Source organism: Bradyrhizobium jicamae (genome assembly GCF_001440395.1).
Taxonomy (GTDB): Bacteria; Pseudomonadota; Alphaproteobacteria; order Rhizobiales; family Xanthobacteraceae; genus Bradyrhizobium; species Bradyrhizobium jicamae.
In genome coordinates, this window is the sequence record NZ_LLXZ01000097.1 from 1 (window position 1) to 54,024 (window position 54,024).

The window sequence follows — 54,024 nt, forward strand, 5'->3', positions numbered from 1 at the left end:
ATCAAATACTTGATTCACGGCCTCAAGGACTGCGACCGCTTGACTCAGTAGTGCTAACCCGCCCTACGTACTGCTCCGCGGTTTACCAGTTCACCCTGTATGAGAGGCCGGTGTGGCGTAGGGCAACGCCCCTCGACGCCGCGCAATTCTTGCGTGTAAGTTCTCCTGCCGTCTCCCGACGGCCTAATGGGCAGGGGAAGCGATAAAATGCGAATTGTACTGACGTGTCTTGGACTGTTGCTGTCGGTCGTCTCCGCGCAGGCGGACAAGGCGGTGGCCTCCGGCAAGCCGCTGATACTCTATGAAGGCTATTCAACCAATCCGGATTGCAGCTCCGCCGGCAACGTGGTGGTGCGGGTCGTGCAGTCGCCTGAACACGGCCGGGTGAGCATTCGTCCAGCCGGTGTTTTCCCGAGATTTCCAGAGGCCAATATCAGAAGCGTCTGCAATCGACGCCGCGTGCCGGGCGTGCTGGCGACCTACGTTTCGCAACGCGGATATCTCGGACCTGATTACGTGGTGCTGGAGGTTCTGTTTCCGGCGGGAAGCGGCGGTCGCATCAGGTTTCCGATCCGGGTGATGTAGCCGCAGTGATGTAGCCGTAGGGTGGGCAAAGCCGCGTCAGCGACGTGCCCACCATCCATCACCGATCGCGCTGTTTGATGGTGAGCACGCTTGCGCCTTCGCTCTTCGAGCTACGGCGGATACGTCGCCTTGTCCACCTTTACGAACCAAGGCAACGTCACGCCACCGGTGCAGCACCTTTGGCTTTCTCCAATGTATGGCGTGCGACGCGCAGCCGCAATCTGATCAGCTGAATCCGCATCAGTTGTAACGCTAGCCGATCGATGTGTGAACGCAGCAGCGCGGCGTTGCAGGTGGTCTTCGAGATCACTGTCTACTCCTTCCCTGTTTGACGCGCGCGTTGATGTCAGCGCGACTGCGGAGTCGTAAGTTGTGGTCAGGGGAACTTCTTGTTATTCTCCGCCAAAGACGTGGTTGCGAACGATGCAGCAAAGCTCGACGCGACGATCGATCAAGCAACTGTCGAGGCTCCCGACGGTGCAGGGAGGATTGTCGCGCCTGGCTGCCGATCGCGTGCGCAGGGCGGGCGTCAAGCTGGAGCCCCTGTTATCGCGCACCGGATTGACCATAGATCAGATCGATGATCCCGATCGACGCATTCTTGCTTCCAACCAAATCGCTTTTCTCGGAGCCGCCGCCGAAGCGCTCAACGATAATCTCCTTGGCTTTAGCCTCGCAGAAAAGTTTGACCTCAGAGATCTCGGATTGCTCTATTACGTCATGGCGTCTTCCGAGACGCTTGGAGAGGCGCTGAAGCGCGCCTCGCGCTACAGCCGCATCACCAATGAAGCGGTCGTACTTCAGTATCAGGAAGGACGTGAGCCCACGCTGCGCCTGATCTATTCGGGCATTCCACGCCATGCCGATCAGCAGCAGATTGAATTCTGCATCTTCGCACTGGTACGAGCGTCTTGCGTGTTGAGTGGTCGTCGGTTTCTTCCCAAACGGGTATCCATCAGTCACGTCCGGCCGCGAGGCGTCGCGAAGTTTGCCGGCTTGCTTGGGAACGGCCTCGAATTTGGCGCTAATGCTGACGAGATCAATTTCCCGGCTGGCTCGGCAGGGTGGGTGCTGGTCGATGCCGACGCGCGGCTGAACAAGATCCTGGTCAAGGTCTGCGAGGAGAGCCTTAGTTCTCGCAAAGGCAAAAGCGGCAGTCTCCGCGTCGCGGTGGAGAACGCCATCTCTCCCTTGCTTCCGCACGGCCAGGCGAAGGCGAATGTTGTCGCCAAAAAGCTTGGGATGAGCGAGCGGACGCTGGTGCGGAGGCTCGCCGAAGAGGGTTTGACATTTAATGAGATCCTCCAGCAGCTCAAGGCGAGCCTGGCCATCCGCTATTTGGAGGATGATAACATGCCGATATCGAGGATCGCTTGGCTGCTCGGTTTCGAGGAAGCGAGTTCGTTCAGTCACGCCTGTCGACGCTGGACTGGCAAGTCGCCCCGAGAGCTTCGGCTTTCGCGCTGAAGTATCCATAGTGGCGGGTGTCAGACGGGACCGACATATGTGATCTTGTATGTGACTGCCCGACGGGCAAATCAAGAAGATACAAAGCTCGGACGCAAATGCGCCGCGAGATCATGAAGTCGTATTCGGAATCGTAGGATGGGTAGAGCGCAGCGAAACCCATCCTACGGCTTCGCGCGCAATGACGGGCGGAAGAAGATGCCCCTAATTCAACACCCGCCGGTTATCCGGGCTGTCGAGCGAGAACGTCGGCACATCGATCTCGAAACGCTCGCCGCTTTCGTTGACCATCTGATAGCGCCCGCTCATGAAGCCCGAGGCGGTCGGCAGCGGTACGCCGGAGGTGTATTCGAAGCGCTCGCCCGGCGCCAAAACAGGCTGCTCGCCGACCACGCCTTCGCCGCGGACTTCCTGCTTGCGGCCGGTGGCGTCGGTGATGATCCAGTGCCGGGTGCGAAGCTGTACGGTCTCGGCGCCGGTATTGGTGATGACGATCGTGTAGGACCAGAAGTACTGCCCCTTGTCGACCGACGAGCGCCCGGGGAGGAAGTTTGGTTCGACGGTGACTTCGATCTGACGGGTGACGGCGCGGTACATGCGGGCAAGCTTTCGGAAATCCTGTCTCGCATCATAGCCGGGAATGCCGGGGGAACCAATCTCCGCCCCATCGTGTTTCCGCTTGGGGTTGCCGCTTACCTCATCGCGGTTTCAACATAGTTCCATTCTAGAGCGCAACTGCGCGCTGCCCGGCTCCGTATCTCCTGCTTGTGTATCTTGTGTGCAAGTGGCGGGCCGATATTATCTTTTCCGGACAGTGCACGCGTGAAGCTCAACTGCCCAAACGGTGCCCGATGTCGTCCATTGCCGATCCAGTTGCCGGAACGCCTCTCAGCGACGCCAAGGCCAGCGATGCAAAGGCGGCCGCCGCGGCCGCGCCGGCGATTGCCTTTCCGATGGCCGGCGAACGCGAATTGCGGCTCGACCTGTTTCGCGGCATGGCGCTGTGGCTGATCTTCATCGACCATCTGCCGACCAACATCCTGACCTGGTTCACGATTCGCAATTACGGATTCTCCGACGCCACCGAAATCTTCATCTTCATCTCCGGCTACACCGCCGCCTTCGTCTACGGCCGCGCGATGCTGGAGGCCGGCTTCGTGGTGGCGACCGCGCGCATCATGCGGCGTGTCTGGCAGATCTATGTCGCCCATGTCTTCCTGTTCACGATCTTCCTCGCCGAAATATCCTACGTCGCCACCCGTTTCGAAAACCCGCTCTACAGCGAAGAAATGGGCATCATGGATTTCCTCAAGCAGCCCGATGTCACCATCATCCAGGCGCTGCTGCTGCGCTTCCGTCCCGTCAACATGGACGTGCTGCCGCTCTACATCGTGCTGATGCTGTTCCTGCCGGTCATCCTGTGGCTCTTGAAGTGGCGGGCCGACATCGGGCTGGCGCTGTCGGTGCTGCTCTACGTGCTGACCTGGCAGTTCGACTGGTATCTGACGGCCTACCCGAGCGGGTTCTGGATCTTCAATCCGTTCGCCTGGCAATTGCTGTTCGTGTTCGGCGCCTGGTGCGCGCTCGGCGGTGCGGCGCGGATGTCGCGGATCCTGTCGTCGCCGGTGACGATGTGGATCTGCATTGTCTATCTCTCGTTTGCGTTCTTCGTCACCCTGACCTGGCACATTCCGCAGCTCAGCTTCCTGATGCCGAAGCGGCTCGAACAGTGGATGTATCCGATCACCAAGACCGATCTGGATGTGCTGCGGTTCGCCCATTTCCTGGCGCTGGCGGCACTCACTGTGCGCTTCCTGCCCAGGGATTGGTCAGGGCTCAAATCGCGCTGGCTGCGACCATTGATCCTCTGCGGCCAGCATTCGCTTGAGATATTCTGCCTGGGCGTCTTCCTGGCCTTTGCGGGGCATTTCGTGCTGGCCGAAGTTGGCGGGGGTGCCCTGATGCACGCCCTGATCAGCCTTGCCGGTATCCTCATCATGTGGGGCGTGGCGTGGGTTATTTCGTGGTACAAACATTCGGCCGACAAGGGAGCGTCGAAAACGAAAAAGCCGGTCATCAATGCCGATCTGGCGGGGGGAAGCGTATGAGGCCCCGCTTCGGAGCTGTGCTGGCCCTGATGCTGCTCGCGGGTCTGGCAGCCACGGGTTCCGCGCGCGCCCAGGAGGCCACCCCTCCGACCTGCGAAGTTCCAGGCTATCTTCTCTCCACCGAGGGTACGCTTCCGAAGGTCGCCGAGGCCGTCAAGAATGCCCGCCCGCTGACCGTCCTGGTGGTCGGGAGCCGGTCGTCGACCATCGCGGCCTCCGAAGCCAGCGCCTATCCGGCCAAGCTGCAGGCGGCGCTGAAGGAGAAGCTGCCCTCGATCCCGGTCAACCTCTCCGTAGAACTACAGAACGGCAAGACCGCCGAGGAGGTCGACCACAGCCTCGTTAAGCTGGTGGAAGCAAAAAGCCCTACTTTGGTCATCTGGCAGACGGGAACCGTCGATGCTATGCGATCCGTCGATCCGGACGATTTTCGCACTGCCATCGACGATGGGGTTGCTGCGCTGCAAAATGCAGGGGTCGACGTGGTTCTGGTCAATTTGCAATACAGCCCGCGGACGGAAACCATGATTTCCGCGCCGCCGTACCTAGATAATATGCGCGTCGTGGCGCAGCAGCACGGGGTTCCGCTGTTCGATCGCTTTGCCATCATGCGCCACTGGAACGACGCCGGAGATTTCGACCTGTTCAGTACGTTTCACGGCACCGACATGGCCAAACGGGTTCATGCCTGCCTCGGCCGCGCATTGTCGAAATTCGTGCTCGACGCGGCCCGCCTCGACCAGGCGCAGCAGAATTAGGAACTAGCGTTGATGAGTCGTTACTGCCCTTTTCGTTTTTCGACATTGCTGACCGCCGCAGGCCTGGCGCTGCTGCTGCCTGCTTCGCTGCATGCCCAGACCGCCCCGCAGCAGACCGCCCAGCAGGCGGCACTGTCCGATAGCGCCAAAACCGAAAGCAAGGCTGAAAGGAAGCCGGCCGAAACCACCTCGCAACAGGCCACAGCCCCGGTTGCCGTCAATCCGGCGGCGCAGAAGGGCGTTACCGGCAAGGCGATCGAGAAGGTGAAGGAAGTTGCGAAATCGGCCAGCGACATCTTCAACCGCGTTCCGTGCCTGCCGCCCAAGGGCGGCTCCAAATCGATGGGGTCGCTGCCGCGCGTCGCGAACAAGCTCGTCGCAGGCCTGCCGGTGGTGATCGTGGCGTTCGGATCGTCGTCGACCGCGGGCTACGGCGCGACCTCGCCGGACTTCAACTACCCCAACCGCCTCGCCGCGCAATTGCGCCGGCAATATCCGACCGCCAACATCTCCGTCGTCAATGCCGGCAAGGGTGGCGAGGACGCGCCGGAGATGATGAAGCGGCTGGAGACCTCCGTTCTCGACATGCATCCGGATCTGGTGATCTGGCAGGTCGGCACCAACGCGGTGCTGCGCAACCTCGATCCCGCCGAGACCGCAAAACTCGTCGAGGAAGGCATCGGGCGCATTCAGGCCGCGGGCGCCGACGTCGTGCTGATCGATCCGCAATATTCGCCGCGCGTCAACGAGCACGCCGAAAGCGCAGGCAAGATGATGAACCTGCTCAACAAGGTCGCCGAGCTTCGCAAGGTCGGCGTCTTCCCGCGCTTTGCGGTGATGAAGGACTGGCACGAAAAGCAGGCGATCCCGATCGAGAATTTCGTGATCGCCGACGGCCTGCACATGAGCGACTGGGGCTACGCCTGCTTCGCGCAACTGCTCGGCGACGACATCATCAGGTCGGTCGGCCAGATCAAGCTCGGCGTCGCCGTGCCCGCGGATGTGCGGGCCTATCGACCGATGTAGCCGTCACCCTCCCCCTCCAGGGGAGGGTGAAGTCCCTCACGCCCTCTCCAGCGCCTGCGCAACATCCTCGATCAGATCGTCGGCATGCTCGAGCCCTGCCGAGAAGCGGATAAAGCCTTCGCTGATGCCGAGTTCGGCACGCGCCTCGGGCGTCAGCCGCTGATGCGTCGTCGTCGCGGGATGGGTGACGAGGCTCTTGGCGTCGCCGAGATTGTTGGAGATCTTGGCAAGTCTCAGCGCATTGAGGACGCGGAAGGCTGCCGCCTTGCCGCCCTTCACCTCGAAGCCGACCAGCGTCGAGCCGCCGCGCATCTGCTTTTTCACCAGCGCCGCCTGCGGATGATCGGCGCGGCCGGGATAGATCAGGCGCGAGATCTTCGGATGGCTTGCCAGCACCTCAGCGAGCTTGGCCGCATTATCAGTCTGCGCGCGCACCCGCACGCCAAGCGTCTCCAGGCCCTTGAGCAGGACCCATGCGTTGAACGGCGACAGCGACGGCCCGGTCTGGCGCATGAAGTTGTGAAGGTGTTCGGCGATGAAGGCTTCGGACGAGAGAATGATGCCGCCGAGGCACCGGCCCTGGCCGTCGATATGCTTGGTCGCGGAATAGACCACGACGTCGGCGCCGAGCGACAGCGGGCTCTGCCAGATCGGGGTGGCGAAGACGTTGTCGACGACCAGCCGGGCGCCGCCCTTGTGCGCGATCTCGGCAATGCCCGGAATATCGAGCACGTCGAGCGTCGGATTGGTCGGACTCTCCAGGAAGAAGGTCTTGGTGTTGGGCCGCACGGCGCGCTGCCACTGGTCGAGATCGAGACCGTCGACCAGCGTCGTTTCGATGCCGTAGCGCGGCAGCAGGTCCTGCACGACGTAAAGGCATGAGCCGAACAGGGCTTTCGAGGCGACCACGTGATCGCCGGCCCTGAGGGGTGCCAGGATCGCGGTCGTTACCGCGGCCATGCCGGTGGCGGTGGAGCGGGCGGCTTCAGCGCCCTCGAGCTCGATCATGCGGCGCTCGAACATCGAGATCGTGGGATTGGAATAGCGCGAATAGATAAAGCCGGGATCCTCGCCCTTGAAGCGCGCCTCGCACTGCTCCGCGCTGTCGTAGACATAGCCCTGGGTGAGAAACAGCCCTTCCGACGTCTCGCCGAACTGCGAGCGCAGGGTGCCGCCATGCACGAGGCGGGTTTCGGGACGATAGCGCTTGGTAGAGCCAACTTCAGACATGTGACCTCCGCCGTGACCACTGGAAAATGGTCACAAAAAACCGGCCTGGAAATATTTCCACAGGCCGGGATCACACGTGTCCCCGGCCTGTTTAGCGATTTATTTAACGTGGCTGCAAGCCGGCCGGCTCAAATCACCACGGGATAAGTCATGCTGATATTCGCTTGCGCCCTTTCAGTCAAGGCGGCCATCGGATAACCCCTAAAAGCCCATATTTACGAGGTTTGGATGACATTTGGGCATCCGAAAGGGCCACCTCAGAGGACCGCGCCGTGTCGTTCACGCTACCGCCCGACGCCAACGGGATTTTGCCCGACCGCATGATTGCGGCGATGGCGGATGCGGGCCTGATCCTGCCGGCCTATCCCTTTGTCGAAAGCCAGATCCAGCCAGCCAGCCTCGACCTGCGGCTCGGCGACATCGCCTATCGCGTGCGCGCAAGCTTCCTGCCGGGGCCGGACGCCACGGTCGCCGAGCGCATCGACGAATTAAAGCTGCATGAAATAAATCTCTCCGACGGCGCGGTGCTGGAGACCAATTGCGTCTACATCGTCCCGCTCCTGGAAAGTCTCGCTTTGCCGCCGGAGATCGTGGCCGCCGCCAATCCGAAGAGTTCGACGGGACGGCTCGACGTGTTCACGCGCGTGATCGCCGACGGCACCCGTCGCTTCGACATGATCGGCGCCGGCTATCACGGCCCGCTCTATGCCGAGATCAGCCCGAAGACGTTTCCGGTGTTGCTCCGCGAAGGATCGCGGCTCAGCCAAGTGCGCTTCCGCACCGGCGACGCCATCCTCAGTGCCGACGAACTCGATGCGCTGCATGACGCCGAGCGGCTGGTCGATATCGACGATGCCGATCTCGCCAATGGCGTCGCGCTGTCGGTCGATCTGTCCGGCGAGAATTCCGGCGGCTTCGTCGGCTACCGCGCCAAGCGCCACACCGGCGTCGTCGATGTCGACCGTCGCGGCGGCTATGGCATCGACGAATTCTGGGAGCCGATTCCGGCGCGCCCCGACGGCAGCCTGATCCTCGATCCCGGCGAATTCTACATCCTGGCCTCGAAAGAAGCCGTGCAGGTGCCGCCGGATTACGCCGCGGAGATGGTGCCGTTCGATCCGCTGGTCGGCGAATTCCGCGTGCATTATGCGGGATTTTTCGATCCCGGCTTCGGCTATGCCGGCGCCGGCGGGAAGGGCGCACGCGCCGTGCTCGAAGTGCGCTCGCGCGAGGTGCCGTTCATCCTCGAGCACGGCCAGATCGTGGGCCGGCTGGTTTACGAGAAAATGCTCTCGCGCCCCGACGCCATGTACGGCCAGCGCATCGGCTCGAACTACCAGGCGCAGGGGTTGAAGCTGAGCAAGCATTTCCGGGTGTAGCTCGCCGTCATTGCGAGCGAAGCGAAGCAATCTATCGCACGGCATACCGGATAGGTGGATTGCTTCGTCGCTTGCGCTCCCTTGCGCAAACGCTACGCGTTTGTCGCAGGCAATGACGGCGAAGCCCTACCGCGCCGCCGATTTCGCCGCCGGCGTCACCCGCCAGATCGTGTTGCCGACGTCGTCGGCCACCAGCAGCGCACCCTGCTTGTCGAGCCGCACGCCGACGGGGCGGCCCTGCGCTTCGCCGTTGTCGTTGAGGAAGCCGGTCAGCACGTCCTTCGGCGGACCCGATGGCTTGCCGTCCTTGAAGGGTACGAAGATCACCTTGTAGCCGGCACGGGGCTTGCGATTCCACGAGCCGTGCTGGCCGATGAAGGCGCCGCCTTCCATGTCGGGCGGGAAGAGATTTCCGGTGTTGAAGGCAAGCCCGAGCGAAGCCGTATGCGCGCCGAGCGCATAATCAGGCGCCATCGCCTTCTGCACCAGATCGGGCCGCCGCGGCTCGACGCGCGTGTCGACGCGGTCGCCGAAATAGCTGTACGGCCAGCCGTAGAACCCGCCATCCTTCACCGAGGTCATGTAATCGGGCACCAGATCGTTGCCGAGTTCGTCGCGCTCGTTGACGACGACCCAGAGTTCGCCCGTCGTCGGATTGAAGGCCGGGCCGTTGGGATTGCGCAGGCCTGACGCGAACACGCGCCATTGGCCCCTGGCCCGATCGACCTCCAGCACGGCAGCGCGATCCTTCTCGGCCTCCATGCCGTTCTCGCCGATATTGCTGTTGGACCCGACGGTCGCATACAGCTTGCTTCCGTCGGCGCTCGCCGTCAGGTCCTTGGTCCAATGATGATTGAGCGGGCCGCCGGGCAGGTCCGCCAGCTTGACGCCGGCCGCGCTGATCCTGGTGTCGCCCTCGCGGTAAGGGAATTTCATGATTGCGTCGGCATTGGCGACGTAGAAATCCTCGCCGACCAACACCATGCCGAACGGCGAATTCAGATTGCTCAGGAAGATGCTGCGGGTCTCGGCGACGCCGTCACCGTCGGCATCGCGCAGCAACGTGATGCGGTTGGCGCTCGGCACACCTGCGCCAGCTTTGCTCTGCGCCAGCCCGTAGATGAAGCCCTTGATGCTGAAGCCGCCCTGTTTCGGCGGCGCGTTGCTCTCGGCGACCAGCACGTCGCCGTTCGGCAGCGTGTAGACGGTGCGCGGATGATCGAGCCCGGTGGCGAAAGCGGTAACCGTCATGCCATTGGCGGCGGTCGGCCTGGCGCCATCCGGCCAGCGGTTGACCGAGGCGATCTCAACCGTCGGGATCCATGAATGTTCCGGCGGCGGCAGCGTGGGTGTGGGACCATAGCTCTGCGCCACGGTCGCGGTGTCCTTGGGGTCGTTGCAGGCGGTCAACGGCAGCGCCAACACGCCGACGCAAATGGCCAAGGGGATTTGCTTGCGCATGGCGAGGTTCCCGGGTTGTTGCTCTACCAATGCGGTGGCGGCTCGAACGTTCGTCGCGTCGGCATGAATTCCCTGTGAAGTGGCTGGCCGGCGGCGCGGCCCGCGCAGGTGGTGGGCGTATGGCTCCTCGCCTGCAATCCCGCAGGCCCCCATTGCGCCCGGTGCACGCGGAATCGCCCCACGCCATGCTAGGAAAAGCGCGCGCCACGGCCACGAGAGACCGCGCGCGGGGAGCAGAAATGTCCGACCTCGGCGTCGCCGAAATTCCCGTAGACGAAAAGGAGCGTCCGCTTCCGCCGCCGGAGCCGCGGGCGAAGAACGCGCTGCTCGACGGGCCGATCCTGCGCACGCTGTTATGGCTCGCCTGGCCGAACGTGATCGCGCTGACCGCGGGCACCTGCGTCGTTATCGCCGAAACCTCCTATATCGGACGCCTGGGCGTGGAAGCGCTGGCCGCCATGGCGCTGGTGTTTCCGACCGTGATCCTGACCATGACGATGTCCGGTGGCGCCATGGGCGGCGGCGTGGCATCCGCGATCGCGCGCGCGCTCGGCGCCGGCGACCGCGACCGCGCTTCCACCCTTGCCTCGCACGCGTTGCTGATCGGCCTGTGCTTCGGCCTCGTCTTCATGCTGGGCATGCTGATCTTCGGGCCCGCGCTGCTCGAACTGCTCGGCGGCCGCGGCAATGTGCTGACGCTGGCGGTTGCCTATACGCAAATCTTCTTCGGCGGCGCGGTGGTGCCGTGGCTGATGAACACGATGTCGGGCATCCTGCGCGGCACCGGCAACATGAAGCTGCCGTCGCTCCTGATGCTGTCGTCGTCCGTTTGTCAGATCATTCTGGGCGGCACGCTCGGTTTGGGCCTCGGCCCGATCCCGCAATTCGGCATGCGCGGCGTCGCGGCCGGCTCGCTGATCGCCTACCTCATCAGCATTTCCGTGATGACATGGTATCTGTTCTCGGGCCGCGCGCGTGTCGTTCCCAAGATCCGAGGGCTTCGCATTCGCTGGCCGATGTTCATCGATATTTTGAAGGTCGGCGCCATCGCCTGCTTCTCGCCGCTGCAGTCGGTGCTGACCATCAGCATCTTCACCCACATGCTGGCAAGTTTCGGCACCGAGATCCTGGCCGGCTACGGCATCGGCGCGCGACTCGAATTCATGCTGACGTCGATCGCATTCGCCGTCGGCATTGCCACGGTGCCGATGGTCGGCATGGCTGTCGGTGCAGAGCGCATTGCGCGGGCTCGCAGGATCTGCTGGATCGCGGGGATCGTTGCATTCGTCTCGGTCGGCACGGTTGCAACCTTCATCTCTGTATTCCCCGACATCTGGGTGAACCTGTTCACCGATGATCCGAGCGTGCGTGCCGCCAGCCGGCAGTATTTGTCTACGGCGGCGCCGATGTATGCGTTCCTCGGCCTTGCCACGACGTGCTATTTTTCGTCGCAAGGCGCGGCCAAGGTGATCGGGCCGGTGCTGGCGCAAACCGCGCGGCTCCTGTTCATCGGCGCCGGTGGCTGGTGGTTGCTGTCGCACGACGCCACTGCGCAGAATTTCTTCGTGCTCGCGGCGTCGTCGATGGTGCTGCTCGGCGTGCTGTCGTGTGTAAGCGTGGTGCTGACCCGCTGGGGGCCGAAGCCGCGCGTGCCCGGGGTGAAGCCGGCGTTGTCGTGATCACTGTCTTTCCGGGGCGATGCGAAGCATCGAACTACGGTGCGCAGTTGCGCACCTGAGAATCTCGAGATTCCGGGTCTGGTCCTTCGGACCATCCCGGAATGACGGATGCAACTACCGCCGTCGATGCCGCCGACCCGAGCGGCCGCCGCCGACATTGGCCATGCGCATCAGTTGCGGGACCATGCTCATCAACTCGCTGCCGCCGGCGCCGCCGAGCATGCCCATGAAGTCGCCGCCGCCGAAGTTCATGCCGCCGGTGTTGATACCGTAGCTATCGGACATGTAACCGCCGCCGGCCGGAATCCCCCCGCCAAAACCGCCGGGGATGCCACCGCCCATCATTCCGCCAAGACCCCCACCGCCGCCTTCCATCATGCGGCTCATCATCGGGCCCATGGTCTGCATCATCGCGGCGAAGCGGCGCTTGCCCATCTTCGCCTTCATCATTTCCAGCATCGGTGCCATCTGCGTCATCATGTCCTGTCCGCCGCCGCCGGCGAACTGCGCCTTCGCCGGCGTCGAGATCAGGGTGAACAGCAACAGCAGCGTGGCCGCCTGGCAGACTACCTTGTCAGCTCCAGTCATGGTTCTGCTCCTCATGCGCGGGCGGCCGCGGGCGCGGCGCCATTCGGACGCACACGCCGAGGCTAGGAGCGGGTGGTGAGGCGGTCTGTGAGAAAGATCACGATGCTCTGCGGCGGGCAGTGAACTCGGTGATGACCCGCCATGATGCGCGGGCATCCGCCGAGACTTCGCCGCGCCAGAGGAATGAATCGGCGGTGATGTCTGCGAAACTCCAGCGGGCCAGTTGGCCGTCCGGCCGCGTGCCCAACTGCACGATGTCGCGGCCTTGCGCGCGGCCGATCATCTGCAGGAAATTCCGCGTCACCGGATCGGTCCACTGAATCCGCCAGGCGTCGATATCGGGATCGTAGACGCGCAGCGTGGTGCCGTAGGAGTTGACGCTGGCTGCGGCATCACCGTGGCGTGCCTCACCCCGCGGCGGAACGATCCAGACATCCTGGATCGCGCGCCCCTCCAGCGCCCAGCCAAAATGCCATTCGCCGGCGCGACGGCGCTCCGTGCCGTCTTCGGAAAATTGCCTGACGTCGAGATCCCAGGAGCCGACGAAGCGGCCGTAGAGATCCATCTTGCCGGCGCGGTCGGCCGAGGGGCCGTCCGCGCCGAGGGCGTCGAGAAACGCTGACATCATGCCGCGCTGCGCCCCAGCGCCGTTTGCATGGCGGCCAGGCCCAGATCCATCTGTCCGTCCATGTAGGTCGCGAGCTCGTTCGGAAGTACATCGGCGATCCACACGAAGCGGGTGCGGCCGCCGCTCGCGGCGAAGACCTGTGCAGAAGCGCTGTGCTGCCTGATGCGCTCGCTGACGATGGCATAGACCAGCCGCCGCCGCGTCTCGTCGCAGTCGACCAGAATTTCGCGCGCCACCGTGCCGTTCGCGAAGGTGACGATGCGTGCATCGCCATCGAGCTTGGTGTCGGTCACGAAGCCAGGCACGAGCCGCGTATGCAGCGCACCGAAATCGCGCAGAGCGTTCCAGACGTCGTCGGGGTTGGCGTCGATGATGATCTCTTTGTGGATGGAGGCCATGATTCTAATCCGTTGTTGTTGGGGAATTGTAGGGTGGGCAAAGGCGCACCTGCGCCGTGCCCACCATCTATCTGCGATCGCCGTCTTGAATGGTGGGCGCGCTTCGCTTTGCCCACCCTACGCACCTACGTGCTGGTGGCGCGCTACGTGCAGACAGCCTCGACATTGTTGCCGTCGGGGTCGATCAGGAACGCGGCGTAATAGGTCGGGCCGTAGTCCGCGCGCGTCCCGGCGCCGCCATTGTCGCGGCCGCCGGCCTTCAGGCCTTCGGTATGGAATTTCTTGATCGCGGCATGATCCTTGGCGCGGAACGCGACATGCGCGCCGGTCGCGGCCTTGCCCTTGTGCAGATGCAGCCAGAGCGCAGGCGCGTCCTTCGGGCCGAAGCCTGCGCCGGAATCGTCGCGCGAGCACAGCACGAAGCCGAGCGGCGCCAGCGCCGCGGTATAGAAGCGCACGCTGGCGTCGAGATCGCCGACACGTAATCCGATGTGGTCGTACATGATTTTCTCCAGTCGAAAATGCCGCGAGCTTGCGCGGCCTGGAGAAAGCCTAGCTAGTTGAAGGCCAGCCGTTCTTGGAAAATCTTGCGCTGGCCCCGCGAGGCTTGGCGGAACTTCAGCGGCGAGGCGCCGGCGGCGCGATGGAAGGTGCGCACGAAATTGGAGAGGTCGGCAAAGCCGACGTCATAGGCGATATCGGTAACCGCGCTGTTGTCGTCGGCTAGGCGCCGCGCGGCATGGCGCAGCCGCGAGCGCACCAGATATTGGTGCGGGGTGACACCGAGCACTTCCGAGAACAGCCGCAGGAAATGAAACGGGCTGATCCCGGCCTGCGCGGCCGCGTCCTCCAGGTTGATCTGACGGTGCGAATTGGCATCGATCCACAGTGCGGTTTCCACCGCGCGGCGGCGGTCGCGCGCCGCATCGGGACCGGATTTGCGCGGCTTGCCGGAAACGACTTCGACAAAGCGGCTCGCCAGCACCTGGCCGATCTCGTCGAGCCCGATGTCGCTGCTGCCATCTGCTGCCGATTGCGCCAGCTCGCCCAGCACCACGAGCTCCGGCAGCGGCGGCGCGGCGCCGATCTGCCACGGCGTCTGGCTGTCGCCGAGCGCGTCCACCAGTTCAGGGCTCAGGAAGAACGAAAGGCATTCGTCGCCGCAGACGTGCTCATGGATGCAGGTATATTCGTCGCCGGGATGGCCGATCAGCACCGATCCCGCCACCAGCTCATTGAACTTGCCGCGGCAGTGCAGGCCAAAGCTGCCCTTACGCACATAGGAAATCGAGTGGCAGCGGTGCTGCTCCGCAAACGGCGTATCGCCGGGCCCCGCACTGCAGCGAAAGTCCGACACCGAGATGGATTTGCGCTCGATGAGCGTGGTCGCGATCATCCCGCAGATTTAGGAATGCGCACGGGGCGGTGCAACCGGCAGCAACACGTCAAACAATGTCTTGCTGGCGGTCGGGCTGGCACCCTCGATCGAGAGCAACCGCCGCTTGGATACCGCCCCGCCATGGGCTGAGATCTTGTCGGCGTAATTGCCGGCTTCGAGGACGCGATGGCAGGGCACGATGATCATGAAGGGGTTGCGGCCGATCGCCTGCGACACCGAATAGACCGCGCCGGAGGCGCGAAGGCTGCTGGCCACTTCCGAATAGGTCCGGGTCTCGCCGCGCGGAATCTGGCGCGCATAGGCGTAGACACGCTGGTTGAAGGCGGGAATGCCGGTCATATCCAGCGCGATGTCGGCAAGATCGTACGCCGCCCCGCGCAGCAGGGCTGCGATGCCTTCGATCGCGACCTGCACGTTCGCAGGCGGGGGAAGCTCGCGGGCGTCAGGATAAAGCTGATAGAGCCGCCGCCGCGTATCGATCTCGCGGACTTCAGGGAGCTGCACGCCGATAATGCCCGCCGGGCTCCACGAAATCCCGCAGCGGCCGATCGCCGTGTCAAAAATGGTGTACCTACGCCCCGTCATACGCCGCCCAGCCCTGATTTGGAATCATAGCATCGGCGCGATGAATCGCATCCGGAATTTTGGGGAAGTTAACAGTGAGACGGAATCGCGAATGGAACAGCTTGGCGAATGGCGCGCGGTCGGCTAATCATGGGAGCATGATCCGGAAAAGTGGTCGCCGGTTTTCCGAAAAGATCATGCTCGATGAAAGAGCGATCCGCGGGCGTAGTTCAATGGTAGAACGGCAGCTTCCCAAGCTGCATACGAGGGTTCGATTCCCTTCGCCCGCTCCAATCTCCGCCCAGGCTTCTACGTCTCGGGTTCAGAAATCATAGATCATCTCAAATTTCGAACCGTTTTCGCCGATCAGGCGTAGCGTATCCTTCAGCGCGTCGACGCGTACCTCGAGGGTGATCCTGTATCGGTCCCCCTCCGGATGGTAAAATAACTCTCGCCGGTCGATCACTCTGGCTGACGCCGAGATCGGCTCCTCGGCGTTCTTCGATAGATACGCGAGCGCGATCGTGTCGTGTCCCATGATCTCGATGAACGAAACGTCATTCTCGATCAGCTTCACAAGCGCGGTTTTGAAACCTGCGTATCGTTCGGTTTCGATGAGAAAGCGATTGCCGCTCAGTTCCTTCAGGACCTTGATGCGGTCGTCATCCAAATGGGCGCGATTGGCTGATTGGACGACGCTGAACGTCTGATTATCCTTTTGCTCCGCGCTGAGGAGCCACAGATGCGCGTATGAGCCTTTGAGCAGGTACGAGACCGAGAACGCGATTTTCCGCTCGGCATTCCTGACGAACGCTCCGTTGAAGAGCGCAGTTTCGCGCCAGATACCCGAGAGATCGGCGAAGTAGGGGTAGTGATACCACGTCGTCTGATACAGCGTCTTGGCGTAGCTGTTCCAGGATTTTGCAATGAACCGATCGACCTCGGTATCGCTCCCCGCGATCGCCTGGGTGATGCGGCCGACCGTATTCTCGTAGACGAATTTGACGCCGTACTCGACCGTCAGATTGATGCCGATGACCCAGGAAACAAAATTGTACTGCCAGTTGAATTCCTGACCTTTGCTTTTCTCGAGCGACAGGAAGTAGCAGCTCCAGAAATTCCCGATGGCCGTTGCAAACGGAAAGTCTGTCTGCCGTCCTCCGCTCGCAAGGAAATCGCCGAATTCATTGTAGCTGTAGACCTGGTACCACTCGGCCAGCGTCAGATATGTCTGCTCCTTGCCTCGGCTGAAATAGGCTGGATACTCTGTTGCGATGCTCTTGCGTTCAGCGGCCGAAAGCCTCGGATGCGCAACGGAGCTTGTCGCAAGGGGACTCGCGAACAAGGCCGGGTCGCGGTCGCTGTAAAACTTGATGGTCGCGACAATGGCCAGGGAGAGAAGCGCCAGGGCAAGCGCGGCCATGGCCGTGGCGAGGCCGAGAAACAGGCGACGGACTACTCTCATTTGCTGGTCAAACGCGATAAGGTGGGAGGGACGACATTCTGCAGGGGATGAGCTGGATAGCGCCAGCAACCCATGGCTGTGCAGGGCGCCGTGTCAACCTTTCAAAGGGGAGCGGGAATGGTGCCGGGTTCAACGATAGGGCACGGAGCTGGGCGTTGACCGAAGCGATCACTTCCTCCGACACCATCCGCAACAATCTCCTGATGGCCGCCGCCGGCGGCATCCTGACCGGCATACTCACGCCACTGTCGCCGCTGTTGATCGACAGGATCACCGGACCCAACGGGCAGTTTCGCATTTCATTGGTCGCGGTGCCGTTCGCCGTGCTCGTCTTCGTCCTCGTGTGGCGTTTCAGCGCCAACCGGTGGTGGGCGGCGCTGATCGCCGCCGTCGTCACCATGATCGCTTTCGTCTGTGCGGTGGATGCCGCGGTCCTCGTCGAGGGGAATACCGGCGATGCGCCGCGGGCCATGCGCTATCTCCTCGCGGGCCTGACCGGCGGGCTCATCGGTACGGCCATCATGGCGTTCGGCATGGCGTTGTTGCCGGCGGGGCCGCGGCAGCTTGCGGCCTGGTCGCCGATGCTGATCACGGGCGCGCTGGCCGGCACGCTGCTAGCGCTCGATGATGCGCTCGGGTTCGACGAAAAGGTCTCGTTGCTCTATCCGCTCTGGCAGGCGGCGGTGGCGGTGCGGCTGACGATGATCTTGCGGCGGTACTGACGTGCCGGAGCCGCATACAGCCCCGTAGTTCTACCGCCCCGCATTAAAGCCTGCATTAAGGCTGCCTTAGCCGGGTTCCGCCTACCTTGACCGCTCCTCCACTCAGCGGAAACACAACATGCGGATCGGTCGGCTCTTTGCACTATCGATGCTTTCGGTGACGATCCTGGCGGTCGTCCTTGGCGCCGGCGTTCTCGTTCCGCAATATCGTACCTTTGCCAGCAAGAGCGAGGCGATCAAGGCGGTGGAGGCCTATGGCACGGTGCTGGCGGTTGGCCAGCAGGTCGCCGGTTACCGCGCGCCTTATGTCGGTCCCTTGTTTCAGGAAGGCGCTGCGACGCAGGCCCAGCTCGATGCTGCCGCGAAGGCCGTGCAGACGGCAGATGCAGCGTTCGCAAAGGCGCGGACCGCGGTCGGCGCGCTCAGCGATGGCGCGGCGATCATCCAGGGCCTCAATCAGGCGGCGGCCAAGCTGGCCGAGGTTCGCTCGGCGAGCGATCGCGCGATGGGCCTGCCGATGAGTGCGCGCGATCAGGCCGATATCAAAGGCTTCCTGCCTGGCATTGCCGCGGTTGTCGGGATTCTCGAGCCGTTGTTGAACCGCCTTGAAAATCAGGTCGCGATGGCGGATGCGTCGTTGACCGCGCTATTGAATGTCGCCCGCACGTCGCAGGATCTGCGGATCTCTGCCGGCGGCCGGGCTGCTACGGTCTCGCTTGCGATCAGCACCCGACGTCCACTGACGGCGGCTGAAATATCCAGCATGGACCGCGCCCAGGGCCGCGTGGATCTCGACCGCGAACGGATCGAGGCCGGTGTGGATCAGATCGGAAGTCCGCCCCGTCTTGCGAAAGCGATGAACGACGCAGTCGAGGCCTATTTCGGAAAGGCCGCGCCATGGCTTGACAAGGAAGTGGCGGCGGGACGCAACGATGGCAAGTTCGGCATCAACTCCGATCAGCTCGCCAGCACGATCGTGCCAGCGGTGCAGGCCTTCTTTGGTGTGCGTGATGCCGCGCTGGCGGAAGCTGCCGAACGCGCAGGTGCCGCGCGCGATGCTGCCTTGACGATGCTGGCGCTGGGTGGCCTTGCCGTCATGGCATTGCTCGCCGTGCTTGCCGGCGTCACCGTGATGCTGCGGCGGCGCGTGATTATGCCGCTGGCGAACCTGACCGGCGTGGTCGGCGATCTCGCCGCGGGCCGGCATGACGTCGCGATCCCGACCATCGCGCGTGCCGACGAGATCGGCGCCATGGCGGGCTCGCTGCAGGTGTTCAAGGACGCGCTCATTGCCAAGAAAGCCGCCGACGAAGCGGCTGCTGTGGAAGCCGATGCAAAGATTCAGCGCGGCCAGCGGGTCGACCGGATCACCAGCGATTTCGAGGCAATGATCGGCGAGATCGTCGAGGTCGTTGCGTCTGCCTCGACCGAGCTGGAAGCCTCCGCCGGCACGCTGACGGCGACCGCGGAGCGTTCCGAAGAACTGACCACCATGGTTGCGGCGGCGTCCGAGGAAGCCTCCACCAATGTGCAGTCGGTCGCATCCGCCACCGAAGAGATGGCATCGTCCGTCAACGAGATCAGCCGTCAGGTCCAGGGCTCGGCGCGCATCGCCAATGAGGCGGTGGAGCAGGCGCAGAAGACCAATGACCGCGTCGCCGAGCTCGCCAAGGCGGCCGCCCGCATCGGCGACGTGGTGGAGCTGATCAACACCATTGCCGGCCAGACCAACCTGCTGGCGCTGAACGCCACCATCGAGGCGGCGCGCGCGGGCGAGGCCGGACGCGGTTTCGCGGTGGTAGCCTCCGAAGTGAAGGCGCTGGCCGAACAGACCGCAAAAGCGACCGGCGAAATCAGCCAGCAGATTTCGGGCATCCAGGCTGCGACCCAGGAATCGGTCGGCGCCATCAAGGAGATCAGCGATATCATCGGGCGGATGTCCGAGATCGCCTCCACCATCGCCGCCGCTGTCGAGGAGCAGGGCGCGGCGACGCAGGAAATTTCCCGCAACGTACAGCAGGCCGCGCACGGCACGCAGCAGGTTTCCGCCAACATCACCGACGTGCAGCGTGGCGCCAGCGAGACCGGCTCCGCTTCGGCGCAGGTACTCACGGCCGCCAAATCGCTGTCGGGCGAAAGCGACCGGCTGAAGCGCGAGGTCGGAAAATTCCTCTCCTCGGTGCGCGCGGCTTGAGCCGCGCTAAGGCTTGATCGTCAGCACCGCCTTCATGTTCGGATGATACCGGCAGTAATACTCGACACTGCCGGCCTTCTTCAGAACCGACGTCACCGTCTTCTTCGGCGGCGTGTTTACATCGAAATCGCCGTTGCGCGCGGTCGCGGTGTGCACGAATACGTCCTTGTTGATCCATTCGATGGTGTCGCCGACCGTGGCCGAGACCTCGGCCGGCGCGAACACCAGATTGTCGATCGTGATCTGTATCGTCGCCGCATGCGCCGGGACGGCCATCGCGCCGATCAGCAAGGCGATCATGACAAGCAGACAGCGTCCCGGACGCATGGCAGGCTCCCTACTTCAGCTTGGCGGCGACTTGTTCGGCGTGCTGCTGGTGGCCCTGAAAGATCTTCAGGCCGGTCTGCAGCAGGCTCTTCAGCTCGGCGTTGCTGGCTGACGGAATGAGTTGCGTCTCCAGCGCGCCGTTGACGGCCTTGTGGTAGGCAACCTCGTTGGCGACGTAGGCCTTGTCGTATTCGGCGCCTTTCAGCTTGTCGAGCTCGGCGAGCTTGTCGGCCGCCTGCTTCGACAGCGCCTTGCTGGTGTCGTTGTCTTCCGGCGTCACCTTCAGCTTCTTGACGAGGTCGAGCGCCTGTTTGTTCACGGCCTCATGGTCGCGCACCATGTCTTGTGCGAACGCCTTCACGTCCTTGTTGCTGGCTTTCGAAATCGCCTGCTTGGCGGCGTTGATGTCGAGGACGCCGGCGGTGTAGGCGATATGCGCGATCTGCGGGTCGGTGGGCTTTGCGCCTTGCGCCAGCGCGGCGCCGGTCAACAGGCCTAGTGCGGCGATCGCCGCGCTCAATCGAATGAACATGGTTTGACACTCCTGTGGCGCGGCGAGCCGCGCGCTGTTGCACAGGAGTTGGATGACGGAAGCGTGCGGACGTTCCCGAAATTCTCAGGCCAAACCGAGCCGCTTCAGCACGGCATCCGTCAGCCGCTCGCAGCGCCGACCGGCAAAGGGAAACGCTTCCATCACCACGGGGCCGATCTTCCGCTCGACATTGTCGCGCAGCATGGCGCGGGCGCGGTGCAGGCGGGTCTTCACCGTCTCCGGCTTCAGCGAAAGAATTTCGGCGGTCTCCTCCACGTTCATCCCCTCGATGACGCGGGTAATGAAGACGAGGCGGAACGCTTCCGGCAATTCATCGATGGCGTGCTCGACGACATGCTGGATTTCACGCTGGGCCATGGATTTTTCCGGATCGTCTGAAGCGGCAAGAGGAAATGGGATGATCTGGGCTTCAAGCGCGCCCTGCGGCAGCGAATCCATCTCGACCGTGGGCCGCTGGCGGCGCAGCCGGCCGAGCGCCTCGTTCATGGTGATCCGCGACAGCCAGGTCGACAGGCTGGAATCGCCACGAAAGCTCTCCAGATGGGTGAAGGCGCGGACGTAAGCCTCCTGCACGACGTCTTCGGCCTCGCCGTCGTTGCGCAGGATGCCGCGGGCGAGCCGGTAGAGCCGGCGGTTGTTCGCCTGCATGATCGCGCGCACCGCCGCCTCGTCGCGGGCCAGCGCCCGCCGCACGAGTTCGGTGTCGCCGGTGTCGAGAGGCGCGATCTTCGGTATCTGGACCTGACGCATGATGTCCACCAATAACAGGGTATTGGGGATTGGATGCGGAAGGAGCGGGAAGGTTCCTGAAATATTTCGGGGCCGTAGGGTGGGCAAAGGCGCGTTTGCGCCGTGCCCACCATCTCTCATTCGCGCAATTAATGGTGGGCACGCTTCGCTTTGCCCACCCTACACATCCGTTACGCCGCGGGCACCTGATCCAGGAACCCGGTAATGCTGCGGATGCGGCCGTCGCTGAGCACCGCAAAATCGGTTCCCTTGATCGGGCTGTCGCCGCCGTCGGGGCCAAGTCCCCAGGAAAAGCGGAGGTGGTCGCCGAAGCCGTTGGGCTCGCCGATCAGCCTGAACTGGAAATCCGGGAAGCGCTGCTGCACGCCCGCGATCAGCGCGTCGACGCCGTCATGGCCGTCGCCCGACATTAGGGGATCGACATATCGGGCGTCGCTGGTCCAGTTCGCGGCCAGCATTTCGCGACGGCGGCCGGGCGTCCGCTCGTTCCACAGGTCGATGTAGTTGCGGGCGATCGTGTTGACGTCGGTCATGATGTTCTCCTTCATTGGTGCCGAGCGGATCGGCAGACCATAGAAAGCCGGCGCGGGACGATCGATTACCTCGGAGGTCATGGATCGGCCTCGGAGGTTTGGGATTTCGAATTTGTGGTGTGACGCAAGGCAGGAAGCGAGCGCGTATGTCGGTAATTGTTGCAGGAACGAAGATTTCCGGTCTTGGGCTCGCCACCACGACCGTCGCCAAGCAATACGCGCATCTCGTCAGGGAATTTCCCGATATCAGGGACGTGCACCGGTGGGGCACCCTGAATCTTCAGCTCGAATACCCGCTGCGCATCCTCAATCCCGATCATACGACCTCGCCGATCGAATGGGATCCGGGATTCAAGGAGCAGTTCAGCCTGACGCGAATAGATGTCGAGCTGTGCGATCGGGCCGCGAAGCCGCAACCGGCGTGGATCTATGTGGCGCATCGTTCGCCTCATCGCGCCAACACGCTCTTTATCGAACTCCTCACGGCGACGCTTCAGGTCAAGAATGGAGACCGGTTGCTCGTTCGTCTTCCGAGCTACAGATACTCATCCTGCATATTGCTGTGAGGCGAAACCCGTTTCTCGCATGCTCGATTGGGCTGGGTTCTGCGCCGGATCTGGCGTAAGATCATGGCCTCAACCTCGTCGGTTCCTGATCAAGGTCAAAGCCCAGCCGTGACGGAAAAGACAACGCCGCAGCCGCATGCGGGCGCCGACTGGGCGCAACAGGTATGGCTGTGGCCGCTGCAAGCCACCAGGCTGGCGCTCGACAGCTACGCACAATGGTTCGCTGATTCCAGGCCAGCGCCTTCCCGCGCGCCCGAGCAAGCGCCGCTCGCCTGGACCACGCCAAATACGGTGGCGCTGCAACTTCCATCGATGCGGTTGCGGCAATTCTTGCAAGGGAAAGCGGAGCAACAGCCGGTCCTCGTCTGCGCGCCCTATGCGCTGCACGGCGCAGAGATCGCGGACTTTGCGCCGGGCCACAGCCTGGTCGAGGCGCTGCACAAGGGCGGCATCGATCGCGTCTATGTCTCGGACTGGTGCTCGGCCACGCCGGAGATGCGCCATCTGTCGATCGACAATTACCTTGCCGATCTCAACGTGGCGATCGACGAGATCGGCGCACCGGTCGATCTTGTCGGCCTGTGCCAGGGCGGGTGGCTGTCGCTGATCTATGCCGCCCGTTTTCCCGGCAAGGTGCGGCGGCTGGTGCTCGCCGGCGCCCCGGTCGATGTTTCCAAGCCGTCGGAACTCTCGAAGATGGTGGCCGCGCTTCCCCAGCCGGCGTTCGAGCAGATGGTGCGCCAGGGCGACGGCGTCGTCAGCGGCGAGCACATGCTGCGGTTCTGGAACATTCCGTTCAGCCAGCACGATGTGGAAACAGCGCTGCAGCGGGATCTCGGTGACGGATCGGACGAGGCGCAGATGCTGCTGGATCGCTTCGAGCGCTGGGATCGTGCGGCGCTGGATCTGCCGGGGACGTATTATCTCGAGGTGACGGAGCGGGTGTTTCGCAAGAACCAGATCGCGCGCGGGCGCTTCGTTGCGCTCGGCCGCAAGATCGATCTCGCCGAGGTGCGCCTGCCGGTTTTCCTGCTGGCGGGAGAGAGCGACATCGTCGTTCCGCGCAATCAGGCGTTTGCCACCGCACGGCTGCTCGGCACGCAACCGGCGTGGCTGGAACGCGCCTGCGAGCCGTGCGGCCATCTCGGCCTGTTCATGGGAAGCAAGGCCCTGAGCCATTCCTGGCGCCGGATCGCCCGCTGGCTTCAGGCCGACATCGGCGATGTCGCAGGCGCAAGGATCAGCGCGTAAGGCGCAAAACGAAAATGCCCCGGATCGCATCTGCAATCCGGGGCATTTGAATGAATACTGTGAAGCGATGGGGACTTACTTCGCCGCGACCACCATGATCTCGACGGTGTATTGCGGCGCCGCCAGCTTGGCCTCGACGGTCGCGCGCGCCGGGGTGTTGCCGGCCGAGACCCAGCTGTCCCACACCGCGTTCATTTCGCCAAACGTCTTCATGTCGGTGATGTAGATATTGGCGGACAGCAGCTTCGACTTGTCGGTACCGGCCTTGGCGAGATGGCCATCGATGATCGACAGAATGTCCTGCGTCTGCTCGGTCACACTCTTGCCGGCCGCCTTGCCGGCGACGACGCCAGCGAGGTAGACGGTGTTGCCGTGGACGACGACCTGGCTCATGCGAGGTCCGGTTTCGAAGCGCTGGATGGTCATTTTGTTCTCCTGATAGGGGGCGGCGGTTTCTTAGCGTGCTGACGCCTTGAGCGCCACTGCGTTATTTGCATCGATTGCACCGATGCGCCGCTTAACCCGCAGCCTTCGCGGCCGCGCGTCCGGCATTCCTGCCCGAGAACAGGCAGCCGCCAAGGAAGGTACCCTCCAGCGAGCGGTAGCCATGCACGCCGCCGCCGCCGAAGCCGGCGGCTTCGCCCGCGGCATATAGTCCCCGGATGATCTGGCGGTCCGTGCCGAACACGCGCGAGTCCAGATCGGTCTCGAATCCGCCCAGCGTCTTGCGCGTCAGGATGTTGAGCTTCACCGCGATCAGCGGGCCGTGTTCGGGGTCGAGAATTTTGTGCGGCTTTGCGGTGCGGATCAGTTTGTCGCCGATATAGCGGCGCGCATTGTGCAGGTTCATCACCTGCGCATCCTTGACGTAGGGATTGGTGATCTCGCGGTCGCGCGCCTCGATCTGCGCCTTGACGTGATCGAGCTTGAGCAGGTCGTTGCCGGCGAGCGCGTTCATCGCGCTGACGAGGTCGGCGAGATTGTCGCGCACGATGAAGTCGGCGCCGTTCTGCTTGAACGCTTCGACCGGCGCCGGCGCGCCCTTGTTGGTGGCGCGCTTGATGGTCATGCGCCAGCTTTTTCCCGTGAGGTCGGGATTCTGTTCGGAGCCGGAGAGCGCGAACTCCTTCTTGATGATGCTCTGGGTCAGGATGAACCAGGAATAATCGTGGCCGGTCGACATGATGTATTGCAATTGGCCGAGCGTGTCGGAGCCGGGAAACAGCGGCGCAGGCAGGCGCTTGCCCGTGGCGTCGAACCACATCGAGGATGGGCCGGGCAGGATGCGGATGCCGTGTCGCGGCCAGATCGGGTTCCAGTTTCGGATGCCCTCGACGTAGTGCCACATCCGGTCGCGGTTGATCAGCCGGCCGCCGGCGGCCTCGGTGATGCCGATCATGCGGCCGTCGACATGTTCGGGCACGCCGGAGATCATGAATTTCGGCGGCTCGCCCAGGCGCTTCGGCCAGTTCTGCCGGACCAGTTCGTGATTGCCGCCGATGCCGCCGGAGGCGACGACCACCGCCTGCGCGCGCAGTGTGAAATCTCCGATCACTTTCCGCGATGAACTCTTGCCGCGTTCGACGCTGTCGGGTTCGAGCACCGAACCGCTGACGCCCTCGACCGCACCGTTCGTCATCATGAGTGTGTCGACGCGGTGGCGAAACCTGAACGTTAACCGGCCATTTTTTTGCGCTTCGCGTGCGCGGCGTTCGAACGGCTCGACAATGCCCGGGCCGGTGCCCCAGGTGACGTGAAAGCGGGGCACCGAATTGCCGTGGCCCATCGCGTCATAGCCGCCGCGTTCGGCCCAGCCGACCACCGGAAAAATACGGTGACCCATCGCGCGCAGCCAATCGCGCTTGTCGCCGGCGGCAAAGGCGACATAGGCTTCCGCCCATCGCTTGGGCCAATGATCATCGTCGCGGTCGAAGCCTGCGGTCCCCATCCAGTCCTGCAGTGCGAGATCGAAGGAGTCCTTGATGCCGAGACGGCGCTGTTCGGCAGTATCGACCAGAAACAATCCGCCGAACGACCAAAAGGCTTGGCCGCCAAGGCTTTGTTCGCCTTCCTGGTCGACGACGATGACGCGTTTGCCGGCGTCTGCGATCTCGGTTGCCGCGACCAGACCCGCCAGTCCGGCGCCGACCACGATTACGTCTGTGACCTCAGTCATCGTTTCCTCCCCCGTGCCATTTATGATTCAAGCCCGCGTCGCCGCGTGTGGTCAACGGCAAACGCCTTCTTGCCTGTGACCGCATCGTCACCCTCGCACGAGTCGTTTGTTCCAGTTTGGTACCTTTTCGCGCGGAGGGTGCAGCGGCCCGGCAACACTTAATTTGAATTTGTTTTGAGAGACCTTCGTTGCCTAGACAAAATCACGATCTCCAACGACGCTGCATCCTGTCTTGCATCACTAAGATGATCAGATTCGGTTTCGACAATTCTTCGACTGGGGCTGGGATATGAAGCTGGTGACGGGGTTGCTTGCCGCGGTGCTGCTGCTGGCGGGAGTTGGGGCGAGCCAGGCGGTGGTACGGATCGCGGACGACCGCGGCGGCCGCATCGGCACCTATGTCGACAAGTACCAGGGTCTGCGGACCTCGGGTGAAACCGTCATCATCGATGGCCTGTGCGCCTCGGCCTGCACCATCGTGCTCGGCGCGGTTCCCCATGACCGGATCTGCGTCACCTCGCACGCCAATCTCGGCTTCCACGCCGCCTGGGATTTCGGGCCCCAGGGCCGCGCCGTCACCAACGCCGAAGCCACCCAGATGCTGTATTCGATGTATCCGGTACCGGTGCGCAAGTGGATTGCGGCGCGCGGCGGCCTGACCCAGCGCATGATCTTCCTGCGCGGCAAGCAACTGCAGGCGATGTACAAGCCCTGCTACCTCGACGCCCAGGCCTCAACTAACAAGCCGTCGTCGCGTTAAGCGTGCCAAGCAGCGACGTCGTGGCCGGGCCTGTCCCGGCCATTTGCTTTTTGAGGGGGCGCCTCCGCATGACGTGATTTCCCCTGCGGCCATTCCGCTTGCCTGCTCAGGGAACTGGCCCTATCTCAAGTCAATGGTTCAGCCGATTTCCACCCAGCAGGACATGATGGCGGCGGCCCGGCCGCAGGGTCGGGTGGCGTCCATGATCGTCTGGAGCGCTGCCGGCCTCGGCACGCTGGCCGTGCTCGGCGCGGCCGCATTGTGGTTCCATTACGGCACCGCGGTGTTTTTCGAAATGATCGCCGCCGGCATCTCGGCCTGCTTCTGATCGGGCAACAAGGAATTCCCCCATGGACCGGACTATCCGCCCGCTGGTGATCATCGCTGCCTTCGCCGCGAGCCTTGCGCTTGGCCTCGTGATCATGCTGTGGGCGCTCGGCGGCTTGCGCACCGTCACCGCGCCGGCGGCGATCGGCGGACCGTTTCAGCTGACCGACCAGGCCGGGCAGACCGTCACCGAGCAGAACTTGAAGGGCAAGCCGACGCTGATCTTCTTCGGCTTCACCCATTGCCCGGATGTCTGCCCGACCTCGCTGTTCGAGATTTCGGAAGTGCTGAAGGCGATGGGCAAGGACGCTGACCGCGTCAACGCCTGGTTCGTCTCCGTCGATCCCGAGCGCGACACGGCCGCCGCCATGAAGGACTATCTCTCCAGCTTCGATCCGCACCTGAAGGGACTGACCGGCGCGCCCGAGGCGGTGGCCAAGGTGATTTCGTCCTATCGGGTCTATGCAAAGAAGGTCCCGCTCAAGGACGGCGATTACACCATGGACCACACCGCGCTGATCTATCTGATGGACCGCGACGGCAAGTTCGTCGCGCCCTTCAACCTGAAACGGACGCCGGAGGAAGCCGCCAAGGACCTGAAGCGCTATCTCTGAGTGGCATGGCTGGTCGAAAGGGCCAAAACGGCCCTCGCATCGCCGGCCGGATGGTCTATAAGGCCGGAAATTCCGCGAAGCCATTGCCGAAGATGCCAAATCTTACCGTCCCGTTAACCAATGCAAGTCTGCATCGAACCGTCAGCACCTGGCTGGTCGGGCTCTCGATCGCGGCTGCGCTGACGGCTGTCAGCGGCGGCGCGGCTCACGCCCAAACCCAGCCCCGCCCGGCGGCGGAGGCGGCCCCGCAGGCGGTGCCCGGTTTCTGGGATCCGCGGCGGCGCCCGGACCGGCCCGACATGTCGCGCCTGACCGTGATCCGCTTCCTGACCGAGACCGATTATCCCCCGTTCAACTTCACCGGTCCCGACGGCAATCCTGCCGGCTTCAATGTCGATCTGGCGCGCGCGCTGTGCGACGAGATCAAGATAAGCTGCACCATCCAGATGCGCCGGTTCGAGACCCTGGTCGACGCCATCACCAGCAACCGCGGTGATGCCATCATCGCCTCGATGGCGGTGACGCCGGCCCTGCGCGCCCGGCTCGATTTCACCGATCCCTATTACCGCGCCCCGGCGCGCTTCGTGTCGCGGCGCGACGCCGTGATGCCGGAGATCCGCCCCGAATATCTCGAAGGCAAGAAGGTCGGCGTCATCGGCGGCACTTCGCACGAGGCCTATCTGAAGGCGATGTTCACCGACGCCGAGCTCAAGTCCTACCCCAACGACGATGCGCTGCGGCTGGCGTTGCGCCGAAGCGAGGTCGACTTCATCTTCGGTGACGCGATCTCGCTGGCGTTCTGGATCAATGGCACCGACTCCGCCGACTGCTGCGCATTCTCGGGCGGGCCCTTTGTCGAAAGCCGATATTTCGGCGAGGGCATCGGCATCGCCGTCCGCAAGGGCAATGACGTGCTGCGGACGTCGCTGAACTGGGCGCTGTTCCGGATCTGGGAGAAAGGCCGCTTCACCGACCTGTGGCTGCGGTATTTTTCGATCAGTCCGTTCTGATCAAGCGGCGTAGGGTGGGCAAAGCGAAGCGTGCCCACCGTCGGAGCGGATCGGTGAGAGATGGTGGGCACAGCGCAAGTGCGCCTTTGCCCACCCTACGTCGTTTCGGCCGTCATTTTGCATTTTGCCGCGGAAGCGCTAGTTTCCGCGGCTTCCGGAGAGAGCCCTTATAAATGTCCACCATCGACCTTGCCTTTAGCCCGAGCGATTTGCGTGCGCTCGCCGAACAATCCAACGCCTGGCCGTTCGAGCAGGCCAAGGCCATTGTCGCGCGGCTGAAGAAAAGTCCGAAGGACGAGGTGCTGTTCGAGACCGGCTACGGCCCGTCGGGCCTGCCGCATATCGGCACCTTCGGCGAGGTTGCGCGTACCACCATGGTGCGCCACGCCTTTCGCGTGCTGACCGAGGACAAGATCAAGACGCGGCTCTTGGCGTTTTCCGACGACATGGACGGCCTGCGCAAGGTGCCGGACAACGTGCCGAACAGGGAACTGTTGGAGCAGCATCTCGGCAAGCCGCTGACCAAGGTGCCTGATCCCTTCGGCACCCATCCGAGCTTTGGCCAGCACAACAATGCGCGGCTGCGCGCCTTCCTCGATCAGTTCGGCTTCGATTACGAATTCGCGTCTTCGACCGAGTATTACGCCTCAGGCAAGTTCGACGCTGCGCTGCTGCGCATGCTGGAGCGGCTGGATGCGGTGATGAAGATCATGCTGCCGTCGCTTCGCGAGGAGCGCGCGGCGAGCTATTCGCCGTTCCTCCCGATCTGTCCGCGCACCGGCATGGTGCTGTACGTGCCGGTCACGACGCATGACGCCAAGGCCGGCACGATCTCCTATGAGGACCCGGACACGAAGGAGAGCGTTACTGTTCCCGTCACCGGCGGACATTGCAAGCTGCAATGGAAGCCGGACTGGGCGATGCGCTGGTTCGCGCTAGGCGTCGACTACGAAATGGCGGGCAAGGACCTGATCGACTCGGTGAAGCTGTCCGGCAAGATTTGTTCGGCGCTCGGCGGCACGCCGCCCGAGGGGTTCAATTACGAACTCTTCCTCGACGACAAGGGCCAGAAGATCTCGAAGTCGAAGGGCAACGGGCTCACCATCGACGAATGGCTGCGCTATGCGTCGCCGGAATCGCTGTCGCTGTTCATGTACCGCGAGCCGAAGGCGGCGAAGCGGCTGTATTTCGACGTCATCCCGCGCAATGTCGACGACTACCAGCAATTCCTCGACGGCTTTACGCGGCAGGACGCCAAGCAGCAGCTCGCCAACCCGGTCTGGCACATCCATTCCGGCAAGCCGCCGAAGGCCGACATGCCCGTCACGTTCCAGCTTCTGCTGACGCTGGTGTCGTCGTCGAACGCGGAGAACGCCGAGACGCTGTGGGGCTTCATCGGCCGCTATCGTCCTGGCGTGACGCCGCAGTCGCATCCGAAGCTCGACGCGATGGTCGGCTACGCCATCAACTACTATCGCGACTTCGTGGCGCCGACGAAGCAGTTCCGCGAGCCGACCGACAGCGAGCGCGCGGCGCTGCAGGATCTGCGCGATGCGCTGTCGCAACTGCCGGCGGGGTCGAGCGCCGAAGACATCCAGAACGTGGTCTACGAGATCGGCCGCCGCGAGCCGTTTTTGGATCAGGTGAAGAAGGGCAAGGACGGCCGGCCCGGCGTCTCGCTCGACTGGTTCAACATGCTCTACCAGGTGCTGCTCGGCCAGGAAAAGGGCCCGCGCTTCGGCTCGTTCGTCGCGGTGTATGGCGTGACGAACGCGGTGAACATGATCGACGGCGCGCTGGCGCGGTCGGCGTAACTTTCTTCCTTCTCCCCTTGTGGGAGAAGGCGGATGAGGGGTTCTCTCCGCGAATTCTGCCCGTTGAGAGAACCCCTCATCCGGCGCTTCGCGCCACCTTCTCCCACAAGGGGAGAAGGGAAGGCGCGTCAAATTGAGATGGCAGGCCCGCCGCAATTTCAGCCACGCCCGCGCTAGGATTGCGCTACAATCCCCGACGATAGCCATCAAAGCCTCCGTGGAGAGGCAGGCACATAGCGGATCAGGGAGAACGCACATGCAGTTCAGGGTTTCGCCGAAGTCGCTCAGCGAATACAGCGCCGAGGAATGGCAGGCGCGGGTCGATCTCGCGGCCGCGCACCGGCTGGCCTTCATCCAGGGATTTTCCGAAGGCATCTTCAACCATCTGACCTTCGTGGTGCCGGGCAAAAGCGACCGCTATTACCAGATCCCGTTCGGCACGCATTGGTCGGAGGTCACCGCTTCCTGCTTCATGGAAGTCGGCATCGACGACGGCGAGGTGAAAAGCGGCGAGGGCGAGGTCGAGCGCTCCTGCTATTGCATCCATGCGCCGATCCACAAGGCGCTGCCGCAGGCGAAGGCGGTGTTTCACACCCACATGCCGCATGCCAGCGCGTTGACGCGGCTCGAAGATCCCCGCATCAAGGAGATCGGCCAGACCGAGGTCGGGCTATCAGGTGCGATTGCCTATGACGACGAATATACCGGCCCGGCGCTCGATCCTGCCGAAGGCGCGCGGCTGGCGAAAGTCATTGGCGACAAGACCGTGCTGTTCATGGCCAATCACGGCATCTCCACGGTCGGCGCGACTGTCGCGGAAGCCTACGACATGCTCTATTACGTCGAACGCGCCGCCCAGGTGCAGATCTATGCGATGTGGACGGGACAGAGGCTGAAACAGCTTCCCGCGCCCGTGGTGGAGAAAACCAAGCGCGATTACAAGGACGAGCATCTCTACAAGGGCCCGACCCCGGCCCAGCGGCATTTCGATGCCTTGAAGCGGATGCTGGATCGGAAAGAGCCTGATTACGCGACGTAGTTTTTCGCGTCGCATCCACACCAGTAGGATGGGCAAAGGCGCGTAGCGCCGTGCCCACCATGTTCTATCCAGATTGGCGCTGCAAATGGTGGGCACGCTTCGCTTTGCCCACCCTACGGCTTCCTTCTTGTGGGAAGGGCCTCAACCCGCCGCTCTCACCTCATTCGCAAACTGATGCCACACTTCCGGCTGCCAGCTTCCGTTGGCCGCGCCCGAGGTCGACGGCAGGATCCACACCCGGGTGTCGCCGATCAGGTCACGCTGCTCGCCATAGTCGCGCTTGCCGTCGAAGAATTTCTGTCCGGCCGTCTTGCTGGTGAATGCCAGAAATCGCGGGCGAAACGTCGTCATCACACCGCTCAGCCGGCTGCGTTCCGCCGCCGTCAGTTTCGGCAGCGTGGCGCGATCCATTCCGGCGGCCACCTTCACCAGATCAGTCAGGCCGATCCCATGTTGCAGCAGGTCGCGATATTGCTGCGGCTGCAGCCGCTCCGGCGTCAGCCTTGTTTCGTGCAGGATCGTCCAGAACTTGTTCTGCCGATGCGCGTAGTAGGCCCGCTCGGCCGCGGATGTCGTGCCGGCGGCGGTGCCGCACAGCACGATGCGGAGGGAAGGTTGCAGCAGGTCGCTGAGCACGTCCGTCACGGCAACGGCAATCCTACTGGCTCGCCCACACGATGCGCGCAATCCAGGCGACGTCGTCAGCGTCAAGCGTGCGGTCGGCCTGTGCGGGGTTAAGCGACTGCAGTTCCAGCGTCTTCGTCGTCCGCCGCTTCAGTTCCTTGACCAGCACTTCGCCGCCTGAGGTCTTGAGCACCACGCGATCGCCGCGCCGGATCGGCGTGCCCGGCGACACCACGATGATGTCGCCGTCGCGATAGGTCGGCCTCATCGAATCGCCGGAGATTTCCAGCGCGTAGGCGTGCTCGTCGCTGGCCGAGGGCAGCGCTGCCTCGCCCCAGCTTTTGCCGGCGGGAAAGCCGCTCTCGTCGAAATGGCCGCTGCTGCCGGCTTGGGCGAGTGCGAGTAGCGGCACCGATTGCAGGCTGCGCGCGCCGTCGCCGATCAACTGCACGAAAGTGTCGATCGACGCATTGGTCGCCGCCAGCGCCTTGGAAAGCGATTCGGTCGAAGGCCAGCGCTCGCGCCCGTCGGGGGTGATGCGCTTGGATTTGTTGAACGTGGTGGGGTCGAGGCCGGCGCGCCTGGCCAACCCCGAGGGCGACATGCCGGCGCGTTCCGCCAGCCGGTCGAGCGCAGTCCAGACCTGGCTATGGGTCAGAAGCCGTTGCGCCTTGGCGTGCCTGGCCATCGGAAATCCTTGAAGCGGTCTAGGAATTATTGCCTGATCCGGCCGCTTTGCGCAATCTTCGCGCGCTGCCTGCAGCGGCAGCGCTTGAGTTGGCGGCCTGCCGCCTTTACGGTCGGCCGCCAACCCGGCCATTTCCGGGAAATCCCAAGAGACTCAACGACAAGCAGGGGAAGCCCGGAAAGCCGTGCCCACGATCTATAAAATCACTCCCGCCTCGGCCTGGCGCGAGGCCGAGCGGCAGGGCGTCTACCGGGGCAGCGCGGACGACCTGCGCGACGGATACATTCATTTCTCGACCGCCGCCCAGGTCGCCGAGACAGCGCGAAAGCATTATTTCGGCCAGACCGGGCTGTTCCTGGTCGCGATCGACGCCGACGCGCTGGGCGACGCGCTGCGCTGGGAGCCTTCGCGCAACGACGAACTGTTCCCGCATCTTTATGGCGAGCTCGACCTCGGCGCAGTGACCGCCATCCTCGACATGCGCGCGCGGTCCGACGGCAGTCACGATATTCCGGAGCTTACGCCGTGATCCGCGCCTTTGATGCCTTTTCGCTGCCGCTCTTGCGCTGGTTCGATCCGGAGGACGCCCATCGCATGGCGATCCACGGCCTGCGGCTGCTGCCGCCGGTCAAGCCGCGCGCGGACGATTCGAAGCTGGCGGTGCGCGCCTTCGGCCTGAATTTTCCCAACCCGATCGGCATGGCGGCGGGCTTCGACAAGAGCGCGGAGGCGCCCGACGGGCTGTTGCGGCTCGGCTTCGGCTTTGTCGAGATCGGCACCGTGACGCCGAAGCCGCAGGGCGGCAATCCGCGGCCGCGTCTGTTTCGCCTCGAGCGGGATGAGGCCGTGATCAACCGCATGGGCTTCAACAATGACGGCGCTGAAGTCGCACTGCGGCGCCTCGCGGCGCGCGCCCATCATGGCGGCATCGTCGGCGTCAATGTCGGGGCCAACAAGGATTCGTCCGACCGGATCGCCGATTACGTCAAGCTGATCGAGACCTTCGCGCCGGTCGCGAGCTATTTCACCGTCAACGTCTCCTCGCCGAACACGCCGGGCCTGCGCAATTTGCAGCAATCGGCTGCGCTGGACGAACTGCTGGCCAAGGTGATCGATGCGCGCGAACGGGTGCGGAAGAACGCCGGGGATTCCCCTGTGCTGCTCAAGATCGCGCCGGATCTGAGCCTGACCGAGCTCGACGATGTCGTGCACATCGCGCGCTCGCGCGGCATCGACGGCATGATCGTCGGCAACACCACGCTGGCGCGGCCCTCGACCTTGCGCGAACAGGCGCGGGCGAGCGAGCAGGGTGGCTTGTCCGGCCGGCCGCTGTTTCGATTGTCGACCCGCATGGTGGCGGAGACCTATGTCCGAACCGAAGGCGCGTTCCCGCTGATCGGCGTCGGCGGCATCGATAGCGGCGGCGCGGCGCTGACGAAGATCCGTGCGGGCGCCAGCCTGATCCAGCTCTATTCATCGCTGGTCTACAAGGGGCTGGGGCTGGTCGACGACATCAAGAACGATCTCGCGTCCACCTTGCTGCGCACGGGGCGCGACTCGCTGTCGGAGATCGTCGGCGCCGATGCCGCGACGATCACGGCGGAGGAATGGCCGGTGAGGTAGGTGAGGAATCGTAGCCCGGATGAGCGCAGCGATATCCGGGACCACTCTGACACCGCCCCGGATGTCGCTTCGCTCATCCGGGCTACGAACCGAACGACTTCCTCAACAATGCCGGATACCGCAGCGCCTCCAGTCCGCCGCGCGCGGCGTAATGCACCAGCAGCGCGCCCCATAGTCCGGCATTGCCGAACGACCGCAGCGCGAACCACGCGGTGAGAAAGATCGCGAGCGAAGCTACCATCAGGTTGCGCATGTCGCGCGCCCAGGTGGCGCCGATATAGACGCCGTCAAAGGCAAAGGCGAATACGCCGAGCAAGGGTGCGAAGATCACGAACGGCAGATAATCGCGTGCGATCCGCCGTACGTCCGTACTTGCGGTCATCGTGTCGATAAGCCAAGGCCCAAACAACAGGAAACAGGCAGCGACCGCGAGCGCGAAGCCAAAGCCCCACATTACGACGAGCTTCACGGCGCCTGCGAAAGCCGCCTTGTCGCGGGCGCCGTAGGCGCGGCCGCAGAGCTGCTCGGCTGCGTTGGCGAGGCCGTCGAGGAAGAAGGCGCCGAACAGCAGAAAGTTGTTGAGGACCGCGTTCGCTGCGAGCGTCGTGTCGCCGGCACGCGCGCCCTGTGCAGTGAAGAACAGAAACGCCGCGATCAGCGACGCGGTGCGGATCATGATGTCGCGATTGACCGAAAGCATCCGCATCAGCTTGGCCTGATCGAACAGCAACGCCCGTGAAGTCGCGAATTGCCCTTTCGACAGGTGACGCGCGATCACCAGACCGAGCATCAGGCCCGCGGCCTCCGCGATCAGTGCGGCGATGGCAGCACCGGCAATTCCGAAGTCGAGCGCCAGCACCAGGACGACGGTCCCCGCCACGTTGATGAGGTTGATGGCGATCTGCATGCCGAGCGCCATTTTGGCGCGCGCTTGCCCGATCAGCCATCCGAGCACGACATAATTGCCTAGCGCGAGCGGCGCCGACCAGATCCGGACGGTGAAGTAGGTCTTTGCCGCGCGCGTGACGCCCTCGCTGCCGCCCATGGCGCCCAGCAAGACGGCAGCGAGCGGCATCTGCAGCGCAATCAGCGCTGCGCCAACCAGCGCCGCGGCCATCAGCCCGCGCAGCAGGATCGCGCGCAATTCCGACGTCTCGCCGGCGCCCAGCGATTGCGCCGTGAAGGCGACCGTGCCCATGCGCAGGAAGCCGAACAGCCAGAACATGCAGTCGAACAGCACGGACGCCATCGCCACGCCGCCAAGCAACGTGGCGTCACCGAGCCGTCCGATCGCGGTTGTCGAGACGATGCCGATCAGCGGCGTCGTCAGATTCGCGACCATCGCGGGACCGGCGATGGCAAACACCTGTCTGGTCGTGACCCTGGAAGCCGGATTGAGCGAATGCATCCTAGAGCTCGATCACCATGCCATCTTCGGCAGTGGTGTAGGGCAGTTCGCTCACCCGTCCGAGCATATCATCGCTCATATGCGTCAGCACCAGCCGCCTGGCGTTGATCTCGCCAAGATGCGCTTCCAGCGTCTTCAGGCTGAGATGATTCCTGACGATCTTGTCGTAATAGTAAGCTTCCGCAACGAACAGGTCGGCGCCGCGCGCCGCCGGGATCAGCGCGTCAGTCCATTCGGTGTCGGCGCTGTAGGTGATGACGCGGCCTTCGGCCTCGACGCGATAGGCCAGGAACGGCCCGCCGGATTCGCCATGGACGACGGGATAGGGCGTCACCTTGATCTCGCCGAATGTGCGGCTCTGCTCTGGCTCGAGGGCGACGACCGACAGATCGAAACGCTGTCTGGTCTTCGATGAATGCTCGAACAGCGCTTCCATCAGGTTGGCAAGCTTGGTCTCGATCCCCTGCGGGCCCGCGATCACCAGCGGGCGCGAGCGCCGCGTGAACTGCGCGTCCAGCAGCAGGAACGGCAGGCCGCCAAAATGATCGCCGTGGAAATGCGTGATCAGGATCAGGTCGATGGCGTCGCGGACGATGCCGAGGCGTTTCAGCGCCGGCAGCGAGGAGGCGCCGCAATCGATCAGGAAATTGATGCTGCTCCCGGTGATGTGGAAGCAGGTGTTGAACCTGCCTCCCGAGCCAAGCGCATCGCCGCAGCCGACAAATCGCAATTGCATCGGCCGTTCACCGCCTGTTGAGGGATTATCGCCCGCGTGAGTTGCCGAACAGCCGCGACAACAGCCAGATCGGAATCACGAGCACGGCGCCAAGCAGGAAGTAGCGCCACAGCCAGTTGACCGCGTCGAAGCCGAGATCCCACAGCCGCCGGAACAAGGTCTGGATGCTGTGCAGGATATTCCAGGGATCGAAGCCGATGGCGGCAAGCACCACGCCGACCAGGATCGACAGCAGGATCAGCCGGAACGCCACCGACAGCGGCGAGCCGCCGAGGAAGCGGTACAGGCCGTCATTGCCGGCCGGCAGGTCTCTGATGTCGTTGGGCATCGGTCTCTCCTCGCGCGTCGCGCGCATTATACGGCACGGCGGGGCACATGGGGAACCCGCTTGTGCCAGTCCAATGGTCGCCATGCGCCTTTGGTAGCTATTTTTTTTACGCGTTTTCTTTACGCGAACCGGTCCCCACTTCGCTTGAAAACGCTTTGGCTAATTTGCCGCCACGTCCTTCAGCATCCGCTCCAGCGTCTCCAGCCGGTCGGCCTCGCGCGGCGGCTTGTCCCAGCGCAGCCGGCTGATGCGCGGAAACCGCATGGCGACGCCGGATTTGTGCCGCGGCGAGCGTGCCAGCCCCTCGAAGGCGACTTCCAGCACCAGGCCCTGGTCCGGCTCATGCACGACATGGCGCACGGGTCCGAATTTTTCTGTCGTGTTACGGCGGACGAAGCGGTCAATCTGCAGCAGCTCTTCGTCGGTGAAGCCGAAATAGGCTTTGCCGACCGGAACCAGTTGCTCGCCATCCTCGCTTTTGGTCCAGACGCCGAATGTGTAGTCCGAATAATAGGATGAGCGCTTGCCGTGGCCGCGCTGCGCATACATCAGCACGGCGTCGATGATGTGCGGGTCGCGCTTCCACTTCCACCACTGCCCCTTGGGGCGGCCCGGCAGATAGGGCGCGTCGCGCCGCTTCAGCATCACGCCTTCGACCGCCTCGGTATCCTCACCCGCGCCGGCGCTGGCGGGATCGGCGCGCGCCGCCATCAGCGCCTCCCAACTGTCGAAGTCAACCGTCGGCGACAAATCGATGCGCGGGTCGTCGAGCTTCCTGATGAAGGTCTCGAGATGCGCGCGGCGCTCGGCGAATGGCAATTCGCGCAGGTCGTTTTCGTCATCGCCGAGCAAATCATAAGCGCGCAGGTGGATCGGAAAATCTTTCATCAGCTTCGGCGAGACAACTTTTCGGTTCAGCCGCTGCTGCAGCACATTGAACGTCTGTACGCGGCCCTCGCGCAGCACCAACAGCTCGCCATCTATGGCGCCGGGCAGGCGCAGCGATGGCGCGAGGTCAGGAAAGCTTTTCGTGATGTCCTCGCCGGTGCGCGAATAGAGCCGCGCCTGCATCTGCCCGCGCTCGTCGCGGCCGGCGACCGCCTGCACGCGGATGCCGTCCCATTTCCATTCCGCGATGAAATCGGCGGGATCGAGACTGGCAAAATCCGAATCCTCGATCGCGTGTGCCAGCATCACGGGCCGGAACGGCGCGGGATCGCGGTTGACCGGCTTGTCGCCGCGGCCTTCCAGCCAGGCGAACAGGTCGAGATAGGGCGGGGCGAGCCCGGGCCAGATCAGTTCGATCTCATGCGGATCCTTGTCGCCCAGCGCAGCAGCGGCGGTTTTCGCCAGCCGTGCCGAAATCCCGATGCGCATCGCGCCGGTAACGAGTTTCAACAGCGCCCATCGGCCGGTCTCGTCGAGCTCGTCGAGCCAGCGCGCGAGCTGTTTTGGAAGATCGGTCTTGCCGAGGGTGCGAAGGGTGACAACGACCTCGGAGAGGCTGGGAGGAGGCGGGTTGTTGTGGCCGGCGAGTACGGCCTTGGGCCACATCAGCGCAACCGTCTCCGATAAATCCCCGACATAGTCATATGACAAGCCGAACAGCACCGGATCGGCGCGGTCCATGATCAGGTCGCGGATCAGCCCCGGCTTGGCGTGCTTGAACGACAGCGCGCCGGTCAGCGCCGCCAGCGCGTAACCGCGGTCGGGATCGGGCGTGTCGCGGAAATAAGCCGTGATCAGCCGCAGCTTGTTGTTGCGGCCCGGCTCATAGGCCAGACGATCCAGCAGTTCGGCGAAACGGTTCATCCCTCAGCCTCGTCGGCCGCGACCGCTTCGCTCTCCTCCTCGTCGCCATAGCCGACGAGATCGAGCGGCCGCGCGGCGAGGCCGCGCGACTTGCACCAATGCACCAGCGCGTCTTCCTGGCCATGCGTGACCCAGACCTCGCCGGCGCCGGTGGCTGCGATGGTCGCGGTCAGCCCGTCCCAGTCGGCATGGTCTGAAATCACAAGCGGCAATTCGATGCCGCGCTGCCGGGCGCGTGCCCGCACCCGCATCCAACCCGAGGCAAACGCCGTGACCGGATCGGGGAAACGTCTGGTCCAGATGTCTGAGGTCGCCTGTGGCGGCGCCAGCGCGATGGTGCCGGCGAGATCGGCCTTCTTCACGCCCTTCACAGGGCGCAGTTCGCCGAGCGCAACGCCGCGGCTTTGATAATAATGTGTGATCTCCTCCATCGCGCCATGCAGATAGATCGGCGCATCGTAACCTTGCTCGCGCAATAGCGCGATCACGCGCTGCGCCTTGCCGAGCGAATAGGCGCCGACCAGATGCGCGCGCTCCGGAAACAGCGTCACCGACGCCAGCAATTTCTTCACCTCGTCCGCCGCATCGCCGTGGCGAAACACCGGCAGACCGAACGTCGCCTCGGTGATGAAGACGTCGCAGGGCACCACTTCGAAGGGCGTACAGGTCGGGTCGGTGGCGTCCTTGTAGTCGCCGGAGGCGACGATGCAGAGGCCGTTGCAACTCACAGCAATCTGCGCCGAGCCCAGCACATGGCCGGCGGGATGGAATTTGACCTTGACGTCGCCGAGCCGGATTTCCTCGCCGTAGCGAATGGCTTGCGTCGAACGCGCAAAATTGTCGCCATAGCGCAGTCGCATCATATCGAGCGTTTCCTGCGTGGCGAGCACCGCGCCGTGGCCGGGCCGGGCGTGATCGGAATGGCCGTGGGTAATCACGGCACGTTCGACCGGCCGGACCGGATCGATGTGGAAGCCACCTGGCTTGCAGCACAGGCCGGCAGCAACTGGCAGCAGGATGTCATGCGGACGCATGCCAGACATATAGGTGCTTTGGCCGCGATGTTTAGCCGTCATGTGCGGGCTTGACCCGCGCAGCCATCTTCGCAGAGAGTCCTTGCTTTGATGGCTTGCCAGGTCATCCCCGATCAAGTCGGGGACAAGCGCCCGGCAATGACAGATTTCGGAACCCATGCCCGCCCGCCTGTTTCTCTCTTCCGGCGATCTGATGGCCGACCGCCGGTTCGAATTCGCGCGCGACCTGCAATTGAAGGGCGACCTGCCTGCCGCGGCCGATCTTCTGTTGCAGGCGATCGAACTGGCGCCGGAATTCACCTCCGCCTGGTTCACGCTCGGCGGCATCCGCGAAGAACTCGGCGAGCATGAGGCGGCGGTCTCGGCGTTTCAAAAGGCCCAGGCCAGCGATCCCGGCGATCGTCACGGCGCCGCGCTTCGGTTGATGCGGCTCGGCGCCGCGCCATTGGCCGGGATGTCGCAGGCCTATGTGCAAACCCTGTTCGATCAATATGCGCCGCGCTTCGAATCCTCTCTGGTCGGCGACCTCGGCTATCGCGGCCCGGCGCTGTTGTTCAAGGCGGTGCTGTCGGTGCGATCGACCGCACGCAAGCCGGCGTTCTTCAAGCGTGCGATCGATCTCGGCTGCGGCACCGGGCTTGCAGCGTCGGCCTTCGCCAGGAATGCCGATCATTTCATCGGCGTCGATCTGTCGCCGCGCATGATCGAGCGGGCGCGCGCCACCGGCCACTACGCCGAGCTTGAAGTGGCCGACATGCTGCAGGGTTTGCGCGCGAGGCTGGATGCCAGTGCCGATCTCATTCTCGCGGCGGATGCCATGGTGTATGTCGCCGATCTCGCGCCGGTTCTCGCGGAGGCCGCGCGCGTGCTTGCACCGGGTGGCCTGCTCGCCTTCACCGCCGAAACCCATGACGGCGAAGGCGTCGTCATCGGCCAAGGGCTGCGCTATGCCCATGCCGCCGCCTACACGCGCGCCGCAGTGGAGAGTTCCGGCCTGAAATTGTCGCTGCTGGAAGATCGCTCCGCCCGCAACGAGGACAACACTCCCGTACCGGGCCTGGTCGCCGTCGCCGCTAAAACTTGAGTCTAGACGCTACGCGCTCGCCGAATGGCGGCATTGCGTGCGGCATGTCAGCTATTGCCACTGACGCCGGAATGCCGGATCAAGACTCCCATAAGGGAGAACAACAATGAAGAACAAACAAACCCGGCGCGAATTCGGCGCCACCGTGCTTGCCTCCGCCCTCGCTTCCGCCATGCCGGCGCCCTTCGTCTGGGCCGCCGAGAAGAAATACGATCCGGGCGCCAGCGACACCGAAATCAAGATCGGGCAGACCGTGCCGCATTCCGGTCCCGGCTCGCTCTACGGCGTGCTCGGCCGCGTCGGCGAGGCCTATTTCCAGATGCTGAACGAGAAGGGCGGCATCAACGGCCGCAAGGTGAAGTTCTTCAGCATGGACGACGCCTACAGCGCGCCGAAATGCGTCGAGGCGACGCGGCGGCTGGTCGAGCAGGAGGAAGTGCTGGCGCTGTACGGCTCGCTCGGCACCGCGCCGCAGACCGCCGTGCACAAATACCTCAATTCCAAGGGCGTGCCGCAGCTCCTGCTCAATACCGGCGCGTCGAAATGGAACGATCCGAAGAATTTCAAATGGACCATGGCGGGCCTGCCGCTCTATCCGACCGAGGCGCGCATCCTTGCCAAGCATGTCGTGGGGGTGAAGCCGAACGCGAAGATCGGCATCCTCTACCAGAACGACGATTTCGGCCGCGACTTCCTCGCGCCCTTCAAGAAGGTGCTAGCGGATGCCGGCGGCACCGCCAAGGTGATCATGGAGCAGAGCTACGATTTGACCGAGCCGACGATCGATTCGCAGATCATCAGTCTCTCGAAGTCCGGCGCCGATGTTTTCTACAATATTTCGACCGGCAAGGCGTCGTCGCAGTCGATCCGCAGAGTCGCGGAACTCGGCTGGAAGCCGCTGCAACTGCTATCGGCGGGATCGACCGGCCGCTCGATTCTCAGCGCCGCCGGTTTCGAGCACGCGACCGGCATCGTCGCGATCAGATACGCCAAGGAAGTCGGCGTGCCGCGCTTCGAGAAGGACCCTGATGTGATGGCGTTCGAGGAACTGCGCAAGAAATACCTGCCGAACGTCGACCCCGACAACACCATCGCCTTTGCCGGGTATGGCCAGGTTGCGTCGATGGCGGAAATCCTGCGCCGCTGCGGCGACGAACTCACCCGCGCTAACGTGCTGAAACAGGCAACGACACTGGCGGGCTTTCATTCGCCCTACTTCCTTGATGGCGTGAACTACAGCTATACGCCCGAGGACTACACGCCGATGAAGACGCTCTACATCTCGATCTTCAACGGCAAGGACTGGGACATCTCGGATAAGCCCGTGACGGAGTAGGGCGGTGGTCATTCCGGGGCGATGCGCAGCATCGAACCCGGAATCTCGAGGTTCCCCGGTGCGCAATTGCGCACCTGAGGTTCGCGCTTTGCGCGTCCCGGAACGACGGGTCTGCGGCTCCAGCCCTCGACGAAGCCGCCTGAACCGCTTACCTCTTGGGCGTGTCGACGCTCGATCTCTTCTCCGTCACGCCGTCGGAAACGGCCGACCTGCTGCCGCGCCAGTTTCGCGACTGGTTCGCCGCGCGCGGCTGGTCGCCGCGCGAGCATCAGCTTGCGCTATTGGCAAAGGCCAGTGAGGACCGCTCCGCGTTGCTGATCGCGCCGACCGGCGCCGGCAAGACGCTGGCCGGATTTCTGCCGACGCTGGTGGAGCTTTCCCATCCGGCCGCCCAACGGGGCGAAGGCACAAAGAGCCTCATCTCCACCGGCCGCAACGTGAAGCGCACCGGCGGTCTCCACACCCTCTACATCTCGCCGCTGAAAGCGCTCGCGGTCGACATCGCGCGCAACCTGGAGACGCCGATCGCGGAGATGGGGCTGCCGATCAAGGTCGAGACCCGCACCGGCGACACGCCGGTGTCGCGGCGGCAGCGGCAACGGCGCTATCCGCCGGATATTTTGCTCACCACGCCGGAACAACTGGCGCTGCTGTTGTCCTCCGACGACGCGCCGTTTCTGTTTTCCTCCCTGAAACGAATCGTGCTCGACGAGTTGCATGCGCTCGTCACCTCCAAGCGCGGTGATCTGTTGTCGCTTGGGCTGGCGCGGCTGTGGCGGCTGGCGCCGGAGATGCGCGCGATCGGCCTGTCGGCGACGGTAGCCGAGCCGGAATCGCTCGCGCGGTTTCTGATGCCGCAGCGTGACGGCAAGGAAGTGTCCGCCGACATCGTCGTGGCCGGCGGCGCCGCAGCGCCCATCGTCGAGATGCTCGACACCCAGGAGCGCCTGCCCTGGGCCGGCCACACCGCGCGCCATGCGCTCGGTGAAATGTACGAGTTGATCAAGCGCAACAAGACAACGCTGATCTTCGTCAACACCCGCAGCCAGGCCGAAATGCTGTTCCAGGATTTCTGGCGGATGAACGACGACGGTCTTGCGATTGCGCTCCATCACGGCTCGCTCGATGTCGCGCAGCGCCGCAAGGTCGAGGACGCCATGGCGGCCGGAAAACTGCGCGGCGTGGTCTGCACCTCCTCGCTCGACCTTGGCATTGACTGGGGCGACATCGATCTCGTCGTCAATGTCGGCGCGCCCAAGGGTGCCTCGCGCCTGATGCAGCGGATCGGCCGCGCCAACCACCGGCTTGACGAGCCCTCGCGCGCGGTCCTGATCCCGGCCAATCGTTTCGAGGTGCTGGAGTGCCGGGTCGCGATCGACGCCATCGCCGAAAATGCGCAGGATACGCCGCCCTTGCGCACCGGCGCGCTCGATGTGCTGGCGCAGCATGTGCTCGGCTGCGCCTGCGGCGAGCCGTTTCTTTCCGATGAACTCTATGCGGAAGTACTGACGTCGGCGCCCTATGCGTCGCTGACGCGCAGCGATTTCGATGACGTGGTTGATTTCGTCGCCACCGGTGGCTACGCGCTGAAGACCTATGAGCGCTTCGCCCGCATCAAGCAGGACAAGCAGGGCCGCTGGCGTGTCGCAAATCCAAAAGTGCGGCAGAGCTATCGCCTCAACGTCGGCACCATCGTCGAAGAGGCCATGCTGAAGGTGAAACTGGTGCGCGGCCGCGGTGGCGGGGCCGGCTCCACCGGCATGATCGGCCGCGGCGGCCGGATGCTGGGCGAGATCGAGGAATATTTCATCGAGGGGCTGGTCGCCGGCGACACCTTCGTATTCGGCGGCGAGATCGTGCGCTACGAGGCGCTGGTCGAGGATCAGGTCTACGTCTCCCGCGCCAACGACAAGGACGCCAAAGTGCCGTCCTACATGGGCGGCAAGTTTCCGTTGTCTACCTATCTCGCCGAACGGGTGCGGAAACTGCTTGATGATCGGCGGCAATGGAATGCGCTGCCGGAGCAGGTGCGCGACTGGCTGTCGCTGCAACGGCATTTTTCCAGCGTGCCGGGCGTGCGCGAACTCCTGATCGAAACCTTTCCGCGCGGCGGCAAGCATTACATGGTGTGCTATCCCTTCGAGGGCCGTCTCGCACACCAGACGCTCGGCATGCTGCTGACGCGGCGGCTGGAGCGCGCCCGCGCCCGGCCGCTCGGGTTCGTCGCCAACGAATACGCGCTCGCAATCTGGGGCCTTGGCGACGTCTCCTTCATGGTTCGCCACGGCAAGCTCGATTTTGCCGCGCTGTTTGCGCCCGACATGCTCGGCGACGACCTCGAGGCATGGCTGGCGGAATCCGCACTGATGAAACGCACCTTCCGCAGTTGTGCGCTGATCTCGGGCCTGATCCCGCGCCGCTTCACCGGTGAAGAGAAGAGCCGTCGCCAGGTGCTGTTCTCGACCGACCTCGTCTACGATGTGCTGCGCAAGCACCAGGCCGACCACGTGCTGCTGCGCGCCGCGCGCGCGGATGCCGCCGCCGGCCTGCTCGATCTCAAGCGTCTCGGTGATATGCTCTCCCGCATCCAGGGACGAATCACCCATCGGGAACTCGAACATGTTTCGCCGCTCGCGGTGCCGGTGATGCTGGAAATTGGCCGCGAGTCAGTTTATGGCGAAGCGGGCGACGAGTTGCTGGCGGAAGCCGCCGATGAACTCGTCAAAGAGGCGATGGGATAGGCGGGAAGGCACGTGACGGCGGGGGCGCAATCTTCGGGAGACGATCAAGAGATGCGCGCCGCGAAGGTCATGGTTGCCGACGTCAGGTTCGTGGCCGACATCTCCGGCGCGCTGTTCTGGCAGGAGCAGCGCCTGCTCGTCGTCTCCGACCTGCATCTGGAAAAGGGCTCGAGCTTCGCCAAACGCGGTGTGCTGCTGCCACCCTATGACACGGTGGCGACGCTGAGCCGGCTCGCCGCCGTGATCGCGCGGCACGACCCGCGCATGGTGATTGCGCTCGGCGACAGTTTTCATGATCGCGAGGCGCATGAGCGACTGTCTGAGTCTGACCGCGACGCGCTCTCGGCAATGCAGGCGCGGCGCGACTGGATCTGGATCTCGGGCAATCACGATCCCGCGCTGCCGTCCGATCTCGGCGGCACGGTGGCGAACGAAGTGGCGATCGGGCCGATCGCATTTCGTCACGAGCCGACCGGCGCGGCGGGTGAAATCGCCGGCCATCTCCATCCCAAGGCCCGCGTCGCCACCCGCGGCCGCTCGATGGAGCGGCGATGTTTTGCGAGCGATGGCGAGCGCGCGGTGATGCCGGCGTTCGGCGCCTTTACCGGCGGCCTCAGCATCCGCGATCCGGCCTTCGCGAAGATTTTCGGGACGCCGGGCTTCATGGCGCATGTGCTCGGCGACAACAGACTGCACGCGATTGCGGCGTCGCGGTGTTATTGAGGACGATTGAGACCTACCGTCCCGCGTCCAATCGCCATGGCGCAACTTCCTTGGCAATCATCTTGAAGATCTCGCCTGATATCGCCTCTTGATAGCCAGCCGTCAAAGGCTGCTGCTTTCCCTGGACCACCTTCAGACGCATTGGGGTGCCCTCCAGCGCAGCTTCAAATATCTCGCCCAGAAGGCGCTTGCAGTCGTCCTCTTCGGCCTGCGAGGGTGGACGATTGACTTGGACATGCGCCACGCACAAGCCGGGCTCGGCCCCGACATATATCGCTTCGATCCAATCGAACGTCGGCCAGATCAACTCGAACAGAGCAAGCTGGATTCCAGACAGCCTCTCAGCCAGGACGTCGCTCACGCCGCTTTCGCCTCCACGCTGTCGCAGAATTCGGCCAGCCGATCCGCCAGCCGCAGCGTCGCGGGGCTCGCATCGGGCGAGGCCATCAGCGCGATCTCCGTCTTGTCGATCGGTGCAAAGCCGTCTTTTGCGGTGAGCACGCGATGGCCGGGCTGGATCGCGATGTCGGAGAGGATGCTGAGGCCCAGCCCCGCGGCGACGGCGGCCTGGATGCCGGCGAGGCCTGAACTCGTATAGGCCATGTGCCAGGAACGGCCCGTGCTTTCGAGCGCATGAATGGCACGCGAACGATAAAGGCAACCGGAGGGAAAGCCGATCAGCGGTACCGAGCCGGAGTTGATGTCGACGGGATGGGTTTTGCTCGTGACCCAATGCACCTTCTCGGGCCACACCGCGATCGCGCCGTTCCCGCCTGCGTCGCGCTTGAGCAGCGCGAGATCGAGATCGCCGCGTTCGATGTCGCGCTTGAGATATGTGCTCTGGTCGGCGCGGACATCGAGCCGCAGCCCGGGACGCGAACGCGCAAAGGTCGCCAATAGTTTCGCGAGCCGATAGGCGGCAAAATCCTCGGGGATGCCGAGCCGCACCGCACCCTCGCTTTCGGGACGCGCCACGACGTCGCGCGCTTCTTCTGCGAGCGACAATAGCCGCCGTGCATAGGACAGCAGCCGTTCGCCGGCTTCCGTCGGCGTCACATCCTTGCCGTTGCGGTTGAGCAGCGGCTGGCCGACATCGTCTTCCAGCCGCTTGATCTGCTGGCTCACGGTCGATTGGGTGCGGTGGACGCGCTCGCCGGCGCGGGTAAAGCCGCCGGCATCGACGACGGAGACGAAGCTGCGCAGGAGCTCCAGATCGAGCATGGCAATGCTCCATTCATAAATCCACTGGATGTCAGTTTATCATTTAATTTCCAAATATCAAGGCGCGGGCCTAGATCATGGGGACAAGGAGATTTCCTATGTCGCTCGCGCCTTCGGTCGCGGTTCCCCGCACCACCTTCAACACACTTCCACTCTATATCGCGTTGTTCTGCCTGCTCTGGAGCTTTGCCTTCGTCGCCGGCAAGATCGGCGTCACAGACTGCCCGCCGCTGATCCTGCTCGCCGCGCGGTTTTCGCTGGCCGGCATCCTGATCCTCGGCATATCAGTGCTGCGCCGCGAGGAATGGGACCTGTCGTGGCGCGACGTCGCCGTGTTCGCGGCGCTCGGCGTTGCCAACAACGCGCTGTATCTCGGCCTCGGCTATACCGGGCTCAAGACGGTGTCCGCCGGTCTCGGCGGCCTGATCGTATCGGCCAATCCCGTCTTCATCGCGATGCTGGCGGCGCTGTTCCTCGGCGAAGCCCTGACCTGGCGTAAAGTGACCGGCCTCATGCTCGGCATGGCCGGCGTCGCCTTCATCGTCTGGCACCGCATGTCCGTCGGCACGGATGACTGGCATGGCATCCTGTTCACGCTGGCATCATTGGCTTCGATCGTCGCCGGCACCATCCTGTTCAAGGTGCTGGCGCCGAAGGGCTCGCTGTGGGTCGGCAACGGCATCCAGAACATCGCCGGCGGCCTTGCCGTGATGCCGTTCGCCTTCACGCTCTCCAGCGTCGGCGACATCGTGCCGAGCGCGCGGCTCCTGGGTGCGTTCGCCTTTCTCGTGCTCGGCGGCTCGATCCTCGCTTATCTGCTCTGGTTTCATCTCCTGAAAGTGTGTGGCGCGACGGCTGCGAGCGCCTATCATTTCCTGATGCCGCCGCTCGGCATGCTGTTCGCGTTCCTCGTGCTCGGCGAGCATGTCGAGTTTCGCGATCTGCTCGGGATCGTTCCGGTCGCGCTCGGCATCTACCTGGTGACGCGCCCTGCAGTCACCGCATCGGCCAACAAGAGGAGTGCGGCATGAGCCTGTCCATCACCCTGATCGGCGGTCCCACCGCGCTGATCGAGATCGACGGTTTTCGCCTTCTCACCGATCCGACCTTCGATGCGCCCGGCGAAGAGTATCAATGGCCGCATGTGAGGCTGGAGAAACTCGTCGGGCCCGCAATGAGCGCACGCGATGTCGGCGCGATTGACGCGGTGCTGCTGAGCCACGACCAGCACTCGGACAATCTCGATCATTCCGGCCGCGACTTCCTCAAGGACGCGATGCGCGTGCTGACAACGGAGGCAGGAGCCAAGCGGCTCGGCGGCAACACCGAGGGTTTTGCGCCCTGGGCATCGACCACCTTGAAGAAGGGCGGCCAATCCCTGACCATCACCGCGACGCCCGCCCGTCACGGGCCGGCCGGCATCGAACCGCTGTCGGGCGACGTCATCGGCTTTGTGGTCGAATCGAGCAAGGCGGGTAGCCGCCCGATCTACATCAGCGGCGATACCACCTGGTTCGATGGCGTGGCGGAAGTAGCAAAGCGTTTCAAGGCCGGCGTGGTGCTGCCGTTCGCCGGCGCAGCGCAGACCCGCGGTCCGTTCCATCTCACCATGGATACCAACGACACCATCGAGACGGCGCGCGCGTTTGCGGATGCGGTGATCGTGCCCGTGCATACCGACGGATGGAAGCATTTCCGCCAGAACGCGAACGATTTGCGCGCCACCTTCGACACGCTGGGCTTTGGATCGCGATTGCGGATTCTGCAGCCGGGCGTTGCGACGATCATCGAGCCGTTACGCGCCGCGTGACGTCGCCACTTGTCCGCCGGGCAATGCGGGGAGGCGTTCCTTTCAGGAACTTGTCCCCGCCAGCTTTGTTGTTGCCGCGGTGGAAACGCGCGGCATGGCAAATCGTACCTTATCGAATTCGAGGCATCTCAAGCGTACGAACTCCGGCCACGTCGAGCCGGCCGTGAAGGCCGAGCAAGCCCGTCGGTTTCGTTTCCGCGATGCACTGATGGCGCTTGGCCCCGGCCTGATCACCGGCGCGTCCGACGACGATCCGTCGGGGATCGGCACCTACAGCCAGGCAGGCGCCCAGTTCGGTTACGGCATCGGCTGGACCATGCTGCTGACCTTTCCGCTGATGGCGGCAATCCAGGAAATTTCCGCGCGGGTTGGCCGCGTCACCGGTCACGGCATTTCAGGCAATGCGTGCAGGCATTATTCGGCGTGGCTGCTTCATGTGGTGGTGACGCTGCTGTTCATCGCCAACACCATCAATATCGCGGCCGATCTCGGCGCGATGGCTGATGCCACCAAGCTGCTGATCGGCGGCCACAGCATCACCTATGTGCTGCTGTTCGGCGTGACCTCGGTCGCGGCGCAGATCTTCCTCGATTACAAGCGCTACGTCGCGGTGCTGAAATGGCTGACGCTCAGCCTGTTCGCCTACGTCGCCGCACTCGCCTTTGCGAAAGTCTCGTGGGGCGAGGCGCTCGCCGGCATCCTTTTCCCGCGCGTTGACTGGAGCTTTGACTATTTCACCACCATCGTCGCCATCCTCGGGACCACGATCTCGCCTTACCTGTTCTTCTGGCAGGCCTCGCAGGAAGCCGAAGACCAGCGCGTCGACAAGACCAAGCGGCCCCTGATCGAAAAGCATTATGGCGCCCGGCGCGAATTCAGCCGCATCCGCGCCGACACCATCGTCGGCATGTCGTTCTCCAACCTGATCGCGCTGTCGATCATCGTCACCGCGGCGGCGACGCTGCATGCGGCCGGCAAGACCGATATCAAGAGTTCGGCAGAGGCGGCCGAAGCGCTGCGTCCCATCGCCGGAGCCTTTGCGGAAGCGATTTTTGCGCTCGGCATCGTCGGCACCGGCTTGCTGGCGATCCCGGTGCTCGCGGGCGCCACGGCCTACGCCGTCGGCGAGGGGCGGCGATGGCCGGTCGGGCTCGCGCGCAAGCCAAAGGAAGCGGCCGCTTTCTATGCCGTGCTGGCGCTGTCGGCCGGGATCGGCATTGCGCTGAATTTCACGCCGATCAACCCGATCTCGGCGCTGTACTGGAGCGCCGTCATCAACGGCGTGCTCGCGGTGCCGGTGATGGTGCTCTTGATGTTCATGGCGCGCCGCAGGGACGTGATGGGCAGGTTTGTGGTGAAGGGCCCGGTGTATTGGCTCGGGTGGCTGTCGACGGGGGCGATGCTGTTGAGTGTGGTGGCGATGGGCGTGGGGTTTTTTGTTTGACGTCATTCCGGGATGGTCCGAAGGACCAGACCCGGAATCTCGAGATTCTCAGGTGCAATTGCGCACCATAGTTCGATGCTTCGCATCGCCCCGGAATGACGAACGCAACCGCCTCAATCCTTCCTGAACACGATCGACGCCATCCATCCCGTCATCAGCGCCATGAAGGCTGTGACGAGGCCATAGACAAACCCGTTCTGACGCGCGGTGGTGGCGACGAACTGTTCGAAACCGACCTTGACGATTTCGAACGCCGTATCGGTCTTGGCCACCAGCGCACCGTCGGCAAACAGCTTGATCTCGACGTTATAGAGGCCGATCGGCACCTCGGCGGGCAGGGGAATCCCGGTGCGGAACAGCGTCGGCGTCAGGAACGTCACCGCCGAGGTCTCCTCGCGATAGAGGCCGTGCTGCTTGCGCAGCCGCACAAAGGCGCTGCGGAACGCATCATCAGGCACGACGTCGGCGTAGTCGCCGCCGACGCGCTGGGTCAGGAGCACGTTATTGAGTCCGAGTTGCTGCCGCCGCTGCACTTCGGGCGACGCGATGGCGTCGAACGGCCGGTTGGAGAACAGCGCCAAGTAGGTCGGAACGCGCAGGAACTGCCGGGAGTCGGTGTTGATCCAGATCCCGAAGCGGCGCTCCTTGCGCCGCGTCACCATGTCGGCGCGCGGGCCGGCCACGGTCACCACCAGATCGTAACTGCGATTGGCCGGCGTGTTGGCGTCCTTCTCCACCGAACCGAACAGCACCAGTTCCTCGCCGGAATAGTTCGGCGTCACGGTAACGCGGTGGTTGGACACCGACACGATCAGCCGTTCGGCCTGCGCCGGCGAGGCGGCGAGCACGGCGCCCAGCGCAAGCCATCCGAGCATGAGGATGAGGCGCGTGGTCATCCCGTCACCCCCGTCTCGCGAATGGTGAAGAGATCCTCGGGCCGGATCACCAGTTCGACGGCGAAACGGACGCCGACGGCGAGCACCAGCAGGCCGAGCAGGAGCCGCAGATGCTCGCCGCGGATCTTTTGCCCTGCACGCGCGCCGAACTGGGCCCCGGTGACGCCGCCGACCATCAGGATCAGCGCCAGCACCGCATCGACCAGGTGGTTGGTGACCGCGTGCAGCATGGTGGCGAACACCATGGTGACGAGGGTGAGCACCATCGAGGTGCCGATCACGGTCGAGGTCGGCACCCGCAGCACGTAGATCAACAGCGGCACCAGGATGAAGCCGCCGCCGATGCCCATCACCGCGCCGATGAAGCCGATCAGCAGGCCGATCACGACCACGGGAATGACCGACAGATAGATCTTCGAGCGCTTGAAGCGCATCTTCAGCGGCAGGCCATGGATCCAGACATGGCTGCCCGGGCGGCGCGTGGTCACAGGTCCGCCGCGGCGGGCGCGCAGCAGCGCCCGCAGGCCTTCCCAGAACATCAGGCCACCGACGGTGGTCAGCAGGATCACGTAGGACATCGCGATCATGAGATCGAGCTGACCGAGCGAGCGCAGCAGCGTGAAGGTAAAGACCCCCAGCGCCGTGCCTATACTGCCGCCGGTCAATAGCACCGCCGCCAGCACCGGATCGATGGCGCGCCGTCGCCAATAGGAGAGCGCGCCGGAGAACGAGGAAGCCGCGATGTGGCTGGCGACGGAGGCGACCGCGACCGCAGGCGCGATGCCGACGAAGATCAGAAGCGGCGTCATCAGGAACCCGCCGCCGATCCCGAACATGCCGGAGACGAACCCGACCGCGGCGCCCATCGCCAGGATGAGGAAAACATTGACGGGAATGTCGGCGATCGGGAGGTAGAGCTGCACGCGCGTCTGCTTTTGTAGCTTTTGCCGCAAGAGACGGCCGGGAGGCCGCTTCACGGCATGGTTTGTCTTGTGTTTGCCGGCAGTGGGAGCCGGTTCGCGCATGCACCTTTGCGTGCGCAGGGCCGGTTCCCGCGTCTTTGCATAACTGAATTCGGTTGCGTGAGGGACGAAAAATGCCCCGGAAGGCAAATTTTTGCCTGATGTGTCCGTGTGGGAACGCGCGGGATTATTCCGGGGCCGTGACCGGTTCGGCGTATCAGGGAATTGCCCGGCTCAGGGCTTTGCGAGCTGCTCGGTGACGAGGTTCATCGCCAGAGCCTGCTTGGGGCTGAGCCAGCGAATATCCCGCGTCTCCGACATCGCTTCCACGATGGAGGACGAGACCCCCATTTTGGTCATGTAGCCCAGCACGGCGCCTGATATCCGCTGAGCCTCTGCGACGGGGTCGTCCACGGGTCTGGTTGTGACAAAGCGATGAACACCCAATGCCGAGCCCAATACGCCGTAGCGGGTCTTGCCCCCGGCATAGGCGAGCACGCAGGCGCTGGCGCAATAGCCGGGCTTGACGCGGCCGGAAGCATCCGTGCTGCCGACCGCGGTCGCCAGCGACCGCGACCGGATGATCTCGCCCATGATCACGGCCTGGCTCAGATCGCCGCCGGGGGAGGCCAACAACACGATGTCGCCAGGCGCGAGATTGGCCTGGTCCAGCCTGGTGCGAAACCAGCTTGCGGCAGCGGGGCCGATCGTGCCGCTGACGAACAGCGCGCGGCGTCCCCGGCTCGAACCGTCGAGATAGAGCGTGTCGACCACCTGGGATGTCAGGCTTGGCGAGACGTATTGGTCCTTCCAGTAGGTCCAGGCATCCGGCTGCGACAGGTCCCGGTAGGCGCGAATGCAGACGCCGGAGACCAGCAGGATGAAAATGGCGATCGACCAGAAATGCCGTTTGAGGAGGGGCGCCCGAGGTGGCGGCGCCGGTGGCCGACCGGGGGGAATGCGCGGCGGCGTGATCGCAGGGCCTGTCGGCGACCTGCGGAAGCGGTTTTCCCCGTTCTGGCTATCCTCGGTTGACAATCGATCCTCTCTGCAAGCCGTCCCCGTTTGGGGGCGGCCGCGGTCCATTGTACGAATTTATGGTCGAGGATGTGGCGGCGACAGCAGCGCGGCGTCGCGACCTGGAATTAAATTTAATTAACGGCCGCGGTGCGCTTGGACGGCGCCGGCTTGACGGCGGGCTTGCCCGTGGCGGCCGGTGCTGAATCCCAGCCGCCGGCGGGAGAGGCGACGTTGACGGCGTCTTCGGGCTGCGGCTCCACGCTGAAGGTCTGGATCGCGAGCCTGGCCGCCGCCAGCGACTGGGCATCGAGCCGCTTGGCGACATCGTCGCGCTTGCGGCCGGCGTCCGCATCGCCCTGGGCGGCTGCGAGGCTGAACCATTTGAAGGATTCCGCGAGGTTCTGTTCGACGCCGATGCCGCGGGCATAGAGGATGCCGAGGTTGAACTGGCTGTCGGCAACGCCGCGATCGGCCGCCTTGCGGAACCAGATCGACGCGCTCTTGTAGTTGGCGCCCTTGCCGCCGCCGTCGGCGTCGAGCACGGCCAGATTATGCATCGCCTTGGCGCTGCCGCGTTCGGCCGCCTGCAGATAATAACGCCGCGCGATATCGACGTCCTTCTTCACGCTCAGGCCCTTCTCGTAGAAGGTGCCGAGCCGGAACAAGGCGGGCACCACGCCGGCCTGGGCTGCGCGGTCGTACCATTTGGCGGCCTCGTCGAGATTGGACGCAACGCCCTTGCCTTCGGCAAAGCGCACGCCGATCTCGTAGGCCGCGGCCGGGTCGCCCTTCAGCGCGGCAGCGCGCAGCGCCGGGCCGCCGATCGCCTCGGGCAGCCGCTCGGTCGAAGGCACCACAGCCATCGCAAGCTTGCCGCCGGTTGCCGGGAGGGTCGCAATCGTGCCGGTAACGTCATTGGATGCCGCCGGAGGCGTGATCGCCTGAGGCAGGGCCGAGATCCGTGCCGCATCCAGGGTGTTGGGTGCGGAAGAATTGTTCGACTGCTTCTCGACCGGCGTCGGTGAAATCATCGAGGGCGCGGGTGCCGCGGGCATGGCGGGCGCGGGCCGGACGCTGGTCTCCGAAGGTGCCGGGGCCTGGGCCGGCGGCGCCGGCTCGCTCGACTGTTCGAACATCGGCAGTTGCAGCACGCTGCCGGTATC

56 protein-coding genes, 1 tRNA gene and 1 riboswitch are annotated in these 54,024 nt (G+C 64.0%); of the genes, 27 read left to right on the top strand and 30 right to left on the bottom strand.

Annotation, left to right across the window (positions count from 1 at the left end):
• Positions 1 to 207 precede the first annotated feature (207 nt).
• A complete protein-coding gene (locus tag CQ12_RS15210) occupies positions 208 to 585 on the top strand; it encodes a hypothetical protein (RefSeq protein WP_083519296.1) in 378 nt (125 codons plus the stop codon).
• 157 nt (positions 586 to 742) lie between these two features.
• Here CQ12_RS15210 and CQ12_RS43775 read toward each other — a convergent pair whose 3' ends face one another.
• Positions 743 to 895, bottom strand: a complete 153-nt coding sequence (locus CQ12_RS43775) for a hypothetical protein (RefSeq protein WP_157088233.1) — start codon at positions 893 to 895, stop codon at positions 743 to 745.
• 113 nt (positions 896 to 1,008) lie between these two features.
• Here CQ12_RS43775 and CQ12_RS15215 point away from each other — a divergent pair, with 113 nt between their 5' ends.
• Positions 1,009 to 2,052 carry an AraC family transcriptional regulator gene (locus CQ12_RS15215; protein ID WP_057836115.1) on the top strand — a complete coding sequence of 348 codons (1,044 nt, stop codon included), beginning with the start codon at positions 1,009 to 1,011 and terminating at the stop codon, positions 2,050 to 2,052.
• Positions 2,053 to 2,256: 204 nt separating this feature from the next.
• Here CQ12_RS15215 and apaG read toward each other — a convergent pair whose 3' ends face one another.
• Positions 2,257 to 2,649 carry a Co2+/Mg2+ efflux protein ApaG gene (apaG, locus tag CQ12_RS15220; protein ID WP_057836116.1) on the bottom strand — a complete coding sequence of 131 codons (393 nt, stop codon included), beginning with the start codon at positions 2,647 to 2,649 and terminating at the stop codon, positions 2,257 to 2,259.
• A 254-nt stretch (positions 2,650 to 2,903) separates the two neighbouring features.
• On the opposite strand from apaG, the gene CQ12_RS15225 reads away from it, so the two are divergent.
• From CQ12_RS15225 to CQ12_RS15235, 3 genes are read left to right on the top strand one after another with little or no spacing between them, the layout of a single operon-like run.
• Entirely contained in the window at positions 2,904 to 4,160 is a 1,257-nt protein-coding gene (locus CQ12_RS15225; RefSeq protein WP_057836117.1) for an OpgC domain-containing protein, read from the top strand.
• Positions 4,157 to 4,918: an SGNH/GDSL hydrolase family protein gene (locus CQ12_RS15230; protein ID WP_057836118.1), complete on the top strand. Its 762-nt coding sequence runs from the start codon at positions 4,157 to 4,159 to the stop codon at positions 4,916 to 4,918. Before CQ12_RS15225 ends, CQ12_RS15230 begins: the two co-directional genes overlap by 4 nt.
• Before the next feature lie 12 nt (positions 4,919 to 4,930).
• The gene (locus CQ12_RS15235) at positions 4,931 to 5,944 is read left to right on the top strand and encodes an SGNH/GDSL hydrolase family protein (RefSeq protein WP_057836119.1); all 1,014 of its coding nucleotides are present in this window, start codon (positions 4,931 to 4,933) and stop codon (positions 5,942 to 5,944) included.
• Positions 5,945 to 5,980: 36 nt separating this feature from the next.
• On the opposite strand, the gene CQ12_RS15240 is transcribed toward CQ12_RS15235, so the two are convergent.
• Positions 5,981 to 7,174: an O-succinylhomoserine sulfhydrylase gene (locus CQ12_RS15240; protein ID WP_057836120.1), complete on the bottom strand. Its 1,194-nt coding sequence runs from the start codon at positions 7,172 to 7,174 to the stop codon at positions 5,981 to 5,983.
• A 70-nt stretch (positions 7,175 to 7,244) separates the two neighbouring features.
• A riboswitch (SAM riboswitch) is annotated at positions 7,245 to 7,324 on the bottom strand.
• 122 nt (positions 7,325 to 7,446) lie between these two features.
• Here CQ12_RS15240 and CQ12_RS15245 point away from each other — a divergent pair.
• Positions 7,447 to 8,553, top strand: a complete 1,107-nt coding sequence (locus tag CQ12_RS15245; RefSeq protein WP_057836121.1) for a 2'-deoxycytidine 5'-triphosphate deaminase — start codon at positions 7,447 to 7,449, stop codon at positions 8,551 to 8,553.
• 126 nt (positions 8,554 to 8,679) lie between these two features.
• Here CQ12_RS15245 and CQ12_RS15250 read toward each other — a convergent pair whose 3' ends face one another.
• Positions 8,680 to 10,014: a PQQ-dependent sugar dehydrogenase gene (locus CQ12_RS15250; protein ID WP_057836122.1), complete on the bottom strand. Its 1,335-nt coding sequence runs from the start codon at positions 10,012 to 10,014 to the stop codon at positions 8,680 to 8,682.
• A 239-nt stretch (positions 10,015 to 10,253) separates the two neighbouring features.
• Between CQ12_RS15250 and CQ12_RS15255 the strand changes: the two genes are divergently transcribed.
• Positions 10,254 to 11,693, top strand: a complete 1,440-nt coding sequence (locus CQ12_RS15255) for an MATE family efflux transporter (RefSeq protein WP_057836123.1) — start codon at positions 10,254 to 10,256, stop codon at positions 11,691 to 11,693.
• A 114-nt stretch (positions 11,694 to 11,807) separates the two neighbouring features.
• On the opposite strand, the gene CQ12_RS15260 is transcribed toward CQ12_RS15255, so the two are convergent.
• The 6 genes from CQ12_RS15260 to CQ12_RS15285 form a co-directional block, all read right to left on the bottom strand.
• Positions 11,808 to 12,281, bottom strand: coding sequence for a hypothetical protein (locus CQ12_RS15260; RefSeq protein ID WP_057836124.1), 474 nt, complete (start codon positions 12,279 to 12,281; stop codon positions 11,808 to 11,810).
• 97 nt (positions 12,282 to 12,378) lie between these two features.
• Positions 12,379 to 12,909: a hypothetical protein gene (locus tag CQ12_RS15265; RefSeq protein ID WP_347337429.1), complete on the bottom strand. Its 531-nt coding sequence runs from the start codon at positions 12,907 to 12,909 to the stop codon at positions 12,379 to 12,381.
• The gene (locus CQ12_RS15270) at positions 12,906 to 13,307 is read right to left on the bottom strand and encodes an SRPBCC family protein (RefSeq protein ID WP_057836125.1); all 402 of its coding nucleotides are present in this window, start codon (positions 13,305 to 13,307) and stop codon (positions 12,906 to 12,908) included. The genes CQ12_RS15265 and CQ12_RS15270 overlap by 4 nt, the downstream gene beginning before the upstream one ends.
• A gap of 143 nt (positions 13,308 to 13,450) precedes the next feature.
• Entirely contained in the window at positions 13,451 to 13,810 is a 360-nt protein-coding gene (locus CQ12_RS15275) for a VOC family protein (protein ID WP_057836126.1), read from the bottom strand.
• 53 nt (positions 13,811 to 13,863) lie between these two features.
• Complete coding sequence (locus CQ12_RS15280; protein WP_057836127.1) at positions 13,864 to 14,703, bottom strand: helix-turn-helix transcriptional regulator; 840 nt, start codon at positions 14,701 to 14,703, stop codon at positions 13,864 to 13,866.
• A 9-nt stretch (positions 14,704 to 14,712) separates the two neighbouring features.
• The gene (locus tag CQ12_RS15285) at positions 14,713 to 15,291 is read right to left on the bottom strand and encodes a methylated-DNA--[protein]-cysteine S-methyltransferase (protein WP_057836128.1); all 579 of its coding nucleotides are present in this window, start codon (positions 15,289 to 15,291) and stop codon (positions 14,713 to 14,715) included.
• Positions 15,292 to 15,489: 198 nt separating this feature from the next.
• Between CQ12_RS15285 and CQ12_RS15290 the strand changes: the two genes are divergently transcribed.
• A tRNA-Gly gene (locus CQ12_RS15290) sits at positions 15,490 to 15,563 on the top strand.
• 29 nt (positions 15,564 to 15,592) lie between these two features.
• Here the strand turns inward: CQ12_RS15290 and CQ12_RS15295 are convergent.
• On the bottom strand, positions 15,593 to 16,804 hold the full coding sequence (locus CQ12_RS15295) for a hypothetical protein (RefSeq protein ID WP_157088234.1): 1,212 nt from the start codon (positions 16,802 to 16,804) through the stop codon (positions 15,593 to 15,595).
• An 86-nt stretch (positions 16,805 to 16,890) separates the two neighbouring features.
• Between CQ12_RS15295 and CQ12_RS15300 the strand changes: the two genes are divergently transcribed.
• Positions 16,891 to 17,457 (top strand): hypothetical protein, encoded by a 567-nt coding sequence (locus CQ12_RS15300; RefSeq protein ID WP_057836130.1) that lies wholly within the window; start codon positions 16,891 to 16,893, stop codon positions 17,455 to 17,457.
• A 118-nt stretch (positions 17,458 to 17,575) separates the two neighbouring features.
• Positions 17,576 to 19,651 carry a methyl-accepting chemotaxis protein gene (locus CQ12_RS15305; RefSeq protein WP_057836131.1) on the top strand — a complete coding sequence of 692 codons (2,076 nt, stop codon included), beginning with the start codon at positions 17,576 to 17,578 and terminating at the stop codon, positions 19,649 to 19,651.
• A 6-nt stretch (positions 19,652 to 19,657) separates the two neighbouring features.
• Here the strand turns inward: CQ12_RS15305 and CQ12_RS15310 are convergent, their stop codons facing one another.
• The 4 genes from CQ12_RS15310 to CQ12_RS15325 all read right to left on the bottom strand — a co-directional run bounded on the left by CQ12_RS15310 (position 19,658) and on the right by CQ12_RS15325 (position 21,814).
• Positions 19,658 to 19,978 carry a cupredoxin domain-containing protein gene (locus tag CQ12_RS15310; RefSeq protein WP_057836132.1) on the bottom strand — a complete coding sequence of 107 codons (321 nt, stop codon included), beginning with the start codon at positions 19,976 to 19,978 and terminating at the stop codon, positions 19,658 to 19,660.
• A 10-nt stretch (positions 19,979 to 19,988) separates the two neighbouring features.
• Complete coding sequence (locus CQ12_RS15315) at positions 19,989 to 20,510, bottom strand: DUF4142 domain-containing protein (RefSeq protein WP_057836133.1); 522 nt, start codon at positions 20,508 to 20,510, stop codon at positions 19,989 to 19,991.
• 84 nt (positions 20,511 to 20,594) lie between these two features.
• Positions 20,595 to 21,281 (bottom strand): RNA polymerase sigma factor, encoded by a 687-nt coding sequence (locus tag CQ12_RS15320; RefSeq protein WP_057836159.1) that lies wholly within the window; start codon positions 21,279 to 21,281, stop codon positions 20,595 to 20,597.
• A gap of 170 nt (positions 21,282 to 21,451) precedes the next feature.
• Complete coding sequence (locus tag CQ12_RS15325; RefSeq protein WP_057836160.1) at positions 21,452 to 21,814, bottom strand: nuclear transport factor 2 family protein; 363 nt, start codon at positions 21,812 to 21,814, stop codon at positions 21,452 to 21,454.
• A gap of 146 nt (positions 21,815 to 21,960) precedes the next feature.
• Here CQ12_RS15325 and CQ12_RS15330 point away from each other — a divergent pair, with 146 nt between their 5' ends.
• Positions 21,961 to 22,380, top strand: a complete 420-nt coding sequence (locus CQ12_RS15330) for a hypothetical protein (RefSeq protein WP_057836134.1) — start codon at positions 21,961 to 21,963, stop codon at positions 22,378 to 22,380.
• Positions 22,381 to 22,488: 108 nt separating this feature from the next.
• Complete coding sequence (locus CQ12_RS15335; RefSeq protein WP_245309929.1) at positions 22,489 to 23,631, top strand: alpha/beta fold hydrolase; 1,143 nt, start codon at positions 22,489 to 22,491, stop codon at positions 23,629 to 23,631.
• Positions 23,632 to 23,706: 75 nt separating this feature from the next.
• On the opposite strand, the gene CQ12_RS15340 is transcribed toward CQ12_RS15335, so the two are convergent.
• Positions 23,707 to 24,057, bottom strand: a complete 351-nt coding sequence (locus CQ12_RS15340; RefSeq protein WP_057836135.1) for a RidA family protein — start codon at positions 24,055 to 24,057, stop codon at positions 23,707 to 23,709.
• Positions 24,058 to 24,148: 91 nt separating this feature from the next.
• Complete coding sequence (locus CQ12_RS15345) at positions 24,149 to 25,807, bottom strand: FAD-binding dehydrogenase (RefSeq protein ID WP_057836136.1); 1,659 nt, start codon at positions 25,805 to 25,807, stop codon at positions 24,149 to 24,151.
• 289 nt (positions 25,808 to 26,096) lie between these two features.
• Between CQ12_RS15345 and CQ12_RS15350 the strand changes: the two genes are divergently transcribed.
• From CQ12_RS15350 to CQ12_RS15375, 6 genes are all read left to right on the top strand, one after another.
• The gene (locus tag CQ12_RS15350; protein WP_057836137.1) at positions 26,097 to 26,567 is read left to right on the top strand and encodes a hypothetical protein; all 471 of its coding nucleotides are present in this window, start codon (positions 26,097 to 26,099) and stop codon (positions 26,565 to 26,567) included.
• 133 nt (positions 26,568 to 26,700) lie between these two features.
• Positions 26,701 to 26,895 (top strand): hypothetical protein, encoded by a 195-nt coding sequence (locus CQ12_RS15355; protein ID WP_057836138.1) that lies wholly within the window; start codon positions 26,701 to 26,703, stop codon positions 26,893 to 26,895.
• 22 nt (positions 26,896 to 26,917) lie between these two features.
• Positions 26,918 to 27,508 (top strand): SCO family protein, encoded by a 591-nt coding sequence (locus CQ12_RS15360; RefSeq protein ID WP_057836139.1) that lies wholly within the window; start codon positions 26,918 to 26,920, stop codon positions 27,506 to 27,508.
• 92 nt (positions 27,509 to 27,600) lie between these two features.
• Complete coding sequence (locus CQ12_RS15365; protein WP_057836162.1) at positions 27,601 to 28,518, top strand: transporter substrate-binding domain-containing protein; 918 nt, start codon at positions 27,601 to 27,603, stop codon at positions 28,516 to 28,518.
• A 173-nt stretch (positions 28,519 to 28,691) separates the two neighbouring features.
• Complete coding sequence (locus CQ12_RS15370; protein ID WP_057836140.1) at positions 28,692 to 30,332, top strand: lysine--tRNA ligase; 1,641 nt, start codon at positions 28,692 to 28,694, stop codon at positions 30,330 to 30,332.
• Positions 30,333 to 30,588: 256 nt separating this feature from the next.
• Positions 30,589 to 31,371: a class II aldolase/adducin family protein gene (locus tag CQ12_RS15375; protein WP_057836141.1), complete on the top strand. Its 783-nt coding sequence runs from the start codon at positions 30,589 to 30,591 to the stop codon at positions 31,369 to 31,371.
• 141 nt (positions 31,372 to 31,512) lie between these two features.
• Here CQ12_RS15375 and CQ12_RS15380 read toward each other — a convergent pair whose 3' ends face one another.
• The gene (locus CQ12_RS15380; protein WP_198164160.1) at positions 31,513 to 32,016 is read right to left on the bottom strand and encodes a mismatch-specific DNA-glycosylase; all 504 of its coding nucleotides are present in this window, start codon (positions 32,014 to 32,016) and stop codon (positions 31,513 to 31,515) included.
• A gap of 13 nt (positions 32,017 to 32,029) precedes the next feature.
• Positions 32,030 to 32,683: a S24 family peptidase gene (locus CQ12_RS15385; RefSeq protein WP_057836142.1), complete on the bottom strand. Its 654-nt coding sequence runs from the start codon at positions 32,681 to 32,683 to the stop codon at positions 32,030 to 32,032.
• Between the two features lie 184 nt (positions 32,684 to 32,867).
• On the opposite strand from CQ12_RS15385, the gene CQ12_RS15390 reads away from it, so the two are divergent.
• Positions 32,868 to 33,212 (top strand): DUF952 domain-containing protein, encoded by a 345-nt coding sequence (locus CQ12_RS15390; protein ID WP_057836143.1) that lies wholly within the window; start codon positions 32,868 to 32,870, stop codon positions 33,210 to 33,212.
• Complete coding sequence (locus CQ12_RS15395; RefSeq protein WP_057836144.1) at positions 33,209 to 34,306, top strand: quinone-dependent dihydroorotate dehydrogenase; 1,098 nt, start codon at positions 33,209 to 33,211, stop codon at positions 34,304 to 34,306. Before CQ12_RS15390 ends, CQ12_RS15395 begins: the two co-directional genes overlap by 4 nt.
• Before the next feature lie 82 nt (positions 34,307 to 34,388).
• Here the strand turns inward: CQ12_RS15395 and CQ12_RS15400 are convergent, their stop codons facing one another.
• The 5 genes from CQ12_RS15400 to CQ12_RS15420 form a co-directional block, all read right to left on the bottom strand.
• On the bottom strand, positions 34,389 to 35,714 hold the full coding sequence (locus CQ12_RS15400; RefSeq protein WP_057836145.1) for an MATE family efflux transporter: 1,326 nt from the start codon (positions 35,712 to 35,714) through the stop codon (positions 34,389 to 34,391).
• Position 35,715: 1 nt separating this feature from the next.
• Positions 35,716 to 36,450 (bottom strand): MBL fold metallo-hydrolase, encoded by a 735-nt coding sequence (locus tag CQ12_RS15405; RefSeq protein WP_057836146.1) that lies wholly within the window; start codon positions 36,448 to 36,450, stop codon positions 35,716 to 35,718.
• Positions 36,451 to 36,475: 25 nt separating this feature from the next.
• Positions 36,476 to 36,778 (bottom strand): DUF6460 domain-containing protein, encoded by a 303-nt coding sequence (locus tag CQ12_RS15410; RefSeq protein WP_057836164.1) that lies wholly within the window; start codon positions 36,776 to 36,778, stop codon positions 36,476 to 36,478.
• 159 nt (positions 36,779 to 36,937) lie between these two features.
• The gene (locus CQ12_RS15415; protein ID WP_057836147.1) at positions 36,938 to 38,590 is read right to left on the bottom strand and encodes a cisplatin damage response ATP-dependent DNA ligase; all 1,653 of its coding nucleotides are present in this window, start codon (positions 38,588 to 38,590) and stop codon (positions 36,938 to 36,940) included.
• On the bottom strand, positions 38,587 to 39,624 hold the full coding sequence (locus tag CQ12_RS15420) for a ligase-associated DNA damage response exonuclease (protein ID WP_057836148.1): 1,038 nt from the start codon (positions 39,622 to 39,624) through the stop codon (positions 38,587 to 38,589). Before CQ12_RS15420 ends, CQ12_RS15415 begins: the two co-directional genes overlap by 4 nt.
• A 157-nt stretch (positions 39,625 to 39,781) precedes the next feature.
• Between CQ12_RS15420 and CQ12_RS15425 the strand changes: the two genes are divergently transcribed.
• The 4 genes from CQ12_RS15425 (at position 39,782) to pdeM (ending at position 45,508) form a co-directional block, all read left to right on the top strand.
• Positions 39,782 to 40,708, top strand: coding sequence for a class I SAM-dependent methyltransferase (locus CQ12_RS15425; RefSeq protein WP_057836149.1), 927 nt, complete (start codon positions 39,782 to 39,784; stop codon positions 40,706 to 40,708).
• Between the two features lie 106 nt (positions 40,709 to 40,814).
• On the top strand, positions 40,815 to 42,044 hold the full coding sequence (locus CQ12_RS15430) for an ABC transporter substrate-binding protein (RefSeq protein ID WP_057836150.1): 1,230 nt from the start codon (positions 40,815 to 40,817) through the stop codon (positions 42,042 to 42,044).
• A gap of 161 nt (positions 42,045 to 42,205) precedes the next feature.
• Complete coding sequence (locus CQ12_RS15435) at positions 42,206 to 44,785, top strand: ligase-associated DNA damage response DEXH box helicase (protein ID WP_057836165.1); 2,580 nt, start codon at positions 42,206 to 42,208, stop codon at positions 44,783 to 44,785.
• 51 nt (positions 44,786 to 44,836) lie between these two features.
• Entirely contained in the window at positions 44,837 to 45,508 is a 672-nt protein-coding gene (gene pdeM, locus CQ12_RS15440; protein ID WP_057836151.1) for a ligase-associated DNA damage response endonuclease PdeM, read from the top strand.
• Between the two features lie 13 nt (positions 45,509 to 45,521).
• Here the strand turns inward: pdeM and CQ12_RS15445 are convergent, their stop codons facing one another.
• Both CQ12_RS15445 and CQ12_RS15450 read right to left on the bottom strand, forming a co-directional pair.
• Complete coding sequence (locus tag CQ12_RS15445; protein WP_057836152.1) at positions 45,522 to 45,869, bottom strand: hypothetical protein; 348 nt, start codon at positions 45,867 to 45,869, stop codon at positions 45,522 to 45,524.
• On the bottom strand, positions 45,866 to 46,729 hold the full coding sequence (locus CQ12_RS15450) for a LysR family transcriptional regulator (RefSeq protein WP_057836153.1): 864 nt from the start codon (positions 46,727 to 46,729) through the stop codon (positions 45,866 to 45,868). The genes CQ12_RS15445 and CQ12_RS15450 overlap by 4 nt, the downstream gene beginning before the upstream one ends.
• Before the next feature lie 98 nt (positions 46,730 to 46,827).
• Between CQ12_RS15450 and CQ12_RS15455 the strand changes: the two genes are divergently transcribed.
• From CQ12_RS15455 to CQ12_RS15465, 3 genes are all read left to right on the top strand, one after another.
• A complete protein-coding gene (locus tag CQ12_RS15455) occupies positions 46,828 to 47,760 on the top strand; it encodes a DMT family transporter (RefSeq protein ID WP_057836154.1) in 933 nt (310 codons plus the stop codon).
• Positions 47,757 to 48,539, top strand: a complete 783-nt coding sequence (locus CQ12_RS15460; RefSeq protein ID WP_057836155.1) for an MBL fold metallo-hydrolase — start codon at positions 47,757 to 47,759, stop codon at positions 48,537 to 48,539. The genes CQ12_RS15455 and CQ12_RS15460 overlap by 4 nt, the downstream gene beginning before the upstream one ends.
• 94 nt (positions 48,540 to 48,633) lie before the next feature.
• The gene (locus CQ12_RS15465) at positions 48,634 to 49,983 is read left to right on the top strand and encodes an Nramp family divalent metal transporter (protein WP_245309931.1); all 1,350 of its coding nucleotides are present in this window, start codon (positions 48,634 to 48,636) and stop codon (positions 49,981 to 49,983) included.
• Positions 49,984 to 50,096: 113 nt separating this feature from the next.
• Here CQ12_RS15465 and CQ12_RS15470 read toward each other — a convergent pair whose 3' ends face one another.
• The 4 genes from CQ12_RS15470 to CQ12_RS15485 form a co-directional block, all read right to left on the bottom strand.
• Positions 50,097 to 50,858, bottom strand: a complete 762-nt coding sequence (locus tag CQ12_RS15470; protein WP_157088240.1) for a TIGR02186 family protein — start codon at positions 50,856 to 50,858, stop codon at positions 50,097 to 50,099.
• Between the two features lie 17 nt (positions 50,859 to 50,875).
• Positions 50,876 to 51,802, bottom strand: a complete 927-nt coding sequence (locus CQ12_RS15475; RefSeq protein WP_057836167.1) for a sulfite exporter TauE/SafE family protein — start codon at positions 51,800 to 51,802, stop codon at positions 50,876 to 50,878.
• A gap of 273 nt (positions 51,803 to 52,075) precedes the next feature.
• Complete coding sequence (locus CQ12_RS15480) at positions 52,076 to 52,879, bottom strand: COG3904 family protein (protein ID WP_057836157.1); 804 nt, start codon at positions 52,877 to 52,879, stop codon at positions 52,076 to 52,078.
• Positions 52,880 to 52,992: 113 nt separating this feature from the next.
• A partial coding sequence (locus tag CQ12_RS15485) for a tetratricopeptide repeat protein (RefSeq protein ID WP_198164161.1) occupies positions 52,993 to 54,024 on the bottom strand: 1,032 nt, incomplete at its 5' end.

Excerpts from the sequence above, each read along its gene's own strand:
- CQ12_RS15405 (WP_057836146.1), bottom strand. The coding sequence starts at position 36,450 with ATGCAATTGCGATTTGTCGGCTGCGGCGATGCGCTTGGCTCGGGAGGC.
- CQ12_RS15250 (WP_057836122.1), bottom strand. The coding sequence starts at position 10,014 with ATGCGCAAGCAAATCCCCTTGGCCATTTGCGTCGGCGTGTTGGCGCTG.
- CQ12_RS15365 (WP_057836162.1), top strand. The coding sequence starts at position 27,601 with ATGCCAAATCTTACCGTCCCGTTAACCAATGCAAGTCTGCATCGAACC.
- CQ12_RS15425 (WP_057836149.1), top strand. The coding sequence starts at position 39,782 with ATGCCCGCCCGCCTGTTTCTCTCTTCCGGCGATCTGATGGCCGACCGC.
- CQ12_RS15340 (WP_057836135.1), bottom strand. The coding sequence starts at position 24,057 with ATGACCATCCAGCGCTTCGAAACCGGACCTCGCATGAGCCAGGTCGTC.
- CQ12_RS15400 (WP_057836145.1), bottom strand. The coding sequence starts at position 35,714 with ATGCATTCGCTCAATCCGGCTTCCAGGGTCACGACCAGACAGGTGTTT.
- CQ12_RS15375 (WP_057836141.1), top strand. The coding sequence starts at position 30,589 with ATGCAGTTCAGGGTTTCGCCGAAGTCGCTCAGCGAATACAGCGCCGAG.
- CQ12_RS15350 (WP_057836137.1), top strand. The coding sequence starts at position 26,097 with ATGAAGCTGGTGACGGGGTTGCTTGCCGCGGTGCTGCTGCTGGCGGGA.
- CQ12_RS15270 (WP_057836125.1), bottom strand. The coding sequence starts at position 13,307 with ATGGCCTCCATCCACAAAGAGATCATCATCGACGCCAACCCCGACGAC.
- CQ12_RS15415 (WP_057836147.1), bottom strand. The coding sequence starts at position 38,590 with ATGAACCGTTTCGCCGAACTGCTGGATCGTCTGGCCTATGAGCCGGGC.
- CQ12_RS15345 (WP_057836136.1), bottom strand. The coding sequence starts at position 25,807 with ATGACTGAGGTCACAGACGTAATCGTGGTCGGCGCCGGACTGGCGGGT.
- CQ12_RS15330 (WP_057836134.1), top strand. The coding sequence starts at position 21,961 with ATGTCGGTAATTGTTGCAGGAACGAAGATTTCCGGTCTTGGGCTCGCC.
- CQ12_RS15235 (WP_057836119.1), top strand. The coding sequence starts at position 4,931 with ATGAGTCGTTACTGCCCTTTTCGTTTTTCGACATTGCTGACCGCCGCA.
- CQ12_RS15370 (WP_057836140.1), top strand. The coding sequence starts at position 28,692 with ATGTCCACCATCGACCTTGCCTTTAGCCCGAGCGATTTGCGTGCGCTC.
- CQ12_RS15360 (WP_057836139.1), top strand. The coding sequence starts at position 26,918 with ATGGACCGGACTATCCGCCCGCTGGTGATCATCGCTGCCTTCGCCGCG.
- CQ12_RS15315 (WP_057836133.1), bottom strand. The coding sequence starts at position 20,510 with ATGTTCATTCGATTGAGCGCGGCGATCGCCGCACTAGGCCTGTTGACC.
- CQ12_RS15465 (WP_245309931.1), top strand. The coding sequence starts at position 48,634 with ATGGCAAATCGTACCTTATCGAATTCGAGGCATCTCAAGCGTACGAAC.
- CQ12_RS15460 (WP_057836155.1), top strand. The coding sequence starts at position 47,757 with ATGAGCCTGTCCATCACCCTGATCGGCGGTCCCACCGCGCTGATCGAG.
- CQ12_RS15355 (WP_057836138.1), top strand. The coding sequence starts at position 26,701 with ATGGTTCAGCCGATTTCCACCCAGCAGGACATGATGGCGGCGGCCCGG.
- CQ12_RS15230 (WP_057836118.1), top strand. The coding sequence starts at position 4,157 with ATGAGGCCCCGCTTCGGAGCTGTGCTGGCCCTGATGCTGCTCGCGGGT.
- CQ12_RS15385 (WP_057836142.1), bottom strand. The coding sequence starts at position 32,683 with ATGGCCAGGCACGCCAAGGCGCAACGGCTTCTGACCCATAGCCAGGTC.
- CQ12_RS15320 (WP_057836159.1), bottom strand. The coding sequence starts at position 21,281 with ATGCGTCAGGTCCAGATACCGAAGATCGCGCCTCTCGACACCGGCGAC.
- pdeM (WP_057836151.1), top strand. The coding sequence starts at position 44,837 with ATGCGCGCCGCGAAGGTCATGGTTGCCGACGTCAGGTTCGTGGCCGAC.
- CQ12_RS15410 (WP_057836164.1), bottom strand. The coding sequence starts at position 36,778 with ATGCCCAACGACATCAGAGACCTGCCGGCCGGCAATGACGGCCTGTAC.
- CQ12_RS15260 (WP_057836124.1), bottom strand. The coding sequence starts at position 12,281 with ATGACTGGAGCTGACAAGGTAGTCTGCCAGGCGGCCACGCTGCTGTTG.
- CQ12_RS15255 (WP_057836123.1), top strand. The coding sequence starts at position 10,254 with ATGTCCGACCTCGGCGTCGCCGAAATTCCCGTAGACGAAAAGGAGCGT.
- CQ12_RS15470 (WP_157088240.1), bottom strand. The coding sequence starts at position 50,858 with ATGCTCGGATGGCTTGCGCTGGGCGCCGTGCTCGCCGCCTCGCCGGCG.
- CQ12_RS15275 (WP_057836126.1), bottom strand. The coding sequence starts at position 13,810 with ATGTACGACCACATCGGATTACGTGTCGGCGATCTCGACGCCAGCGTG.
- CQ12_RS15420 (WP_057836148.1), bottom strand. The coding sequence starts at position 39,624 with ATGCGTCCGCATGACATCCTGCTGCCAGTTGCTGCCGGCCTGTGCTGC.
- CQ12_RS15310 (WP_057836132.1), bottom strand. The coding sequence starts at position 19,978 with ATGCGTCCGGGACGCTGTCTGCTTGTCATGATCGCCTTGCTGATCGGC.
- CQ12_RS15240 (WP_057836120.1), bottom strand. The coding sequence starts at position 7,174 with ATGTCTGAAGTTGGCTCTACCAAGCGCTATCGTCCCGAAACCCGCCTC.
- CQ12_RS15325 (WP_057836160.1), bottom strand. The coding sequence starts at position 21,814 with ATGACCGACGTCAACACGATCGCCCGCAACTACATCGACCTGTGGAAC.
- CQ12_RS15285 (WP_057836128.1), bottom strand. The coding sequence starts at position 15,291 with ATGACGGGGCGTAGGTACACCATTTTTGACACGGCGATCGGCCGCTGC.
- CQ12_RS15215 (WP_057836115.1), top strand. The coding sequence starts at position 1,009 with ATGCAGCAAAGCTCGACGCGACGATCGATCAAGCAACTGTCGAGGCTC.
- CQ12_RS15450 (WP_057836153.1), bottom strand. The coding sequence starts at position 46,729 with ATGCTCGATCTGGAGCTCCTGCGCAGCTTCGTCTCCGTCGTCGATGCC.
- CQ12_RS15210 (WP_083519296.1), top strand. The coding sequence starts at position 208 with ATGCGAATTGTACTGACGTGTCTTGGACTGTTGCTGTCGGTCGTCTCC.
- CQ12_RS15265 (WP_347337429.1), bottom strand. The coding sequence starts at position 12,909 with ATGATGTCAGCGTTTCTCGACGCCCTCGGCGCGGACGGCCCCTCGGCC.
- CQ12_RS15455 (WP_057836154.1), top strand. The coding sequence starts at position 46,828 with ATGTCGCTCGCGCCTTCGGTCGCGGTTCCCCGCACCACCTTCAACACA.
- CQ12_RS15305 (WP_057836131.1), top strand. The coding sequence starts at position 17,576 with ATGCGGATCGGTCGGCTCTTTGCACTATCGATGCTTTCGGTGACGATC.
- CQ12_RS15225 (WP_057836117.1), top strand. The coding sequence starts at position 2,904 with ATGTCGTCCATTGCCGATCCAGTTGCCGGAACGCCTCTCAGCGACGCC.
- CQ12_RS15280 (WP_057836127.1), bottom strand. The coding sequence starts at position 14,703 with ATGATCGCGACCACGCTCATCGAGCGCAAATCCATCTCGGTGTCGGAC.
- CQ12_RS15430 (WP_057836150.1), top strand. The coding sequence starts at position 40,815 with ATGAAGAACAAACAAACCCGGCGCGAATTCGGCGCCACCGTGCTTGCC.
- apaG (WP_057836116.1), bottom strand. The coding sequence starts at position 2,649 with ATGTACCGCGCCGTCACCCGTCAGATCGAAGTCACCGTCGAACCAAAC.